This is a genomic window from Sphingomonas sp. F9_3S_D5_B_2 (genome assembly GCF_054263715.1).
This window is the reverse complement of sequence record NZ_JBSZFB010000004.1, coordinates 54,498-108,559: the sequence shown is the minus strand read 5'-3', so window position 1 is coordinate 108,559 and position 54,062 is coordinate 54,498. Positions and strand designations below refer to the sequence as shown.

Sequence of the window (54,062 nt, the reverse complement as noted above, 5' to 3'; positions counted from 1 at the left end):
GCCGACCGGATTCTACTCGTCGGCGGTGCGCAACCCGTTCCTTCGCAACCTCGAAGCACGTAGCGACCGCCAGATCGCCTTCACCAAGGAAGCGATCGGCGACCACCATTTCGAGCTCGACGTTGGCGTCGGCACGAAGAAGAACTACTGGGTGACGAGGGGCGACCTGATCCACGCCCGCGAGTGGTTCGCACAGGGCTTCACCAGCGCAATGAAGACGCCGGACGACACCTTGGTGTTCGTGACACCGGACGAAGAGAAGCTCATCCGCAAGGACCAGGCCGACTGCATGGGCTGCCTCAGCCAGTGCGCTTTTTCCTCCTGGGCGGACAATGAGAAGAACTCGACGGGACGCCTCGCCGACCCGCGCAGCTTCTGCATCCAGAAAACGCTTCAGGACATCGCGCACGGCGGACCCGTCGAGAACAACCTCATGTTCGCGGGCCATGCCGCATTCCGGTTCAAGACCGACCCGTTCTACTCCAACGGCTTCGTCCCGACGGTGAAGCAACTCGTGGACCGCATCCTGACGGGGGCCTGATGACGGCGCGGGGGGCCCTTACTGCATTCCTGATCTTGGCTGCGGCGAGCCCGGCGCTCGCGCAGGAGAAGCAGCCGCCCTACTGGGCGTCGATCGCTTCTGGCCAGGCGATCACCCGCACGGGGCCGGGGCGGAATTATCCCGGAGTCTGGCTGTACCAGCGCCGCGACCTGCCCGTTCGTGTCGTCAAGAAGTACCAGACCTGGCGCATGATCCAGGATCCCGATGGAGCGCAGGGGTGGATGCTCGTCACTCTGCTCAGCGACCGCCGCACCGCGCTGATCAAGCCCGGCGCACGCCGCTCGTTGCGGGCGACGCCGAACGACGACGCCAAGGTGCGCTTCACCGCGGAGCCGGGTGTCGTCGGCCGTGTCGACAAGTGCAGCAGGGGCTGGTGCCGTCTCACCGTCGGCAAGCGCCAGGGCTATATTCAGATCAACGACTTGTGGGGCGTAAGCGAAGGGGAAGTCGTCGACTAACAGGGAAGGGGACGATGAAGGTTGTAGTTGCTTCAGTGCTTGCGTTGGCCGCGACGAACGCGACGGCCGCTGCTCCCCTGCAATATTACCCTGCGCCCGCCGTGCAGGGCCGTCCGGCGCCATTCTCCAGCGCCGTTCGTGCCGGCGACGTTCTGTACCTGTCCGGGCAAATCGGAATTGCGCCGGATGGCAAGCTCCCCGCGGGCATCGACGCCCAGACACGTCAGGCGATGGACAATATCGCAGCGGTGCTGAAGCGCTCCGGCCGCGGCTGAAACGACGTGTTCCATTGCACCGCGATGCTGAGCGACATGGCCAACTGGCCGGCGTTCAACAAAGTCTACGTCACCTATTTCGCTCCGGGCCACTTGCCCGCCAGAAGTGCGCTCGGCGTCAACGGCCTTGCCTTGGGCGCGATGGTCGAGGTGGAATGCCAGGCCTACGCCGGCAGCGGCTAGGCTGGTCCTAGCGGGCCATTCCGGTCGTCCAGTCCTCCAGCGCAGCGGAGAGTTCCGGCGCCAGTCCGGCGGACTTCTTCAGCCGGTGCTTGACCATCTGCACCTCGCCGAGGCTGATCGGGTCGTCGAACGCCACTCCGAACTCGTCGCCAAGGATCCAGGCGACGCTGCCGAAAGCCCGCGCATTCTCGACGGTGACGATCAGTTCTTCGCCCATCTCCGGCAGGTCGGGGGACCGCAGCCGCACTCCGGTGCAGGACAGGTCGACGACAACGGCGCTGAAGGACCTGGTCACGGTCGTAAACACGGCGAGCGCCGGTGCCGGTTCACGCCTGGCGCGGCGGCGGCCGCCGCCTCTGCATTTTCCAAAGTCACTCATTACTCGGGCTCCTACAAGCCCCCCACGCCGCCAATGAGTAACCGTCCTGGCGTTAAGCGCGACTTTCGGCGAGTGGTTAACGAACCGGCGTTCAACCCAGGTTAGCGACGGCCGTTTGCGAGCGGCGGCTGCTTGCGGTGGAGTGCCCGCTAGGGTAGAGGGACGACCGTCCGGCGGGCGCTAAGGTGCTCGCGGAAGCCCGCATTTGCGCGAGCGCGTGGAGTTCCGGCCCACTGACCGGCACTCGACGCGCCCATTTGCTTGCGGCGCTTCATGCGATCGGCATCCGGCGGACGCCTTCGGAGCACGAGGCTCCGGCGGCAGTGCATGCAACCAGGTCCGCATGTGAAGCCCAGCCATGGTGGCAGGCACGCGGCAGGCCGATTGAAGACGAGAGAAACACGAAATTTATGGCGACCACGACATTCCCGACCCGCGACGACTTTGCGGATCTCCTGAACAAGAGCCTCGGCGGCGAGAACGAAACCTTCGAGGGCAAGGTGGTGAAGGGCATCGTCACGGGCATCGAGAATGACCTGGCCGTCATCGATGTTGGACTGAAGAGCGAGGGCCGCGTCCCGCTTCGCGAATTCGCAGCGCCGGGCCAGAAGGCCGAGCTGGCGATCGGCGACGAAGTCGAGGTCTATGTCGACCGCGTCGAGAACAGCGCCGGCGAAGCAATGCTGTCCCGCGATCGCGCGCGCCGCGAAGCCGCCTGGGATAAGCTCGAAAAGGAGTTCGAAGCCGGCAACCGCGTCGAAGGCGTGATCTTCGGCCGCGTGAAGGGCGGGTTCACTGTCGACCTCGGCGGCGCCGTGGCGTTCCTGCCGGGCAGCCAGGTCGATATCCGGCCGGTTCGCGACGTCGGCCCGCTGATGGACCTGCCGCAGCCGTTCCAGGTGCTGAAGATGGATCGCCGTCGCGGCAACATCGTCGTGTCACGGCGCGCCATCCTCGAAGAGACCCGCGCGGAACAGCGCAGCGGCCTCATCCAGAGCCTCGCGGAAGGCCAGGTCATCGAGGGCGTGGTCAAGAACATCACCGACTACGGCGCGTTCGTCGACCTCGGCGGTATCGATGGCCTGCTGCACGTGACCGACATCAGCTACAAGCGCGTCAATCATCCGTCCGAGGTTCTCAACATCGGCGACACGGTGAAGGTGCAGATCATCCGCATCAATCGCGAGACGCAGCGCATCAGCCTCGGCATGAAGCAGCTCGAGAGCGATCCGTGGGAAGGCGCGTCGGCCAAGTATCCGCTCGAAGGCGTGTTCCGCGGCCGCGTCACCAACATCACCGAGTACGGCGCGTTCGTCGAGCTGGAGCCGGGCATCGAAGGCCTCGTCCACGTCTCGGAGATGAGCTGGACCAAGAAGAACGTCCACCCGGGCAAGATCGTCAGCACTTCGCAGGAAGTTGACGTCAAGGTGCTCGAGGTCGACGAGGAGAAGCGCCGGATTTCGCTCGGCCTGAAGCAGGCGCAGTCGAACCCGTGGGAAGCCTTCGCCGAAGCGCACCCGGTCGGTTCGGTGGTCGAGGGCGAAGTCAAGAACGCCACCGAGTTCGGCCTGTTCGTCGGCCTCGAGGGGGACGTCGATGGCATGGTCCACATGTCGGACATCGCCTGGGGCGTGTCGGGCGAGGAAGCGCTGCAGCTTCACCGCAAGGGTGAGACCGTCAAGGCGCAGGTTCTCGATGTCGACGTCGAGAAGGAGCGCATCAGCCTCGGCATGAAGCAGCTCGAAGGCGGCGGCAGCGGCGCCGGTGCCGCGACCGGCGGCAGCAGCGCCGGAGCAAGCGCCGGGGGCGTCAAGAAGGGCGACACCGTCACGGTCACCGTCCGCGCCGTGCAGGACTCGGGCCTCGATGTTCAGGTCGGCGACGATGGAGCCACCGGCTTCCTCAAGCGCACCGATCTCGGCCGCGATCGCGACGAGCAGCGTCCGGAGCGCTTCCAGGTCGGCCAGAAGCTGGACGCGATGGTCATCGGCTTCGACCGTTCGAAGAAGCCGAACTTCTCCGTCAAGGCGCGCCAGATCGCCGACGAGAAGGAAGCGGTTGCGCAGTACGGCTCGTCGGATTCCGGCGCGTCGCTCGGCGACATCCTCGGCCAGGCACTCAAGGAAGCCCAGAACAAGAAGAAGTAAGCCAGATATGGGACGGCTCTCCTGCCGAGGGCCGTCCAAATCTGCTTGCGCCTGGCGCGGTTTCCTGACAGCCTCAAAAACCCGTCCGCTTGTGCCTAGGGGAGCGCGGCCGGTCCAATTCGAGCGGGATAATTCACCGATGATTCGATCCGAACTGGTGCAGAAGCTCTGCGGCGACTTTCCGGACCTCACCCAGCGTGAGGTCGAGGGCGTCGTTGCAGCCATCTTCGATTCCATCACGGACCAGCTCTCGCAGGGCGGCCGCGTCGAGCTTCGCGGCTTCGGCGCATTCTCGACCCGCAAGCGCGACGCGCGCGTCGGCCGCAATCCGCGCACCGGCCAGTCGGTCGAGGTCGACGCGAAGCGCGTGCCCTATTTCAAGCCGGGCAAGGAGATGCGCGATCGCCTGAACTTACAGGAAGTCACTTCGGAATAGCCCGGCTGGCTCCTACCGTCGCCAGCGCGAGCGTAGCGGACGTGGCGGAACGGTAGACGCTGGGGACTTAAAATCCTCTTCCCGATAGGGAGTGTGGGTTCGAATCCCACCGTCCGCACCATCGTCGCCCTGGCCTGCGGAGAGGCCCTACACGTCCGATTCGGATGGACGATTTGTTAAGCCTTCAGCGGTTAATCCACATTGGTGTCCAAGGCGTTCGAAAAGACTGCGGCAGGCCCGAGCCCTTCGCGGCTGGTCAACGCCAAGCGCGACGCGCTCGTTCTCACGATCCTGATCGCTGCCGTGATGATGCTGATCTGGAACGGCGGCACGTTCTTCTACGGCCTGCGCATCGCCGGTCCGCAGCTCGATCACCAGCTCCGCCTTGCCAGCACGGCGCTGACCCTCAACGTTGCGCTGATCCTGTTCGGCTGGCGCCGCTATGTCGACTTGCAGCATGAAGCCGAGCGGCGGGCAGACGGTGAACGACGCGCCGCACTACTCGCAACGACCGATCCGACGACGGGATTGCTGAACCGCAAAGGCTTCGCCGATCGCGCGGCCGGGCTATGCGCCGGCCCGCTCGCAACTGCCGCCCAGCTCGTCATCGTCTCCGTCCAGATCCATCGCTTCAAGTCGGTCAACGACCAGCACGGGCACGAGACGGGCGACCGCGTCCTCAAGATGCTTGCGTCCAGCATGACCGAGAGCCTCGGCGAGGCGGCGGTCATCGGCCGTCTCGCCGCGGACGAATTCGCGATCGCGCTCATCATCGCCGACGGCGATACCACCGAAGCGGAGGCGCTCGCCGAAACGGCGCTCCTGTCCGCCAGCCGGCCATTCGCCGTCGATCATCGGGTCATCCAGCTTGGTGCATTCGCCGGCATCGCCGCTGCTCCGGCCGCGCAGACGCGTATCCCCGACCTTCTGCGGCGCGCCGATATTGCAATGGACCGCGCCAAGAGCGGCCGGATCGGCCGCCCGGTCTGGTTCGACGATGGCATGGAGCGGGCGCTGCTTGCCCAGGGCGAGATCGAACAGGGCGTTCGCTTTGGCCTCGAGCACGGCCAGTTCATTCCGTTCTTCGAGCCGCAAGTGGACCTGTCCACCGGCGAGATCATCGGGTTCGAGGTGCTTGCCCGCTGGAACCACCCGCTGTCGAGCTCCGTTGGCCCCGACATCTTCATCCCCGTCGCCGAAGAGATCGGCGTCATCGGCAGGCTCTCCGAACAGGTGATCGGCGCCGCGCTCCGCGAAGCGGTGGCGTGGGATCCCAAGATCACAATCTCGGTCAACATCTCGCCGTCGCAATTTGCCGACGGCTGGCTTGCGCAACGCATCGTCCGCCTGCTGACGGAAACCGGTTTTCCGGCCGAACGGCTCGTCGTCGAAGTGACTGAAAGCTCGCTGTTTGCCGACATGGACCTGGCGCGAAGCATCGTCACGAGCCTGAAGAACCAGGGCGTGCGGCTGGCGCTCGACGACTTCGGCACGGGCTTCTCGTCTCTCGCGCACCTGCGCTCGCTGCCGTTCGACGTCATCAAGATCGACCGCAGCTTCCTGACCGACGTCGAGAACAATCGCGAGAGCGTCGCGATCATCCGCGCCGTAACGACGCTCGCCAACGCCTTGTCAGTGCCGGTTTGCGTCGAAGGCATTGAGGCGGAGGCTGCCTTCCAGACAGTGATGGGCCTTGGCTGTGAGATCGGGCAAGGTTGGTATTTCGGCAAGGCGATGCCCGCGGAGGACGCGACCGAGCTCCTGTCCTCGCGCAGTCGCCAGGCGCAGGATCAACCGCTGAAAACTGCCAGCATCTAGGCGTTTCTCAAGACTGCCGAAGCGCTCGCGTCTCGTTTCGAGACGGTGGGAGCGCTGTGCGAAGTGCGTAGTTGTGGACGTGGTGAAAGCCGCGTTAAGGATTGCGTATGCAGCTCGCTCGATCAGGACTTGCATCCGGGACTGTGACCCGTCGCCGCCGGACGCCGTTCATGAACGAGCGGACCTGGCGCGTGGAAACCCGCTACTTCCTCAGTCCGCCGGGCGACGCACCTGCCGCGCCGCTGCCGCAAGCGCCGGCATCCAGCTTCGGCTCCGACCTGAAGCTGTTCGCGATGACGTTTCTCGCGGGGTTCCTCTTCGTTTCGATCCTGCTCGCCTGAGGCGATCAGTCGCAGGCGAGGTGCAGCTTGTAGCCGAGCCAGGCGGACACCAGGCACATCGCCGCGACCAGGAGCAGCTGGTGCGCCGGATCGACGCCGACCATCCCGAGACCCAGTGAAACGAGCAGGCCGATGACCATCGCGCCGCTGTTGACGATGTTGTTCGCGCCGACCGTCCGGGCAGTCTCGGATTTCGGGACGGTCGTCGTCAGGAAGGCGTAGAGCGGAACCACGAACATGCCGCCGCTGATCGAGACGCCGATCAGTGCCAGGATCATCAGTCCCGCGCTCGGGTGGAAGACGAAGTTGCCAAGGGTGGTGATCTCCGGGCCGTGCCGGCTCCAGGCCAGCGCGACGAAGTAGAAGAGCAGCACGAACAACCCCATCGCGATGACCGACGCGGGTGCGTAGCGCGCGGAAACCTCGCTCTTGAGCAGCCGGTTGATGGCGACGGACCCGATGGCGATGCCGATCGAGAAGATGGCCGTGAACATGCTGACGACCTGCTCGTCGGCGCCAAGGTAGTTCTTCACCAGGGGCGGGAAGATCGCGATCAGGACCGAGCCGATCGCCCAGAAGAAGCTGATCGAGCAGATGGCCAGGAAGAGGCGCGGGATGTGCATCGTCCCGTTCACCAGGTTCACCGAGGCGCGGAAGATGTTGCGGTCGAACGGGATGCGTTCGGCACTCGGCGGGGCGGGGGGCACCTGCCGGCCGACGAGTAGCCCCAACACTGCAATGCCGAGCGTCGCGGCGGCGGCGATCTGCGGTGTCGCCGCAAGCACGCCCGCAAGGATCGTGCCGCCGAGGATCGCGATATAAGTCCCGGCTTCGACCAGCCCCGTGCCGCCGAGCACCTCGTCGCGGCTGAGGTGCTGCGGCAGGATTGCGTATTTGATCGGCCCGAAGAACGTCGAGTGAATGCCCATCGCGAAGACCGCGGCGAGCATCAACGGTATGCTTGCGAAGACGATGCCGGCACCGCCAAGCGCCATGATGGCGATCTCGGCCAGCTTGATGATGCGGATCAGCCGTGCCTTGTCGTGGTCATCCGCGAGCTGTCCCGACAATGCTGAGAAGAGGAAGAACGGCAGGATGAACAGCCCTTGCGCGACAGCGCTGAACTGGAACTCCTTGGCCGGGTTGGAATAGAGCTGGTAGGTGACGAACAGGACGACGGCCTGCTTGAACAGGCTGTCGTTGAACGCGCCGAGGAACTGGGTCGCGAACAATGGCACGAACCGCCGCGAGCGCAGCAGGTGACTGATATTCTGGATCAACGGGGACGAGCAGTGGCGGCCATGGGCTTGGGCGCAGGGCATAGCCAGCTTTGCGCACGCCGCCAAACGCTATAACTGGGCGAACGCAAGATGCTGTCCTTACCCAACCTGCTGACGCTTTCGCGGATCTTCGCGGTGCCGATCCTCGTGTTCCTGCTGTGGAAGCCCGCGCAGTGGGACTATGCCGTCACCTTCGTCCTCTACTGCATCGTCGGCATCACGGATTACCTCGACGGCTACCTGGCGCGGGCGCAGGGTTTGACGTCGCGGCTGGGGCAGTTCCTCGACCCGATCGCCGACAAGATCATGGTCGCCGCGGTCCTCGTGATGCTGATGGCGAGCCGCAAGGCGGACGGTCACCCGCCCATCATCCAGGACTGGAGCGTCATCCCGGCGCTGATCATCCTGCTGCGCGAGATCATCGTGTCCGGCCTTCGCGAGTTCCTTGGTCCGCTGAACGTCTCAGTGCCCGTGAGCCGTCTCGCCAAGTGGAAGACGACGCTGCAACTGGTCGCACTCGGGGCGCTCATCCTCGGCAGCGCCATCCCCAATCAGGAGTGGGTCCACCAGGTGGGCATCGCAAGCCTGTGGGCTGCGGCGGCGCTGACCTTGGTGACGGGCTATGATTATCTGAGGATTGGCCTCAAGCACATGGACTGAGGCGGGTTCGACTAATCGATTTTGCCACCCGGGCTGACCGAGATTTGTCGTTTCCCTGACGGATGAGCCAGCGCCTAGGCGTCAGGCTGTAAAAAGGGAGAGAGCTGACAATGGACGCAAAGACCGGCGAATCGATGGGCTGTCCGGTAGACCGGCCAACCACAGTGCGCTCACTGCTGGGCCGGCAGAACCGCGACTGGTGGCCGGAAGCGCTGCCGATCGACATCCTGCATCAGGGCGGCGTCTCTCCCGACCCGATGGGCGAGGACTTCGATTACGCCGAGGCGTTCAACGCGCTGGATTATAACGCACTCAAGGCCGATCTCACTGCGCTGATGACCGACAGCCAGCCCTGGTGGCCGGCCGACTACGGACATTACGGGCCGTTCTTCATCCGCATGGCCTGGCACGCGGCGGGCACCTACCGCACGGCGGACGGCCGCGGCGGCGCGAACAGCGGGCAGCAGCGCTTTGCCCCGCTCAACAGCTGGCCGGACAACGGCAACCTCGACAAGGCGCGCCGGCTGCTTTGGCCGATCAAGCGCAAATACGGGAAGAACATCAGCTGGGCCGACCTGTTTATCCTGGCCGGCAACGTCGCAATCGCAAGCATGGGCGGCCCGGTGTTCGGCTTCGGCGGCGGACGCCCCGACGTGTTCGAACCGGAACGGGACATCTACTGGGGCGCCGAGGAGAAGTGGGTCGAGGCCGAGGAAACTCGCATTCAGCCCGAGCGGGAGATGGAGCTGGAGCATCCGCTTGCGGCAATCCAGATGGGCCTCATCTACGTCAATCCGGAAGGACCGGGCGGCAACCCCGATCCGCTGCAGTCCGCACGCGACATCAAGGTCACGTTCGAGCGCATGGCGATGAGCCACGAGGAAACGGTCGCGTTGACCGCCGGCGGCCACACCTTCGGCAAGGCCCACGGCGCCGGCGACCCGAGCCTCGTCGATGCCGCGCCGGAGGGCGCCGACATCGCTCTGCAGGGGCTTGGGTGGGCAAGCGCGCACGAGAGCGGCTTCGGCGAGCACACGATCACCAGCGGCATCGAAGGATCGTGGGTGAACACGCCGACGCAATGGTCGGAGAATTACTTTCGGCTGCTGCTCGACTACGAATATGAGCTGGTGCGGAGCCCGGCGGGCGCCAAGCAGTGGCAGCCAATCAACCAGAAGCCCGAAGACATGGCCCCGGCGGCGCACGACCCGTCGAAGCGGGTGCCAACGATGATGACGACTGCCGACATGGCCCTGAAGATGGATCCGGAGCTGCGGGCGATATCGGAGAAATTCCGGCACGATCATGAGGCGTTCAAGGATGCGTGGGCGCGCGCCTGGTTCAAGCTCACGCACCGCGACATGGGACCGAAGGTCCGCTACCTCGGTCCGGAAGTCCCGGCCGAGGACCTGATCTGGCAGGATCCGGTTCCCGCCGGCCGCATGCCTTCGGACGGCGACATCGCCGCGTTCAAGAACAAGGTCCTGGAGGCAGGGCTCACCATTGGGCAGCTGGTGAAGACCGCCTGGGCTTCGGCGTCGACCTACCGGCGTTCCGACCATCGCGGCGGCGCCAACGGCGCGCGCATCCGGCTTGCGCCGCAGAAGGATTGGGCCGTTAACGAGCCTGAAGAGCTCGGCCGCGTGCTCGCCATGATCGACGAGCTTCGCGGACCATTGTCGATGGCCGATGCAATCGTCCTCGCCGGCACGGCAGCGGTGGAGAAGGGCGCCCGCGATGCGGGCTTCGCGGTCGACGTCCCGTTCACCGGCGGCCGCGGCGACGCGACGCAGGAATGGACCGACGCCGAGAGCTTCGAGGTCATGGACCCCGCGGCTGACGGCTTCCGCAACTACCTGAAGACCAAGCATTCAGTTCGGACCGAGGAGCTGCTCCTGGACCGTGCCTCGCTGCTCGGGCTGTCCGCGCCGGAGATGACTGTCCTTCTCGGCGGGCTGCGCGTGCTGGGCGCCAACCACAAGGACGCGGCCGAAGGGGTGTTCACGAAGCGCAAGGGCCAGCTGACCAACGACTTCTTCGTCAACTTGCTCGACAATGACACCTTCTGGAAGGTTGTCGACGAGAGCGCGGACGAGGAGTTCATCGGCTACGATCGCGGCGGCCAGCAGGAGAAATGGCGGGCGACGCGAACGGACCTCATCTTCGGGTCGAACAGTCAGCTTCGCGCGACGGCTGAGGTCTATGCGGAGAAGGGCAACGAAGAGAAGTTCGTGCGCGACTTCGTCAAGGCGTGGACCAAGGTGATGAACGCCGACCGCTTCGACGTGCCGCAGACATCCGACCTCAAGGAGCCGGTCGGGATCGCCGAGCCGGCCTAGGCGACCGCCTTCGAGGCTGGCCGAAGCTGGGTCATGATCCGCTGCAATGCGGTCGCGAGCAGACGGAACTCGTTCTCGCGCGCGCTCGATCGGCGCCAGATCAGGGCGATGCTGCGGTACGAATGATCCGAGCTTAGCGGCAAGGCATCGACGCCGGTGTTCGCAAGGATGCCGGCCTCGATCGCCATGCCGGGGACGAAGGTGACGCCCAGGCCATTGTCGACCATCTGCACCAGCGTGTGGAGCGAAGTGCCCATCATTTCCGCATGGGCGCGAAGCTCCGGCCGGTTACAGGCGGACAGCGCATGGTCCTTGAGGCAGTGGCCGTCCTCAAGCAGCAGGAGCCGGTTCTCGTCGATATCGGCGGCGGCAACCGACGCCCCCTTCGGCGCCTCCCCGCGCGGGTAGGCGACGTAGAGCGGATCGTCGAACAGCGGCGCGCTGTCGACCTCACCGCAACTGAACGGCAGCGCCAGGAGCACGCAGTCGAGCTGGCCGCGGCTCAGCGCCTCGCAGGCCGCCGTGCTGGTTTCCTCGCGGAGGTAGAGCTTGAGCTCCGGCCATTGCTCGCGAAGGCGTGGCAGCATCGTTGGTAGCAGGAACGGCGCGATGGTCGGGATGACCCCCATGCGCAGCTCGCCGTGGAGCGGGCGGCCCTGCGCGCGTGCCATTTCGGCAAGCTCTTCGGTCTCGCGGAGAACGGCGACGGCCTTGCCGGCGATCTTCTCGCCAAGCGGCGTGAAGCGGACAACGCGGCGGGTCCGTTCCACCAGCGTCAGGCCGAGTAGGGTCTCGAGCTCACGGAGCCCCGCCGACAGGGTCGACTGGGTGACGAAGCACGCGTCGGCGGCCTTTCCGAAGTGCTCGAAACGCCGCAGCGCGACGAGATATTGCAGCTGCTTAACGGTCGGAAGGTGGACCATCATTGATCGATAATTCCAATCACTGGTAGCCGTATAATGAACTTGAACGATGGAAACCAGATACCTAGATGGCCCTCGTCAGTTACGCTGCACTGCAGCAAACCCAGGAGGATTCGACTACATGCTTACCGTTGGTGACAAGATTCCGGCGCTCAAGCTTCCGGTTCAGCAGGGCACGTCCGCGCTGCCGGCCGGCGAGACGATCGATCTCGGCGAGACCGGCGGCAAGTGGAAGGTTCTGTTCTACTGGCCGAAAGACTTCACCTTCGTCTGCCCGACCGAGATCGTCGGCTATGGCGAGCTCAAGAATGATTTCGAGGATCGCGATGCCGAGCTGATCGGCGCGTCGACCGATACCGCCCACGTTCACTTCGCGTGGCGCCGCTCGGACGAGGAGCTCGCCGGTGCGGACTTCCCGTGGATCGCCGATAACAAGAAGGAACTCGCGGAGTCGCTCGGCATCCTCGATCGCGAAGAGGGCGTCGCCTTTCGTGCGACCTTCATCATCGATCCGGACAACGTGATCCAGCACGTCACGGTCAACGGCCTCAACGTCGGCCGCAACCCGGCGGAGACGCTGCGCGTGCTCGACGCGCTGCAGACGGACGAGCTTTGCCCGTGCAACTGGACGCCCGGCGAGGAAGTCCTGAAGCCGCAGGCCGCCTAACCAGTTCCTCGCCAGAGCGCGAGGGCCAGCCGCCGGTTTCTCCCCCTGGAACCGGCTGGCGTCAGGGGGCGGGCTTCCCCAGGTCCGCCCCCTTTTTCATTTGAGAATTTCGGAGAAGAAGATGTCTCTCAAGCAGTTCGCCGACACGCTTCCGGAATATGCCAAGGACATCCGGCTCAACCTGGGCTCGATCCTCAGCGACCAAATCATGGGCGCCGAGCGCAAGCTAGGGCTGCTGCTCGCTTGCGCCCATGGCTCCGGCTATCGGCCGCTGGTCGCCGCGGCCGAAGCCGAGATCGAGGGCAAGTTGTCGGACGAGGTCGCGAACGCTGCACGCGGTGCCGCCGCAGTGATGGGGATGAACAACGTCTATTATCGCTTCGTCCACCTGGTCTCGAACCCGGAGTACGGTACCAAGCCGGCGCGGCTGCGGATGAACTTCATTGGCCAGCACGGGATCTCGAAGGATGACTTCGAGCTGTTCAGCCTGGCAGTCTCGGCCATGAACGGCTGCGGCATGTGCATCGACAGCCACGAGCGCATCCTGCTGGAGCATGGCGTCAAGCCGGACACCATCCAGGCCGCGGTTCGCATTGCCGCCGTCATGAAGGCGGCGGCGACGGTCCACGCAACGCTCTAGGTCAGCTCCACAGCAGCCGGATAGCAACGATCAGCAGGGTCGTCGCGAGCACCAGGCGAAGCGCATTGTCGGACACCTTGTGGGCAAACATGCTGCCGACGATGATGCCGGGGATCGATCCGATTAGAAGCGCCATCATCAGCGTCAGGTCGACCGATCCGATCAGCCAATGGCCGATGCCGGCGATCAGCGTCAGCGGCACGGCGTGGGCGATGTCACTGCCAGCGATGCGCGCGACCGGCAGGCGCGGATAGAGCATCAGCAGGGCAGTGGTGCCGAGCGCGCCGGCGCCGACCGACGTGACCGAGACGAGGATGCCGAGCACGGCGCCGAGTACGACCGTCCAGCCGGAGATCCTGCGCGTTCCGGCATGGTCGACGCGTGGACCCGCCCAGCGCAGGAACACCGGCCGGAAGTAGATCGAAATGCTGGTCAGGACCAGGACCGTGCCGAGCATCAGGTCGAGGACTCCGGCCGCATGTTCGGCCAGGGTGCCCACCCGGCTCATCACGAATATGGTCGCAATCGCCGTCGGCACGCTGCCGCTTGCAAGCGCGGCGACGATCCGCCAGTCGACGCTCTTTCGGGATCCGTGGACCGCGGTGCCGACCGATTTGGTCACTGACGCGTAGAGCAGGTCGGTGCCGACCGCGGTCGCCGGGTGGAAGTTGAACAGCAACACGAGGATCGGGGTCATCAGCGAGCCGCCGCCGACGCCGGTCATCCCGACCAGCATCCCCACGAAGAAACCGGCGAGCGAGTAGAGCGGATTGTAGGCCGAAAGGATTGCCGTCCCCCTTGTTACGCGATCAGCGGATGCTGAAGAATGGAACGCTTCAACCCTCGCACGCTCCGGATGTGCCGAACGGGCGTCGGCAGAGCAAGTTGCGTGGCAATTGTCGATTTGCCCCCCGCTGGTATTTGCGCTGGGCCGCACTTAGATTGGGGCGGCAACCACAAGAGGTGCTCCGTTTGCAGTCCGGGCTCTTCGCCTACCTCGACTCCGTCAAATCCCGCGATCCGGCGGCACGCTCCCGTTGGGACGTGCTGTTCTATCCGGGCGTGTGGGCGCTTGGGCTGCATCGGCTCGCCCATTGGCTGTGGGAAGGGCGGCTATTCTTCCTCGCGCGGCTGGTGAACCATTTCGCGCGCTTCCTGACGGCGATCGACATCCACCCCGGCGCGACGATCGGCAAGCGGTTCTTCCTGGACCACGGCTTCAGCGTCATCGGTGAAAGCGCGACGATCGGCGACGACGTCACCATCTACCAGCATGTGACTCTCGGCGGCACCAACCCGACGACCGGTGTCGGCGGCAAGCGCCACCCGACCATCCGGAACGGGGTCGTGATCGGATCGGGAGCGCAGGTCCTCGGCCCGATCGAAGTCGGCGAAGGCGCCAAGATCGGCGCCAATTCTGTGGTCACCAAGGACGTGCCGCCGGCGGTGACGGTGGTCGGCATTCCCGCACGGGCCGTGCCGCTCGACGCCATTCATTACAGCCCCGGCTTCATTCCCTATGGAACGCCGTTCGGCGAGGACGTCGATCCGGTGCGCGCACGCATCGCGGAGCTTGAACTGGAGCTCAAAGAACTCCGCAAGGAAATGGCGACGCTGAGGACGTCCTGTCAGCCGCGTCCGAAGGCGAAGAGCGCTTGAGCATCGTCGCTCCGTTCCCGTCGCCCGCGAACCGCCGTCCGATTGCCAGCTTCGACCGCAAGGAGCTGATGCGGATCATGGACCTGTACGGACGCATGGTGACTGCCGGCCACTGGCGCGACTACGCGCTGCGCATCGATCCTGAGGTCGCAATCTTCGCCGCCTACCGCCGCCACACCGAGCGGCCCGAAGTGCGCATAGAAAAACGCCCCGCGCTTCGGTTGAAGCAGGGGGCGTTCTCTTTGATCGGTGAGCAGGGTCAGCTGCTCAAGCGGGGCCACGACCTTGCCGGCGTGCTTGCCCCGCTTGAGCGGCGTCTCATGCGGCTGGTTGACTGACGCTCATCGCCGGCCGGTCGAGGATCGGCAGATAGTTCTGCAGCCCCGACGGAAGCGGACGTACGATCATCGCCCGGGCCTGGTGCCAGAAGGCCGATAGCAGGAGCAGCGCGGAGCCGATGACCAAAGCGGTCAGTGCAATGTTGAGCTGCACCGCACCGAACTGCCGGAACAACTCGCTGAGCGCGTAGAGCACGTAGGCCAGGGCCGAGACGAGCAGGGCCCGGCGGTCGATCGCAAGCGCAGTGACGCCCAGCACGACATACAGCAGGACGACGATCACGCCTTCGCCGAGCGTTGCATTGCCGTCGTTGAGCCCGAGGAGGGTGAAGACCGGATGCACGATCATCGGCGCCGCCAGCAGGTGAAGCCAGAAGGCGACGTCCGACCGGCGCGTCAGGCGGCCGCGGTCGGAACTGTCCCACCACATGGCGAACAGGAACATGCCGACGCCGAGCACGAGGACGAGGCCGAGGATGAAGTTCTTCATCGCTTCGCCTTCGACGTTGACGAAGCCAAGGACCACCGCAACGAACAGCCCGGCGACGGTCGCCGCGCCTGCGGCAACGGTGATCGGCACGTGGAAACGGCGCCAGTGCAGCCATGCGGCTCCGGCGGCGACGGCCGTACTGGCCGCGACGACGGTGGATGCGAGTGCCTGCGCATTATCCTCGAACGGCGCTGGACCGATCAGTTGCACAAGCAGGAAGCCGGTCGTCGCCAGCACACCGCCCACGAACGCGAGCAGAAGCAGGATCGAGGGCAGGGCCATCCGTCGGCGCGCAGTGAAGAACAGGGCCAGCCCCCAGGCAGTCGCTGCGACGAACAACGGCATGAGGAAGCTGGGCCCGGTGTCGCCGTTATCGCTGACGATCAGCCCGGTCGCCTGACCGATCGATTGTCCGATCCAGCCGACGGCGAACAGCAGGATCGTCGCGGCGATGGACACGAAGATATCGTTGAACCCGGTGAGCAGACGGAACTGCTCCTCGTCCGGTATGGCAGACCGCCGGCTTTCGACGTGCGCGCGCAACGCGGCGGCGGCATCCCCGGTGATCGCACCGGCCGCGACGGCGTCGTCGAGCTCTTGCTGAGAGTACATATTGGCTCCTCCTGTTGCGACAGGATATGCCTAGTGTATTAGAGTGTCAACACAGCATGCCACAGCGTTGGTCTCTACCGGCGCGCCTGCCGGTGTTGCATCTGCCGGACGCGGACCGGCGGGGGCGCAGCCAGAGAAGCGTTGCGGATGCAGTGGTCGAAGCCGAGCCAGTCGACTCGCTGATAACCGCGGCCGGCGTTGCGGTTGCACAGCTGGACCTTCCACGCCGGCGGGTGCTCCTTGCGCACGAAGCCAAGCGCCTTCTTCATGGCCTTCCGCTGCACGTGAATGCACTGCGAGTCCCACCGGCAGGTGAGCCCGATGGTGAGGAAGCCGGGTTCGGTCAGCGGCGGCTGGGCACTGGCTGGCGCCGGCGCGCACAGGAGGAGGGCTGCCGAAGCAACCGCAGTCCACTTCACGCCGTCGGCTAATCCAAACACCATTGCCGTCCACAACGCTTGAGGGACGATTCAGCCTCTTCGCACCAGCCAGGCGCCGAGGAAGACCAGCACGACACCCCCAACGCGCGTAAGTGTCACCGGGTGCCGTGCCATTCCGAGCAGGCCGTAGTGGTCGAGGACGATGGCGCCCGCGAGCTGCCCGGCAACGGCGGCCGTGAGCAGGACTCCGACGCCGAGCCGCGGCGCAGCGAAAGCAGCCACGCCGACGAAGAAGGCGCCGTAGAGCCCGCCCGCCCACGCATACCAGGGAACGTGGCGAAGCCCCGGAGCGAACAGGCGCCCGGAGGTCCCGGCGACGGCCGCGCCGAGCGCGACGGAGCCAACCAGAAATGAAATGAACGCGGCGACGATCGCGGACCCCGACGCTTTTCCGAGGATGGCGTTGGTCGGCGCCTGCACGGCCATCAGGCTGCCGGCGATGAAAGCAAGCAGCAGGGGGATTGTGGCGGGGCCCATTGCGCCGCCTTTAGGCGATCATTCGGCCAAGTCGAACAGCGCGCGATATTGCCGCGGCTGCGAGCGCAGATACTGCGGCGGTGCCTTCACGCTCGCTCCCAGGTGGGCAGCGGCATGCCACGGCCAGCGCGGGTCATATAGGACGCCCCGAGCAAGTGCGATCATGTCCGCGTCGCCGGTGCCGACGATCGCTTCCGCCTGCTCGAAGTCCGTGATGAGGCCGACCGCAACGACCGGGATGCCAACCGCCTGCTTGACCGCGCGGGCGAGCGGCACCTGGTAGCTTGGGCCGACCGGGATCTTCTGGCGCGCATCGACGCCGCCGCTGGACACGTGGATCGCAGCGCAGCCGCGGGCTTCGAGCGCCTGAGCAAAGGCAATCGTCTGCTCGACGTCAAAACCGCCCTCGACCCAGTCCGTGGCCGAGACGCGCATCGTGACCGGACGATCGCTCGGGAATGCGGCGCGGACGGCGTCGAACACTTCGAGCGGGAAACGCATCCGGTTTTCGAGGCTGCCGCCATATTCGTCAGTTCGCCGATTCGAGAGCGGCGACAGAAACTGGTCCAGCAAATAGCCATGCGCGCCGTGAAGCTGGACGAAGGCGAGGTCGAGGCGTGCAGCGCGGCGCGCGGCGTCGGCGAAAGAATCGCGAAGGCGCGTCAGCCCGGCGGCGTCCAGCTCCAGCGGCGGGTTCTCGTCTTCGAGGAACGGAACAGGTGAGGGAGCAACCGTCTGCCAGCCGTTCTCTTCGCCGGGCGCGATCTGCTTGCCGCCGAACCACGGCTTGTCGGTCGATGCCTTGCGCCCGGCATGGCCGAGCTGGATGCCGATCGGCATGTCGGACCAGCGGCGGACGCTTTTCAAGACGCGCGCCATCGCGGCCTCGTTCTCGTCCGACCACAGGCCAGTATCGCCCCAGCTGATGCGGCCTTCCGGTGTCACCGACGTCGCCTCGATTGTCAGCAAAGCCGCGCCGGAAAGGGCGAGATGGCCAAGGTGGATCGTGTGCCAATCGGTCATGCATCCGTCTTCGGCCGAATATTGGCACATCGGCGCGATGACGATGCGATTGGTCAAGCGAAGGCCGCCAACGTCGAGCGGGCTGAACAGAGCGGACATGGGGTTCCTTATCAGGCGGGAAGACGTTCGGTTTGGCGTACGGCGTCCATCAGGAGCTCGTAGGATCGGACCCGGGCCCCCGCGTCGAAGATCTGCGACGTGATCATCAATTCGTCGGCGCCGGTCCGTTTGACGAAGGCTTCGATCTCACGGGCGACGGTGGCCGGGCTGCCGATCGCCGAACTGGAGAGCACGCTTTCGAGTATTGCTCGCGCCTGCATCGGCAGCGCTTCCCGATAGCCGGGCTGCGGCGGGGGCAGCTGCGTGGGGTGGCCGGTCCGCAGCGCGACAAACGCTTGCTGGACCGAGGTCGCGAGCAACTGCGCTTCCTCGTCCGTGTCGGCCGCGAAGACGTTGAAGCCGAGCATCACGTACGGCTTGTCGAGCTGCGCGGACGGTTCGAAGCGCTCGCGGTAGACGTGGATCGCCTCCATCATCATCTGCGGCGCGAAGTGCGAGGCGAACGCGTACGGCAAGCCGAGCATGGCGGCGAGCTGCGCTCCGAACAGGCTCGAGCCGAGGATCCAGATCGGGATGTTCAGCCCTTCGCCCGGTATGGCGCGGACGCGGCTGTTTTCGCCTTGGAAATATTTGGTCAGCTCGACCACGTCGTTCGGAAACTGGTCGGCGTCCGAATTGAGACTGCGCCGCAGTGCGTAGGCCGCGGCCTGGTCCGTGCCCGGTGCGCGCCCGAGGCCGAGGTCGATGCGCCCGGGATAGAGCGACTCAAGCGTTCCGAACTGCTCGGCAATCGTCAGCGGCGCGTGGTTGGGAAGCATGATGCCGCCTGCGCCGATGCGGATGCGGCTGGTCTGCGAGCCGACGTAGGCAAGCGCGACAGCCGTCGCCGCGCTGGCGATGCCCGGCATCGAGTGGTGCTCCGCCATCCAGAAGCGGTTGTAGCCGAGGCGCTCGGCAGCCTGGGCAAGCTCGGCGCTGGCACGCAGCGACTGACCCGCGTCGCCGCCCTGAATGATCGGCGACAGGTCGAGCACGGATAACGGTATCATCGCGTGCAAATCGGGGGTGCAGGGGCGCTTTTCAACGCCCAGCGGCTCAGCCTCGGGCCGCGGCTCCGCGGATCGGACCGGCCGCGGCGACGTTCGGTGCTTCTTCCTCGCCTTCCGGCTGCGGCGCGGTGCCCGGCTGCGAACTGCTGTCGACGCCCAGCCAGTCGCGGAAGGGCAGGTGATAGAGCTGGTCCATCACTTCGAACTCGAGCCCGCCGGGCTGCCAGGTGTCGCTGTTCCAAAGCGCGACGACGCCGCTCTTGGTCTGCGGGTCGAACAGGATGAAGGAGCGATAGCCGCGGATGCCCCCGCGGTGTCCGATAATGTGGTGGCCGGCATAATCGTAGCTGCGCCAGCCGAGCCCGTACCAGGCGGTGCCGACCCGTTCGAGGAACTTGCGAAGGCGGCCGCGCTCACCGGGCGTGACGACGTACTGACCGTGCACCGTGTCCAGCAGCTTGGCGTCGAGCACGTCGGGCATTTCGCCCATCTGGGCTTCCATCCACAGCGACATGTCCTTGATGTTGCTGTTGATTCCGGCGGCGGCGGGGACCTTGTAATAAGTGTCGACCATTGGCCACGGACGGCGGCCGGAGCTGTGCGGCCGAGCCCAGCTGCGGTTCGATTCAAGGCCGACCATCGAGACACTGCCGCTGGTCATTCCGATCGGATTGAACAGGTAGCGCTTGACCGCCTGCTCGTATGGCAGCCCCGTGATCCTCGAGACCATCTCGCTCGATGCGTCATAGGCGACGTTCTGATACGCCCAGCAGGTGCCGGGGGCGCACACCGCGTCGAGCTGGCCGAGACTCCTTCGAAGCACGCTCGGATCCTCGCCTTCCTCGAGCTTGTTCGCATAAGCGTCTCGGTAGATGCCCAGGCGGTGCGACAGCAGGTCGATGACGTTGGCGCGATATTCGTTGCCGCCCGGAAGCTTCAGATCAGGCGCGTAATTGGCGACGGGTGCCTGGAGGTCGATCTTGCCCTGTTCGGCAAGCTTCGCGACCATCGTCGCGGCAACACCCTTCGAGACCGATGCCCAGCGGAACACCGTGTCGGGGGTGACGGGATCGCCGGAGCCCTTGAGGGTCTCGCCATATCCCTTGAGGAAGGTGATGCGGCCGTTCTCGACGACCCCGACCGCGAGCCCGACCATCGCGGGCTTGGTCATCAGCCGCTGCAGCCGCTGGTCGAGGAGCCCGTAATCGACATTGCGCCGGGACTCGGTCGAAAGCGCGGCCAGCCGAAGGTGCGCCTGGGTGATCTGCGGCGACTGGGCCGATGGAGTAGGATTGCTTTGCGGCCGGGTCGCTAGAAGGGCACCGCCGCCGACCAGCGCAAGCGCGCCGAAACCGATCTTCGTTGATAAGCGCAAAAATTCTTCTCCCCGACCCCAGGCTCGCTCTGAACGCTGGCGCCAATCGCCTCAACGCCGCTGCGTCACGGGTGCGGTGAAGCGACTCTGAGGCGCGACGAACGTCGGCTATGCTGGCCATGCGACAGCGCCTCGCCTAAAGGCGCGGCAGGAGCTTTTGGCCGAATGCAATTCCTCAAGACCCTCTTCTGGGTTCTCGTCGCGGTCCTGGTCGCGCTGTTCGCCTGGACCAACTGGAACCCCGTAACCCTGAACCTTTGGACTGACATCCAGGCCGAGACCAAGCTGCCAATGCTGGTCTTCGTCGGTTTCGTCATCGGATGGCTGCCGACCTGGCTGATGATGCGGGCGCGGATCTGGACGCTTCGGCGTCGCGTCGAAGCGCTGGATCGCCAGCGCACGATGGCCGTTGCGCCCGCCGCAGTGCCTGTCGATGAAGCGGAGCCGGCGCTGTGAAGCCCATCTTCGTCGCCATCGACACGCCTGACATCGTCAGGGCCGAGACGCTTGCCCGCGCGGTTCGCGAGCATGCCGGGGGACTGAAGCTCGGCCTTGAGTTCTTCTCCGCCAACGGACCTGACGGCGTCGCGCGGCTTTCGGAAGCGGGGCTGCCGGTGTTCCTCGACGTCAAGCTTCACGACATTCCGAACACGGTGGCGAAGGCCGTGGACGCACTCGCGCCGTTGCGGCCCGCAGTGCTGACAGTGCATGCCGCCGGCGGCAGGGCGATGCTTGCGGCCGCGAAGGCTGCGGCTGACCCGGACACCAAGGTGGTTGCAGTGACGCTGCTCACCAGTCTCGACCAGGCGGACCTTGCAGCGACGGGCGTGCAGTCGTCCCCGGCGGAGCAGGTGGCACGGCTAGCGGCGCTCGCACGCGGGTCCGGCGTCGACGGGATCGTGTGCTCGGGAGCCGAAGTCGCCGCCGCGCGGGATGCATGGGGCGACGGAGTCTTCGTCGTTCCGGGAGTGCGTCCGGCCGGCGGCGAGGTCGGGGATCAGAAACGGGTCGTGACGCCCCGACAGGCGCTCGACGCAGGCGCCTCGATCCTGGTGATAGGGCGGCCTATCACGGGCGCTGCGGACCCGGAGCGGGCGATCGGCGAAATCGCCGAGAGCCTTGCTCTCGAAAGCCAAGAGATGGGGACCTCACGATGAGCTGGCTCAGCCGAGTGAAGAGCGGCATTCCCTTCCTGCCCAAGCGGCAGACGGTGGAGAACCTGTGGCACAAGTGCAGCCGTTGCGGGACGATGGTGTTCCTCAAGGAATGGGAAGAGAATTACAGCGTCTGCCCGCGCTGCGACTTCCACGACCGGATCGGTCCCAAGCAGCGGTTCGAGCAGCTGTTTGACGCCGCGGCCTATGAGCTTCTGCCCGCGCCCGACGTGCGCGAGGATCCGCTGCGTTTCCGCGACAGCAAGCGCTACGTCGACCGGCTCAAGACCGCCCGAACGACGACCGGCGAGCGCGACGCGCTCCTTAACGCGCGGGGCAAGATCGAAGGGCAGGCGGCGATCGTCGGTGTCCAGGACTTCGCGTTCATGGCAGGATCGATGGGCATCGCCGTGGGTGCGGCCTTCGTCGCCGGCGTTCGCGCGGCAATCGCCGACAACTGCCCGTACATCCTGTTCACGGCGGCCGGTGGCGCGCGCATGCAGGAGGGCATTCTCAGCCTGATGCAGATGCCGCGCAGCACGGTCGCACTCGATGAGCTGAAGGAAGCGGGGCTGCCCTACATCGTCGTGTTGACCGATCCGACGACCGGCGGCGTCACGGCTTCCTACGCGATGCTCGGCGACGTGCAGCTTGCCGAGCCAGGAGCATTGATCGGGTTCGCCGGCCAGCGCGTCATCGAACAGACCATCCGCGAGAAGCTGCCCGAGGGCTTCCAGCGGGCCGAATATCTGCTCGAGCACGGGATGATCGACATGGTCGTTCCGCGCGGCGAGCTGAAGCAGAAGCTCGCCTTACTGATCGGCTATCTTGCTCCGGAGACCGCGCAAGCGGCCTGACGTCCGCGGCGGCACTCAATGGATTTCGCCCGCTCCTCGAACCGTGACGTTCAGGCGCAGCTCGACCGCCTCGCGAAGCTGTCTCCAGCCGGCGATCGATTGGGCCTCGACCGCATCCGTGAACTTCTCGAACGGCTTGGACGTCCGCAGGATCGGCTGCCACCGGTGTTCCACGTCGCCGGGACCAACGGCAAGGGTTCGACCTGTGCCTTCCTTCGCGCGGCGCTTGAGGCGTCGGGGCACAGCGTCCACGTTTTCACCAGCCCGCACCTGGTCCGCTTCAACGAGCGCATCCGTGTCGCGGGACGCCTGATCGACGACGAGACGCTCGCCGCGCTGCTCGCCGAAGTCGTGGATGTCGGCGCGGGAAATGAACCGAGCTTCTTCGAGGTGGCCGCCGCAGCTGCGATCCTTGCGTTCGCGCGCACGGCTGCGGACGCGTGCATCCTGGAGGTCGGGCTTGGCGGCCGGCTCGACGCCACCAACGTCATCGACCATCCGCTGGTCACCGGCATCGCCAACCTCGCCCTCGACCACCAGCAATTTCTCGGCGACCGGCTGCCGGATATCGGCGCGGAGAAGGCCGCCATCGCCAAGCCCGGCGCTCCGCTGATCACGCAACTCTACCCGCCGGCGGTCGGCTCGCGCGTTTCGGAAGTTGCGGCGCAGGCAGGGACCGTCTGGCTCCCGCGAGGCGGCAAGTGGGACGCGATCGTCAGCTCCGGCAAGCTCCGCTACCGCGACGAACGCGGTGCGCTCGTTCTGCCCATTCCGCGATTGCTGGGACGTCACCAGTCGATGAACGCGGCGCTCGCCGTCGCCATGCTTCGGCACCAGGACCGCTTGCGCGTGCCGACGGCTGCGCTGGTTGCGGCGATGGGCTGGGCCGACTGGCCGGCGCGGCTTCAGCATCTGGCGCCCGGTCCGTTGGTCGGCGACCGCGAGGTCTGGCTCGACGGCGGGCACAACCCGTCTGCCGCGCGGCAGGTCGCGTCATTCGCCCGGCGCGCCTGGGCGGATGGGAAGCCGCTGCACATGGTATTCGCGAGCCTGGCGACCAAGGACCCGCCGGGGATGCTGCAGCCGTTCCGCGGAGTCGCGGCGCACATCCATGCTGTGCCGATCCCCGATCACGCCTGCTTCGACTCTCACGAGCTGGTCGAGATTGCCGGCGAGCTCGGCTTCACCGCCGAGATGCATGACGACGTTGCCGACGCACTCGCCGCCACCCCCGCGGATGCGCGGGTGCTGATCTTCGGGTCGCTGTACCTCGCGGGATCGGTCCTTGCCGAAAACGATCAGGTGCCGGACTGAACGGGCCGGCCGGTTTCCTCGTCCGGATGCTCCGCCCGAACGTCGCCGCTGCCTGAAACGCCCGCGCTGCCGATCGACTGGTCGATCAGGCCGGCCCGCATCATGAACCAGAACAATACGATGCCGGGGACGGCAGCCGCCGTCGTCAGCAGGTAGAAGTTCACATAGCCCATGTTGTCGATCAGCGCTCCCGCCGTGGTGCCGGTCAGGAAGCGTCCGACGATGCTCGCCGCTGCCGAGATCAGCGCATATTGCGAGGCCGTGAACCGAAGGTCGCAGAGCGCCGAGAAGTACGCGACCACGCAAACGCCGCCCACGCCGCTAGCCGTGTTCTCGAAGCCGATCGCGGCTGCCATGCCGAGATTGCTGTGACCGCTCATCGCCAGCAGCGCGAAGCCGAAGTTCGATACGCCCATCAGGATCAGGCTGATCAGGACCGACCGCTTCATGCCAAGCTGAGCGTAGAGAATGCCGCCGATGAAGATGCCGACGAGATAGGCCCAGAAGCCGACGCCGACGTCGTAAAGCGCGATCTCGTCATTCGTGAACTTCAGATCGTCAAAAAGGAGGCGGAAGGTAAGGTTCGCCAGCGTGTCCCCGATCTTGTGCAGCAGGATGAACAGCAGGACGAGGAAGGCGCCCTTGCGCTGGAAGAACTCCAGGAACGGGCGCCAGACTGCTGCGACCGCATCGCTGACCCCTTTGGTGCGGGCGCGTTCGCGGCGGCGTTGCGGCTCGCCCATGACGAGGGCGGTGAGCATTGCGGGGAGGGCGAGTGCCGCACAGGCGAGATAAGCGGCCGTCCAGCCGGATCGGGCGGCGACGACCAGTGCGATGGCGCCCGCGCCTGCCGAGCCGATCCGCCAGCCATATTGCGACATCCCTGAGCCGACGCCGAGCTGGCGCGGTTCAAGAATTTCGATGCGGTAGGCATCGATGACGATATCGAAGCTGGCCCCCGCAATCCCGACGAGGATTGCGGCGGTGACAATGGAGCCGACACCGTTGGCCGGGCTAGCGAAGGCGAGGTTCGCAACCGCGGCAATGACCAGCGCTCCGGTCACGAGCATCCACGAGACGCGCTGCCCCAGACGGCCGATGACCGGCAGCCGGACGCCATCGACGATCCACGCCCAAAGGAATTTGAAATTGTACGCGAGGAATACCAGCGTGAATGCGGTGATCGTCGACTTGTCGATTCCGCCCTGCTTCAGCCGCGTGGTCAGCGTCGCGCCGATCATCGCATAGGGGAAGCCGGACGACATGCCGAGGAACAGCGAGGCTAGCGGCGCCGCCTCCGTGTAGGGCCGCACTCCTGCCGGCAGAGCGCTACGCCATCCGCGTGAATCCTCAGCTGCACTTGCCATTCGCTACTCCAGATCGGTCGGGATCTGATGTTAGCAGTCGCTCGGCGGCTGGCTAGTCCGGCTATTCCCGCGTGAACAGCTGAAGACCCTTGGGTGGTTTGACCTCTTCGCCCTGGAGGTGCCGGTCGACGCAGTCGATGGCGCTTTTCAGCTGCCGGTCGGTGTAGGGCTTCATCAGGCAGCCGATCGCGACCGTCTGCGCTTCCGGATAGGGCTGGCCGGTCGCAAACAGGGTGGGGATGCCGCGCTGCTGGGCGGCGCGAGCGAGGTCGATGCCGGTCTGCTGGCTGGCGAGGCGGACGTCGCTGAGAATCAGGTCGATCTCGCCTTTGTCGAGCACTTCGAGCGCCTTGTCGTAGGCGTCGCAGGTGCCGACGATCTCGTAACCGGCGTCGCAGAGCATCGTTTCATTGTCGAAAGCCGTCAGCGGCTCGTCCTCGACGATAAGGATCCGCTTGACGACACGCTTCGGCTTGCTGAACAGCATCGGGACCCCACCATGACTCTGCCACCGCAACGAACGAAGCGTGCTACAGTGCCGCGCCGCCGCCATGATCGGCGAAGCGTGCCTCCGCCGCAACGGGAACGCGAAGGTGGGCCGCAGCGGATTGCCAAGCTGATGGCTCGGGCCGGAGTTGCCTCCCGCCGCGAAATCGAGCGGATGATCGCCGAGGGTCGAGTGGCCCTGAATGGTGAAAAGCTGACGACGCCGGCTACCTTGCTGGAAGATCTAAGCGGAGTGACGGTCGACGGAAAGGCCGTCCGGCCCGCGGCGGAGACGCGGCTGTTCCGCTTCTACAAGCCGCAGGCGACGTTGACCGCCGCCAGCGATCCGAAGGGCCGGCCGACGATCTATGACCGCTTGCCGCCCGGCTTGCCGCGGTTGATGCCGGTGGGGCGTCTCGATTTCATGACGGAGGGGCTGCTGCTGCTCACCAACGACGGCGCGCTGAAGCGGCAGCTCGAGCTTCCAAAGACAGGGGTGGTGCGGACTTATCGGGCGCGGGCGTTCGGGCTCGTCAGCCAGGCACAGCTGGAGGACCTCGCCGACGGCGTGACGATCGAGGGCATGCACTACGGCTCGATCAACGCGAACCTGGAACGGCGCACCGGCCGCAATTGCTGGATCGAGCTGAGCCTTACAGAGGGCAAGAACCGCGAGGTGCGGCGAGTGCTGGCGCATCTGGGCCTGCAGGTGTCGCGCCTGATCCGGACTTCCTACGGGCCCTTTACCGTGGAAGGCCTCGATGCGGGCCAGGTCGACGAGGCGTCACCCGGAGAGCTGGAGGCATTCCGAAGGACGCTGCGGTGAGAATCATCGCCGGGCAGTGGCGCGGACGTCCGCTCGACGCGCCGCCGGGGCAGGGAACACGCCCCACGGCCGACCGCGTTCGCGAAACCCTGTTCTCAATGCTGACCGGCCGTCTCGGCACCTTCGAAGAGCTTCGGGTCGCCGATCTGTTCGCCGGGAGCGGGGCACTGGGACTGGAAGCCTTGTCGCGAGGAGCGGCGTTCGCTTCATTCGTGGAGAACGACCGGGGAGCCGCCGCTGCCATCCGGCGAAACGCCGAGCGGCTCGGGGCCGCGGAGCGCATTCGCATCCTCGGCGGCTCGGCGCTGGCGTTGCCCGCATCGGAGCCGTTCGACGTGATCTTCGCCGATCCCCCTTATGCCGCTCGATCGGGGAGCGCGGTGGTCGAGGCCGTGGCGCGCGCAGGGTGGCTGGCGCCGGGCGGTTGGATGAGCGTTGAAACCGGCCGCACCGACGAGGTCGCCGCGGCCGGGTTCGAAGTCGATGCGAGCCGGGTGATCGGCCGTGCGAAGGTTACGCTTCTGCGTCGGCTTTAGGCTTCGAGGCTTTCCGGACTTCCTCGAATTCGGTGCTCAGGCGGCGGCCGATTGCTGCTGCGGCGGCCTTGCCCGCTTCCTTGACCGCCTTGCCGGCGCGCTTGCCGCGCACGGCGTCGTCGCCGGCGCCGCGGCTGCTGAAGCCATGTTCGGCGAGCGCGGCGAGCGCGGCCGTTGCGGCCACGGCGAGCAGGTCGGCCACGAGGGGACTCTGGAGCAGCTTGATGAACGCCTCGCCGGCGGCGCCGGCCGTGCTTGAGCTGGACGAGCCGTCGGTGGAGCCGCTGCTACTCTCCGAGCCGCCGGAGGAAGTCTTCGTCACCGCCTTCGAGCTTTCGCGGTCCTTGGTGCCTGTCGCCGATTTCGCCATTGCCGATCTCCTTGAATGGGTTTGCAGGCTTAACTCACCGGCGCCGAAGCGTATCCGCGCGGCAGGTCAGGTCGTTGCCGGCTCAGGCTCGACGCGGACCAGCAGCGTGCCCTCGGTCACCTGCGCGCCAGCCGTCGCGGCAAGCTCCGTCACCGTCCCGTCGAACGGCGCCGTCAGCGCATGCTCCATCTTCATCGCCTCCAGCGTAAGCAAGCGTTGTCCCTTGGCAACCTTTTCGCCTTGCGAAACCTCGACCCCCGTCACCTTCCCGGGCATAGGCGCTTCGATGTCGCCGTCGTGAGTGCCGTGGGATGCGCCGGTGCCCCGCGCCTCATCTGCCTCGATGAGGTAAGCCGCGCCGTCGGCGAAGTAGAAGTCACCGAGCCACGGCCACTGCGCGGATTGGTCGTGAAAATCTGACGCGGCGTCGAGCTTTGCCTCAACAGTGCGGGCGGCTCCGTTCACGCGAAGTCGCACCTCGAGTTTCCGCGGAGCGTTCAACCGGAACCCACGCGAAATCCGGCTCACTCCCGTTTGGTCGAACGGCACGTCATTCCACGCAAGATTATCCGCAGCGGCTTCCAGCAGCGCGCTGCTCGGCTCCGGCGGCGCGATCAACTCGTCTTCCCTGGCGGCAATGAGCGAGGTCGTCATCGTTCCCGCGACGACAGAGCTGTCGCGCAAGAGCCGTGCGAGAAACCATGCGTTGCTCTTAACTGGCGCGCAGATGACCTGGCTGCAGGCCTTCGCCAGCATTTCGAGAGCCGATCCGCGATCCGGTCCATGCACGACCATCTTCGCGATCATGGGATCATAGAATGGAGAAACCTGATCCCCCTCCTCAACGCCGGTCTCGATACGCGAGCCGCTCGCGAAACGCAGGTAATCGAGCTTGCCGACACTTGGCAGGAACCCCTTCGCCGGGTCCTCCGCGTAGAGCCTTGCTTCCATCGCCCAGCCGTTGATCGACAGCTCATCCTGCCGCTTGGGTAGCGGCTCGCCGGACGCAACCCGCAGCTGCCATTCCACCAGGTCCTGGCCGGTGATCCCCTCGGTGACCGGGTGCTCGACCTGGAGGCGGGTGTTCATTTCCATGAACCAGATGCGGTCGGGACGCAGGCCCTCTGTTGCGTCGGCGATGAACTCGATGGTGCCGGCGCCTTCGTAGCTGACCGCCTGCGCGGCGCGGACGGCGGCCCCGCAGACGGCCTCGCGCGTCGGCTCGTCCATGCCCGGAGCGGGCGCTTCCTCGATCACCTTCTGGTGACGACGCTGGAGCGAGCAGTCGCGCTCGAAGAGATGGACGACGTTGCCGTGGCCGTCGCCGAACACCTGCACCTCGATGTGGCGCGGGGAGAGGACGTATTTCTCGATCAGCACGCGGTCGTCGCCGAAGCTGCTCGCCGCCTCGCGCTTGGCGCTGTCGAGCCCGTCGTCGAACTGCTCCGGAGCATCGACCCGGCGCATGCCCTTGCCGCCGCCGCCCGCGACCGCCTTGATCAGCACCGGATAGCCGATCGCGTCCGCTTCCGACTTGAGGTGCGCCGAGTCCTGGTTTTCGCCGAGATAGCCGGGGGTCACGGGAACGCCGGCTTCCTGCATCAGCTTCTTGGCCGCGTCCTTGAGGCCCATGGCGCGGATGCTCGCCGGCTTCGGTCCGACCCAGATCAGCCCGGCATCGATCACCGCCTGAGCGAAGTCGGCGTTCTCGGAGAGGAAGCCGTAGCCGGGGTGGATTGCCTCCGCGCCGGTATGCTTGGCGGCCGCGATGATCTTGTCGCCGACGAGATAGCTCTCACGCGCCGGGCTCGGCCCGATGCGCACCGCCTCATCCGCCATGCGCACGTGCAGGGCCTTGGCGTCCGCATCGGCATACACGGCAACCGTTCGGACGCCGAGCTTGCGCGCCGTGCGGATCACTCGGCAGGCGATCTCGCCGCGGTTGGCGATGAGGAGAGATTTTATCACTGGGCGGGGCATTCCGTCGTTCGTACTGACCAGCTCGCGTCGGCGATCTTCCAGCCGCTGCTGTCGCGGACCAAATTGAAGTGATCGGTGCCGCAGTGATCGAGCTTGCCGTTAACGAGGAAAACGAAGCTCCCCCAGACCATCGCCACGCTGCCGTCGCTCTCGATTGCCGGGTCGATCAGGCGCTCCTCCATCGAATCATGACTGGTGCTGACGCGCTCAACCAGCTCGCTCCAGGTGCGACGCTGCACCGTGCGCGAGCCGTTCGGCCCTTCAGTGACGATGCTCGCGCCGCCATTTGGAATCAGAAGCGCCGTGATTGCAGCGCCGTCGTGCGCGGCGATGCCGGCGAACAGAGCATTGATGGGCTGCAGCACCGCCTGTTCCTGAGCCTCGGGCGCGGGGATCGGCCCCGCCCGCGGCAATCGGCCAGAGGTCGTCTGGGCAGCAAGCGCGAGGAAGAGCGAGATGACTGAGGTGATCATAGGAACAGACCGATCGAGTTGCCGAAATTGTGCATGATGACGGGAAGCAACAGGCTGCCCGTGCGATAGCGGACCCATATTGCAACGAACGACGGCCCAGCCGTCAGCGCGAAATACAGCGGGTCGAACGAGAACGCGCCGCCGCCATAGCCGAACGCATGGACGAGGCCGAAGGCGACGCTGCTCAGGACCGCGCCCCAGCCCCAGTCGACGCCCAGGAAGCGGATGCGGCCGCGGAACGCCTGATCGAAGGCGAACAGGAGGATGCCGCGAAAGAAGGGCTCTTCCTCTAGGCCCGGAAGCGTGAGCTGGAACGCATAATCTTCGGGTTTCGCGGCGTCGGCGGGAAACAGCGAAGCGAGCAAGACAAAGATCGCACAATAGAAGAGTGCGACCGGAATCGCGCTTCGAAGGCTGCCTTCGCGATGCGCAAGTGTCAGGCCGACACGCCGCCACCCGAACATGGGCACGCTTGCAATCGCCAACGTGCCCGCGAGCGCCAGCACCTTGCCCGTCCAATTATAGCTCAGGTCGGGAAGGCGCGGGACCAAGCCGTAGAAGCGCGAGAGAAGCAGGTTGTTGATGACGAGCAAGGCAATGCCCGCCAGCAGCCAACGCAGGTCGAAACGACGTCGCGTTGCCAAGCCGAGCAGCAGCCCAAGACCGAGCACGACGAGCTCAGTTGCAACATCAGTGGTCTGAGAGTCCGTCAACCCGAACTCACATCCTGAACACGCCGAACTGCGGCCGGTCGGGGATCGGCGCGTTCAGCGTTGCGGCGAAGGCCAGGCCGAGGACGTCGCGGGTCTGGGCGGGGTCGATGATGCCGTCGTCCCACAGCCGCGCGGTGGCGTGCCAGGGATTGCCTTCACTGTCGTACGTTTCGCGGATCGGTTGCTTGAAGGCTTCGGCCTGCTCGGGCGTCCAGCTGTCGGCGTCGCGGTGGACGGTGGCCAGCACGCTTGCCGCCTGCTCGCCGCCCATGACGCTGATGCGGCTGTTCGGCCAGGTGAACAGGAAGCGCGGTGAGTAGGCGCGGCCGGCCATGCCGTAATTGCCTGCGCCGAAGCTGCCGCCGATCAGCACAGTGATCTTGGGCACCTGCGCAGTGGCGACGGCGGTGACGAGCTTGGCGCCGTGCTTGGCTATCCCCTCCGCCTCGTACTTGCCGCCGACCATGAAGCCCGAGATGTTCTGCAGGAACAGCAAGGGCGTGCGGCGCTGGCAGGCGAGCTCGATGAAGTGCGCGCCCTTGACCGCGCTCTCGCTGAACAGGACGCCGTTGTTGGCGAGGATCGCGACGGGCATGCCCCAGATGTGCGCGAAGCCGCAGACTAGGGTGCTTCCGTAGAGCGGCTTGAACTCGTGGAACTCGCTGCCGTCGACGATCCGGGCGATGATCTCGTGCACGTCGTACGGGGCACGGACGTCTTCCGGGATGATGCCGTAGAGTTCTTCGCAGTCGAACAGGGGCGGGCGCGGTTCGCGCGTGTCGATCGCAGTAGGCGTCGCAGGCAGCGTGCTGACGATGTCTCGGACGATGGTCAGCGCGTGCTCGTCGTTCTCGGCGAGATGGTCGACGACACCGCTCTTGCGCGCGTGGAGGTCGCCGCCGCCCAGATCCTCGGCGCTGATTCCCTCGCCCGTCGCCGCCTTCACCAGCGGGGGCCCGCCGAGGAAGATCGTGCCCTGGTTACGGACGATGACGCTCTCGTCGCTCATTGCCGGAACGTAGGCGCCGCCCGCGGTGCAGCTGCCCATGACGCAGGCGATCTGCGCGATGCCCTTCGAGGACATCTGCGCCTGGTTGTAGAAAATCCGGCCGAAGTGGTCGCGGTCGGGAAAGACTTCCGCCTGGTGCGGCAGGTTGGCGCCGCCGCTGTCGACCAGATAGACGCAGGGCAGGCGGTTCTGCTCGGCAATCTCCTGCGCGCGCAGGTGCTTCTTGACGGTCATCGGATAGTAAGTGCCGCCTTTGACCGTCGCGTCGTTGCAGACGATCATCACCTGCCTGCCTGACACGCGGCCGATGCCGGCGATGATCCCTGCGCCGGGCACTTCGCCCTCGTACATGTCGCAGGCGGCGAGCTGGCCGATTTCGAGGAATGGCGAGCCGGGATCGAGCAGCCGCTCGACGCGGTCGCGGGGCAGCAGCTTGCCGCGGCTGACGTGACGCGCGCGGCTCTTCTCATTGCCACCGAGCGCTGCGCGCGCGACATCGGCGCGCAGCTTCTGCGCGAGTTCGCGATTGTGCGTGGAACGGTCGCGAAACGCGTCGCTGTCCGTCGCCACCTTGCTGTCGATGCGTGGCGCGCTCATGCCCCTGTGTCGTCCGTTAGTCGAAAAGCCGTCCCGTTCGCCTAGCGATTGCAACATTGATTGCAAAGCGCCGCCCATGGTCGCAGGGCGCTAGCCGAACAACTATGGAGAAGCCGCAGATGAATCGTTCAGGCCTATTGATCGTCGCATCGGCAATCGCGCTGTCCGCATGCAACACGCAGCAGGACGGCAACGCGAGCGCTCCGGCGCAGGCGCAGGGCAACGGCCTCGGCATCAATCCGGCGTGGATGGACAAGTCGGTGAAACCCGGCGACGATTTCTTCAGCTACGCCGACGGCACCTGGGTCAAGAATACGGAGATCCCGGCTGACCGCTCGCGGATCGGCGGCTTCTACATCGCGGACCAGGTGCGCGAGAAGAACACGCGCGAGCTGTTCGACAACATCATCAAATCGAACCCGACCAGCGGCAACGACGCGCTGATTGCCAATTACTACAAGGCGTACGTCAACACCGACGCGATCGACCGCGCCGGGATGGCTCCGGCGAAGGGGGACCTCGACGCAATTAACGGCATCGCCGACAAGCGCGCGCTCAGCGCCGCAATCGGCAGCACCTTGCGCGCCGACACCGATCCGCTGAACTCCACCAACTTCCGCACCGAGAACCTGTTCGGCATCTTCGTGACGCAGGGCCTTGCAACTCCGGGCGAGCAGCTCCCCTACATCATGCAGGGCGGCATCGGCCTTCCGGACGCGCAATATTACCTCGGCGGCGATCCGAAGATGGCGAACACGCTCGGCAAGTACCGGACGTACGTGCAGACTGTCCTGCAGAACGCCGGCTACGCCGACCCGCAGGGCGCCACCAACCGCATCATGGACCTCGAGACGAAGATCGCGAAGGCGCACGAGCCGCGCGAGCAGAGCGAGGACTTCGCGACTGGCGCCCAGGTCTGGACGCGCCAGCAGCTCGAGCAAAAGGCGCCGGGGCTCGACTGGGGCGCGCTTCTGAACGCCGCGCAGCTCGGCAGCGTGCAGAAGTTCGATGCCTACCATTTCGCGGCGATCCCGAAGCTTGCCGCGCTGGTGGGATCGGAGCCGCTGCAGAACTGGAAGGACTGGCTTGCCTTCCACACGCTGAACCAGCGCGCCAACGTGCTTCCCAAGCCGATCCGCGATGCGAGCTTCGCCTTCTACGGGACCGAGCTGTCGGGTACCCCGCAGCAGCGGCCGCGCGACGCACTCGCGTTGAACGCGACCAGCAACGCGCTTCAGGACGCGGTCGGCAAGGCCTATGTCGACAAGTATTTCCCGGCGACGTCGAAGGCCCAAATCCAGACCATCGTCGACAATCTCAAGGCCGCCTTCGCTCGCCGTGTTCAGGCGATCGGGTGGATGAGCCCGCCGACCAAGCAGGAAGCCTTGAAGAAGGTCGAGAACATCGTCGTCGGCGTCGGCTACCCCGACACCTGGCGCGACTATTCGGGCCTGCAGATCACGGCCGATAACGCCTATGCCAACCAGAAGAACGCCAGCCTCGCGGAATATCGCTACCAGATCAGCAAGATCGGCAAGCCTATGGACCGCAAGGAGTGGTGGATGCCGCCGCAGCTTGTGAACGCCGTCAATCTGCCGGTGCAGAACGCGCTCAACTTCCCGGCCGCGATCCTGGTGAAGCCCTTCTTCGATCCTAGTGCGGACCCGGCGTTCAACTACGGCGCGATCGGTGCCACGATCGGCCACGAGATCAGCCACAGCTTCGACACGGGCGGCGCACTGTTCGATGCGTCGGGCGCGATGCGCAACTGGTGGACTCCGGCGGACTTCAAGCACTTCCAGAGCCAGGCCGACCTGCTCGCCAGGCAGTTCGACCAGTATGAAGCGCTGCCCGGGCTGCACGTGAACGGCAAGCTGACCGTCAACGAGAATATCGCTGACGTCGCAGGACTCGGCGCCGCTTACGACGCCTACAAAGCGTCGCTGAACGGCAAGCCCGCGCCGGTCATCAACGGCTATACCGGCGATCAGCGCTTCTTCCTGGCGTTCGGCCAGTCATGGTCGGTGAAGACCCGGCCCGAAACGCTGCGCCAGATCGTGCTCACCAACGGCCACGCGCCGGAGCAGTTCAGGGCGCAGACGGTGCGCAACATCGACGCCTGGTATCCGGCGTTCAACGTGCAGCCGGGGCAGAAGCTGTACCTGGCGCCGAACCAGCGTGTGAAGATCTGGGGCTAAGCGACTTTCCTTTGGTTTCAGGAACGGATGCAAGGGTGGGTGGCAGCGAACGGGCTTGATGCGTGTGAGGATCAACTTTACCTCATCTCAAGAGTAACTCCCTTACAGCGTCATCATGGCGGTCAAACGTGGTCCAATGCCGGTCAGCCAAGCACTGATCTTGCTGGCCGTGCTGATCCTTCTTGTTGCCTCTGGGCTGACGCAGTGGAGCTGCGCATCGGGACCCCTCCCGCGGCCGTCGAGTCAGGCATTCAATAATCTCGTCTGCCCAAGCGTGCCGCAAGGCCCGCCTGAGAGGGTGCCTCGCTACCTCGTCCTGATTTCGAGGCTGATGTTCCTTTGGTTCCTTGGTGCCGGAACCCTGGTTTTGGGTTTGGCGCTTTACCTCCGTGATGCGCTCGGGCGTTATGCGGAGAACCGCCAAGGTCGGTGGGTTGTGAAACACGACAGCGGCGACCGAAGTTTGGTCCCGCACGGCACAAGCGACCCTCGCGTCGAGAGCCTGATCAGGAGCATGCGGCCTTCTAGCGTCCTGCTCGAATTATCCACTCGGCGGGCGACCTATGAGCAGCACTTTTCGGATGGGAGGATCGTCTTCGAAATCTATCTCGATCGTACGCGGGCCATGCCGACCGAGACAGAGATGGACGAGCTGCTCGCCAAGAGAGCGGAAATCCAGCGGCTCTGTGAAGCCGACGAGCGGTTCATCAGTGCGGCTAAGCGCCTCGCGCGCGCCGGCGTTCGGCTTGAGTTTGGCGGCCAAGGCGACGCATGTGGGTCATTCAACGTCCTTCGGCTCCGGGGCAGCGTGAAGGCGCTGAACGCATTGGAACGTCTGGCCGCCGCCGACGCCAGGATCCCCAAGGCGGAACGGGCCGCGGCCGCCGAACGGTTCCAAATCTTCTTGCGGAGGAACTATGGCGCGGATTGGAAGGCTAACCGGGAACGTTACCTGGACGTAGGCGGCTCACCCTACGCCGACCCCGCCACTTGGCCGAGAAGCACATAATGCCTGCTGTCGTCCGATCCGCTCGGCCCCTCAGCTACCAACCAACTCCCGCCCGATGAGCATCCGCCTGATCTCGTTCGTGCCCGCGCCGATGTCGAGCAGCTTGGCGTCGCGGTAGTAGCGTTCGACCGGCCAGTCCTTGGTGTAGCCGGCGCCGCCGAGCGCCTGGACAGCTTCGTTGGCGACCTTCACGGCATTTTCGGATGCCAGCAGGATCGCTCCGGCTGCATCGAAGCGGGTGGTCTTGCCGGCATCGCAGGAGCGGGCGACCTGGTACACGTAGGCGCGTGACGAATTGAGCGCGACGTACATGTCGGCGATCTTGGCCTGCATCAACTGGAAGCTGCCGATGGCTTTGCCGAACTGCTTGCGCTCGCGGACGTAGGGCAGGACGACGTCGAGGCACGCCTGCATGATGCCGATCTGGATTCCGGCGAGTACGGTACGCTCGTAGTCGAGGCCGCTCATCAGCACTTCGACGCCCTTGTTTTCCTCGCCGAGCACGTTCTCGGGCGGGACGAAGCAATCGTCGAATACCAGTTCGTTCGTCGGGCTGCCGCGCATTCCGAGCTTGTCGATCTTCTGCCCGATCGAGAACCCTTCCATGCCCTTTTCGACGAGAAACGCGGTGATCCCGCGGCTGCCCTCGCCGGTCTTGGCGTAAACCACGAGCGTGTCGGCGTAGGCACCGTTGGTGATCCAGAACTTGGTGCCGTTGAGGCGGTAGCCGTTGCCGCTCTTTTCGGCCTTGAGCTTCATGCCGACGACGTCGCTGCCGGCGCCGGCTTCGCTCATCGCCAGCGCGCCGACATGCTCGCCGCTGATCAGCTTGGGCAGGAAACGCTGCTTCTGCTCCGGGTTCGCCCAGCGGCGGATCTGGTTGACGCAGAGGTTGGAGTGAGCGCCGTAGCTAAGACCGACGGAAGCGGAGCCACGGGCGACTTCCTCCTGCGCGACGACATGCTCGAGGTAACCAAGGCCAAGCCCCCCGTCTGCCTCGTCGACCGTGATGCCGTGGAGGCCGAGCTCGCCCATCTGCGGCCAGAGAGCGCGCGGGAACTCGTCTTTCTCGTCGATCTCCGCGGCGATCGGCGCGATCTTCTCGCGCGCGAAGCGCTCGGTCGTTTCGCGGATCGCTTCGGCCATCTCGCCGAGTTCGAAATCGAGCGCCGGCTCGGACATTTTCAGGTCTCCTGTTCGGGGCGGCGCTAGCAGACGCCTCGCGGTTTGAACAAGGCGAGCCGAATCCTTATGTGCGCTGCAACATCACCTCGCACGACGAACCCTGGAGCTGCACCGATGGCCACCACCGCATCCGACCCGACCGTCATCCTTTCGATCGCCCGCACGCCGATGGGCGCCATGCAGGGCGCGCTTGCCGACGCGTCGGCGACGGACCTCGGCGCGACGGCAGTGAAGGCGGCTGTCGAGCGGGCGGGAGTCTCCGGCGAGGACATCGACCGCATCTACATGGGTTGCGTGCTGCCGGCCGGTCTCGGCCAGGCACCCGCTCGCCAGGCGGCTCTCAAGGCCGGACTGCCGAAATCGGTCCAGGCGACGACGGTGAACAAGGTTTGCGGATCGGGAATGCAGACGGTGATCATGGGCGACGAGGCGCTGCGGACCGGCAATGCCGACGTGATCGTCGCGGGCGGCATGGAGTCGATGACCAACGCGCCGTACCTGCTGAAGAAGCACCGCTCGGGCGCGCGCATCGGCCATGACGTGGCGTATGATCACATGTTCCTAGACGGCCTGGAAGACGCGTACGAGGAAGGCCGCGCGATGGGCAGCTTCGCCCAGTGCACCGCCGACGAATATCAGCTCACGCGCCAGCAGATGGACGATTACGCGATCGAGAGCCTGCGCCGCGCCAAGGACGCGATCGACAAGGGCGGCTTCGGGGATGAGATCGTGCCCGTCACCATCAAGTCGCGCAGCGGCGAGACGATCGTCGACACCGACGAGGCGCCCGGCCGGGGCCGGCCCGACAAGATCCCGCAGCTCAAGCCCGCCTTCAGCAAGGAAGGGACGATCACTGCAGCCACCAGTTCTTCGATCTCGGACGGTGCCGCCGCGGTGGTTCTGACGCGTGAATCCACGGCTCGGGAAAAAGGGCTTGAGCCCGTCGGCCGGATCATCGCGACGGCAGCGCACGCGCAGGAGCCGGCGCAGTTCACGGTCGCGCCGATCGGGGCGATCCACAAGGTGCTGGAGAAGGCTGGCTGGAAGGCCGGCGAGGTCGACTTGTGGGAGGTCAACGAGGCGTTTGCCTGTGTCGCCATGTTCGCGATGAAGGACCTCGGCATCCCGCACGAGAAGATCAACATCCACGGCGGCGCGACGGCGCTCGGTCACCCGATCGGCGCCAGCGGAACGCGGATCATCGTGACCCTCGTCAATGCGCTGAAGCAGAAGGGCGCAAAGCGCGGCATCGCGAGCCTGTGCATCGGCGGCGGCGAAGCAACTGCGGTGGCGGTGGAACTCGTCTAGTCGACTCGCAGGGCCGGCCAGTTGGTGCTAGTCGTGCTCCCCTACGACAGGGGAGATAAGCTATGCGACTGACGATCGGTCTTGCTGCTGCTACCGCGCTGTGCGCCGCCACAATCACCGTTGCCGCTCCGGCCGCTTCGAAGTTCCAGCTGACGAAGACCAACTGGAGCTTCACCGGCAAGGACGGGACGAAGGTCGTCGAGTCTATCGACGCTGACGGGAACTACAGTTCCTACACCGCCGCGGGGAAGCATCTCGACCATGGCACGGCGGTGATCAAGGGCGGCAAGGCCTGCTTCACCAGCCTGATGACGAAGGACGGCGAGACCTGCTGGACGACCCGGCCGGTCAAGGTCGGCGAGGCGATGAAGACGGTCAGCAGCAAGGGCGACAAACTGACTGTCACGCGCGAGGCCTACAAGCCCTTCGACACGGAGTAGGTCCGCCCCTTCAGCTCGACCGGGCTTCGGCCTTGGTGCGCTTCATCTCGCGGCGCTGGTGAAGGTGCGCCTTGTAGCGGAAGGCCATGCCGAGGATCGACGTCGCCATGCCGGCGATGAGCACCGGTACGTGCCAGTGCGGGTCGGTCGGCTTGGGCCACGCGACGGTGCCCAGCAGGATGACGCTGGCGATTGAAACGAGGTAGCCGGCTGCCTTCAAGTCGAAGCCCGCAACAGCGGCTTTTGTGACAGTTTCGTGACGCATCTGGCCAAGGAACATCCAAGGCACGGCGTTGGTTTCCTTCGCCAAAGAAGGAGTGCTGTTTCATGGCCGAGACCAAATCCCAGGACGGAATCACCCTGCTCAAGGAAGACCATCGAACGGTCGAGAAACTGTTCAAGGAATTCGAGAGCGCAAAGGGCGACGGCCGCAAGGAAAAGCTGGCCCGCCAGATCTGCCTCGAACTGACGGTCCACACGGCACTCGAAGAGGAAATCTTTTATCCGGCCTGCAAGGGCAAGGTTGAAGAAGACCTGCTGAAGGAAAGCTTCGTCGAGCATGACGCGGCCAAGCTGTTGATCGCCGAGATCGAGTCCGGCAACGGCAAGACCGACGAATATTTCGACTCCAAGGTAAAGGTGCTCCAGGAAGAGATCGAGCATCACGTCGAGGAAGAGGAGCAGGCCGGCAAGGGCCTCTTCGCGCAGGCGCGGAAGGCCGACATCGACACTAAGGCGCTTGGCGAGCAGATGGCCGCGCGCAAGGAAGAGCTGATGCAGACCTATGCCGCGACCGGACTGCCGCAGCCGGAGCTGACGACCATGGACGAGGTCCAGATCTAGGCTCACGAAGATTTGAGTTACCGCTTTGGGCGCGGATCAGGCGATGGCCGGATTCGCGCCCGAACTGCGTTTCTGGTAGATGCAGGGCAGGGCGAACCGACCGACACAAGCCACTCGCCTGGGCAGCCCCACAGCTGCCGCTTGTCCTACGCGGGGGCTCCAAGATGAGCTACGAGGACCAGGTCTATCACCGACTGCGCGCCGAGCAGTGCCGGAGCATGTCGGAACATGCCTCGGACCCGGAAGTGCGCCGCCGCCACGAGGAGCTTGCGCGGCTTCATGCCGGGCGCGTCATGACAGCGGAGGAACTCAGCCCGAGCTGAGCCTGGGTGGCTTAGTGAAGCGCGACCATCCGTGCGCCCGCATTCTCCTGCGAGTCGCGGCCATAGATGTCGTCCACCAGCGTCAGCTGGCCGCCGTCCGCGTGGGCGGTGAGATAAGTCACGAACACCGGCACCGGCTTGGGCAGGAAGACGCGCTGCTCCGGTTCGTCCGATGCGACCGATGGCTCGCGGCCCATCAGCCAGCGGCCGAGGCGGTTTGCGTCCTCGAGCCGGATGCAACCATTGCTCAGGTCGCGCTGGCTCTTCGCGAACAGCTCCTTCTCCGGAGAGTCGTGGAGGTAGATGCCCGACTTGTTCGGGAAGGCGAACTTCACTTCGCCCATCGAGTTGGCTGGTCCAGGCAGCTGGCGCACGCGGATCGTCGCCTTGCCTTGTGCGACCGCCTTCCAGTCGACATCCGTCGCGTCGACCGGCTGCGCATCGTCGCCGAAACCGCTGAGCAGCTCGTAGTGATGCACCTTCAGGTAATTGACGCCCTGCGCGAGAACGCGCGGCGCGATCAGCTTCTGCACCAGGTCGCCGGGCACGTTCCAATAGGGATTGAGCGTGGCGGCGTAGATGGCGCTGGCGAGCATCGGAGTCTGGCTGCCGGGCTTGCCGACGATCACCTTCATCGAGTCGGCAACTTGGCCGTTGTCGATCATCCACAGCCGAGCCGTCGCCGCGTCGACGAGAACGAACCGGCCGCGCGACGGGAGCACCCTGGCGCGATCGAGGCTTGCAAGGACGCGTGCGTCGGGGGCCGTCCCTGTCGACTGCAGCTGCTGCAGCGCGATGTCGCGCAGCGAGGCATAGAAGGGGTTCACGTCGGAGACGCTCCGCACATGGTCGGCAAGTGACGGCGCGGCGGCGGCCAGCTGCAGGATCGTCGCGGGCGTCTGGGTGCGCGGGCGGACCCAATTGTCCTCGTAAGTCATGCCGGCTGCGGGGCGCTGAAGTGCCTGGACATAGTGCACCCATGCGGTTGAAAGCAGACGATCTGCCTGGCCTGCCGCCGACGGGTCGCCCGCCTGAGCCCGGGAGAGGAGGGCCTGCGCTTCGGCGGCAAACGCCGGTCCGCTGGCGAAGCCGTCGACCGGTGCGCGCTGGAGAACGGACATCAGCGCCGTTGCCGCCGGGCTGGCCGCGCCCTGGGTCAGCCACAGGGCTGCGTTTTTGCGGGAAGCGTAGTATGCGTCGACCGCCGGGTCCGACGTCATGGCGCCACTCGCCAGTGCCGGAACCTCGGGAGTCGCGGTTGCCGCGAAAGCGGGCACAGAAATAACGCTCAGCGCCGCACAGGCGACGCCCGCAAGTAGCCGGTTTATCACGGTCGAAACCTTTGTTGATCAGTGTCTTGCCGGATAAACGTCCAGATGCACTGCGGGTTCAAAAAAGTTATTGCATGTTCTTGACAGAACGCGCGGAACCAATTCGCACCCTGAAAATCGAACGCTTGTGAGTCGGAGCTTTTGGCATGCCGGGCCGCACTGTGGCGGCCCGGCGGCTCAACGGAGCGGGGGCTTACGCTCCGACGTAGACAGGTGTCCCGATCTGGGTCTGTGAGTAGAGCTTCTTGGCGAAAGCGGTCGGCAGGTGAACGCAGCCGTGGCTCACCGGCATGCCCGGGATCGAGCCGGCATGCAGCGCAATGCCGGCCGGATCGAAGAACTGCGCGAAGGGCATCGCCGCGTTGTCGTACTTCTTCGAGCGGTAGAACGGCGTCTTGTTCAGAACCGAAAAGATACCGGTCGGGGTGGGCTTGCTGTCGCGGCCGCTCGACACCGTCGATGCGGCGATCAGCGTATCACCCTTATAGAAGTAGGCCATCTGGTCGGACAGGCTGACGATCACCCGTTCCGGCCCGGAGGCCTCGACGTCACGCCAGAGGTACTGGCCGGGCTTCAGGACCTTCGGCCCGAAGGCGTCCATCATGTCCATGCGCGCCTGGGCTGCGGCGTCGCTGGCTTCCATTTTGGCTTCGTAGGTTTCGAGCGCGAAAGCGGGAGTGGAGGCGACGGTTGTCGCAAGTACGCACGATCCCGTCAGCGCAAGCGCAATGGCTAGCTGCTTCATTTTACACCTGAATTTACTGTTGACTTTTGCTGCGAAAATGCACGCCGTCCGATTCGGGTTCCCGCTATTTTCGGTTTGCGGCTCGAAAAACCCAACTTAGGTCAACATTCCGGGTCGGTGACGATCGACCGAAAGTCTCATGCCCTCAGTAATTTACGTGTTCGGTGCTCTCCTGCGACTCGGCCGGCGACTCGAAGCAAAAAACGCTTCGAGATCTCTGTTCCTGCTGTGAACGCCTCCGTCGGCGGTGCGTTCGAGCGGAAAAGGGAGAAAGCGAAATGTCCGACCGCGAGGAGATCGTTGAACACGAACGGCAGGTTTCGCCGCTGTCCAACCAGGAGATCAGCGAGGCGGACGAGCGATCCAGCACCAGCGCCAAGGTCGTTCACGAAGCAATCCGTCTCGAAGGCACCGAAGAGCTGGAGCGGCCGAACTCGTCGATCATCTGGTCGGGGGTCGCGGCCGGACTGACCATGGGTTGTTCGATGCTCGGCCAGGGCATCTTGCGCTCGAGCCTTCCCGACGCGCCGTGGCGCGAGCTTGTCGCCGCATTCGGCTACAGCCTCGGGTTCCTGTTCGTCACCATGGGGCGGCAGCAGCTGTTTACCGAGACGACGCTGACGGTGATGTTGCCGGTGCTGCACAAGACGCACCGCGTTCGAGACGTGGCGCGCTACTGGACCCTCGTCTTCGTCGCGAACATCGTCGCTACGCTGCTGTTCGCCGCTGCGGCAACGATCCCGCACCTGTTCCGCCCTGATGCGGTGCATGCATTCACAGAACTGGGCGTGAAAGCTGCGGAGCCCGGCTTCCTTGGAGTGCTGGTGAAGGGCGTCTTCGCCGGCTGGCTGATCGCGTTGATGGTCTGGCTGATGCCGGCGGCATCCTCCGCCAAGTTTGTGGTCATCGTCGCTGTGACCTGGTTGATCTCGGTCGGGGAGTTCAGCCACGTAATCGCCGGTTCCATCGAGACTGGCTTTGCGGCGATGCAGGGCGCGATCGGCTGGGACAGCTATGCGCTCGGTTTCTTGCTTCCGGCGCTAATCGGCAATTCCATCGGCGGCGTCGTCTTTGTCGCGCTGCTCAACCATGCCCAGGTCAAGGAAGAGGTCTGAAGTGGCGCGCTTCAGCTGACTGGGGCGACTTATGGGCCGCCGATCGGGCTCATCTTCACGACCCCGCTGGCGAGCAGGATGATCGCGATCACGAGCAGGGCGATCAGGATTCCGAAGAAAGCCTTGAACCCTCCGGACGTGCTCCGTTGAGGTGAGTCTTCGCGTGTTTCAATGTCGTCGTTCGCCATGCCATTCTCCTGGCAGCCTTGAGCGACCGATGCGCGCACCGGTTCCGACTGCAGTTTACGTGCTTGATGCGGGATCGGGCCGGTACCGGAGCGATAAGAACCATAAGCCGCGCGGCAGCCCGAAGGAACGTTAGCGCGTCGCGCCGCGTCTGAGTCCTGTACTCCCGACAAGTCAGGACTCGCCAAAATGTTCATGCACAACAAGCGCTTACAGTATACCGTCCGGGTTTCTGAAGCGAACCCCAAGCTCGCTTCGCTGCTGCTCGAGCAGTTCGGCGGAGCTGACGGCGAACTCGCCGCCGCGATGCGATACTTCACGCAGGCGCTCGCCGAGGAAGATCCGGGCCGTAAGGACATGCTGCTCGACATCGCCACCGAGGAACTGAGCCACCTCGAAGTGATCGGTTCGATCGTCGCCATGCTCAACAAGGGCGCCAAGGCGCAGCTGACCGAGCAGCAGGCAAGCGAGGCGGACCTGTACCAGATGGTCGGCGCGAGCGGCACCAGCGCCAAGGAATCGCTGCTGTTCGGCGGCGGCGTTCCGTTGATGGATTCCGCCGGCGTCCCCTGGACTGCGGCTTACGTCGACAGCCGGTCGGAGCCGACTGTCGATCTTCGCTCGAACATTGCCGCGGAAGCGCGCGCGAAGATCGTCTACGAGCGGCTGATCGGGATCACCGACGACCCCGGCATCAAGGAAGCGCTCGGCTTCCTGATGACGCGCGAGATTGCGCACCAGAAGTCGTTCGAGAAGGCGCTCTACTCGATCGAGGACAACTTCCCGCCGGGCAAACTTCCGGGCGTCGAGAAATACGCCAACATGTACGTCAACACGTCGCAGGGCGAAGGCGACATGCGTGGCCCTTGGAACAGCGGCGAGCAGTGGGTGGTCGTCGACGACCTCAACGAAGTGCTGCCGGCCGATGCGGGCGGTGATGGCACCGCCTCGGTCGAGCTTGGGCCGGTCGATGCAGCAGCGATGCAGAAGATGATGTTTCGCCTGAAGTCGGACACCACCTCCGACCCCGTGACGGGCGTCGATCTCGGAGCCGGCCCGGGTGCAGGGAAGACGACGGAGCACGACCATGGTGGAGCGCCGGACATCCACGCGGCGCCCGCGGTTGCCGATGCCGTCGAGCCGGCGGAATGAGCCGCCGATCAGTGGCGCGGTCGGTGGACCTCCCGGCGCCTGGGCTCGTGGCAGGCGGCGTGCTGGTGGTTGGCGGGCTGCTCGCCGGCCTCGCTTTCCCCAAGCTGCTGACCTCCGGACGTCGCGCGGCCAAGGCAGTCATTGGCGAGACCTTCACCAGCGGTGTGCCCGGCCAGGGCGCGTCGCGCGCTGACCCTGCCAACGGGCGACCTGCATAGAAGTCTGGATGTGCGGCCCGACCCCATGTGGGTCGCCGTCCTTCACTCAACGCGAGAACGGTGCGGCTCACGTGCCCGCGAGCTTGAGACGCGCTGTTCGGATGAGCGTGAGTGCGTCGCCTGCAGCGGCTGACGACGCCGTGTTGTCGAAGATGCACCAGGTTTCGCGCTTCCGTGCTTCGTCGGTCAACTGCGCCGCGTAGCTGGTGATGCGGTCGCTGTAGCTCGACCGGTATTTCACTGGCGATCCGTGGAGGCGCCAGTAGCTGAGGCCTCGCCAACCGCCCGGCCGCTCGGCGCCGTCGCAGCAGGCGGGATCGGCAGCGACTCGGGCCACGTGCAGCGTGGTGAGGTGCTGATCGGCGTCCGGCGTGAACCAGCTCCCGTTGCGGGGCTCGCACGCGACTGGCGTTTCGCTCCGGGCGGCGAGCTCGGCGAAGAAGGTCTCCGCCATCGCAGCATCGTAGGCGAGCTTGGGCGGGAGCTGCACGAGCAGCACCGCGAGCTTCGGGCCGAGCGGCGCAACCTCTTCAATGAATTGGCCCAGCAAGTCCGCGCAGTCCCGTAGCTTCAGCTGGTGCGTGATGGTTTTCGGTATCTTCGCCGAGAATCGGAAGTCGGCCGGCACGTTTTCGGCCCAGCGCTCCCAAGTCGAGCGCCGATGGGAGCGGTGGAACGAGCTGTTGATCTCCGCGACGGGAAAGCGGCTCGCGTAGCGTTCGAGTCCGGAGCCTTGGGCGGCGAACTCTGCAGCCGCGTCTCGCGGGATGCTCCAGCCCGCAGTGCCGATGTTGAGCCTCATGCCGCCTGAACGCTGGGCGGCCTAAGTCGACGCACTCACGAAGCTGTCGAGGACCTTCTTGCGGCCGGCGTGCTCGAAGTCGATTTCGAGCTTGTTGCCCTCCATGGCGGCGATGGTGCCGTAGCCGAACTTGCCGTGGAACACGCGCTGGCCGAGCGTCAGGTCGGTGCGGCCCTGGTTGCCGAGGCTGACGGCGGAAGCACGCGCTTCGATGACGCGCTGCGGCTCCGGATTGTAGGCGCCGCCGCGGCTTGCGCGCTGCCAGCCGGGCCCGCGGGTGCTGGCGCGGTTGGACTGGGCTGCAGCGAGGTGGGCGAAGGGGTCGCCGCGCTCCGACCATTGGGCGCGCCACAGGCTCTCGCCACCCGTCATCGTGGTCTCTTCGTCGATGTGCGCCTTGGGCAGCTCGGCTATGAAGCGCGACGGTATGGAGCTCGTCCACTGACCGTAGATGCGGCGGTTGGCGGCGTGGATGATAGTGCAGCGGCGCCGCGCGCGGGTGATCGCGACATAGGCGAGCCGGCGCTCTTCCTCGAGGCTTGCGAGGCCACCTTCGTCCATCGCCCGCTGCGACGGGAACACGCCTTCTTCCCAGCCGGGCAGATAGACGGTGTCGAACTCGAGGCCCTTGGCGCCGTGGATCGTCATGATGGTGACCCGGTCGCCGTCGCGCGCGTCGTCATTGTCCATGACAAGGCTGACGTGCTCGAGGAAGGCGCCGAGGTTCTCATACTCTTCCATCGCGCGGGTGAGTTCGGCGAGGTTTTCGAGGCGGCCGGCGCTTTCGGCCGAGCGGTCGGCCTGGAGCATCGCGGTGTAGCCGGACTCTTCGAGGACGATGCGGGCGAGCTCGGGGTGAGGCAGGGTGCCGCCGCCGGTCGGCTGTGCGGGCAGGCTTTCGTCCCCCGGCAGAGCGAGTGAGGCGCCATGCGCCATGCCGCGCCAGCGGGCGACGTCGGCGACGAAGCGCCCGAGGCTGCGGCGGGCCTGCGGAGTCAACTCGTCGCTGTCGAGCATCTGCGCGGAGGCGAAGAGCAGCGGGAGCTGGGTAGCGCGGGCGTGGCGGTGGATTGTAGCGATCGCCTTGTCGCCAAGACCGCGCTTGGGCTGGTTGACGATGCGTTCGAAGGCGAGGTCGTCGGCCGGCTGGGCGATCAGGCGCAAGTAGGCAATGGCGTCGCGGATCTCGGCGCGCTCGTAGAAGCGGAAGCCGCCGATGATCTGGTAGTTGAGCCCGATCGCGATGAAGCGCTCTTCGAACTCGCGGGTCTGGAACTGTGCGCGGACCAGGATGCCGACGTCGGAGAGCGGCCTGCCGCGGGCGACGGCGCTTTCGATCTCCTCGCCGATCCGGCGTGCCTCCTCGGGGCCGTCCCAGACGCCGATGACGCGAACCTTGTCGCCGTCGCCGCGGTCGGTCCACAGCGTCTTGCCGAGCCGGCCGGCGTTCTGGGCGATGAGCCCGTCGGCGGCGGCGAGGATGTGGCTGGTGGAACGATAGTTCTGTTCGAGGCGGACAATGGTGGCGCCGGGGAAGTCTTTCTCGAAACGCAGGATGTTGGCCACTTCGGCGCCGCGCCATGAGTAGATCGACTGGTCGTCGTCGCCGACGCAGCACAGGTTGCGGCGCGGTTCGGCGAGCAGCCGAAGCCACTCGTACTGGCCCTGGTTGGTGTCCTGATATTCGTCGACGAGGATGTAGCGGAAGCGGTCGCGATAGGCTTCGAGCACGTCGGGCTGGGTCCGGAAGATGACCAGCATGTGGAGCAGCAGGTCGCCGAAGTCGGAGGCGTTGAGCGTCTTCAGCCGCTGCTGATACTGGCCGTAGAGTTCGGCACCGCGGCCGGCGGCAAAGCCCTCGGACTCACCGGCGTCGACCTGCGCGGGAGTCCAGCCGCGGTTCTTCCAGCGGTCGATGAGGCCGGCCAGCTGGCGCGCCGGCCAGCGCTTCTCGTCGAGGTTGGCCGCGGCGATCAGCTGCTTGAGGACGCGGAGCTGGTCGTCGGTGTCGAGGATGGTGAAATTGGACTGCAGGCCGACAAGCTCGGCGTGAGAGCGGAGCATTTTCGCCGCCACGGAGTGGAAGGTGCCGAGCCAGGGCATGCCCTCGAGCGCGCCGCCGGACAGCCGCCCGACCCGCTCGCGCATTTCCCGAGCCGCCTTGTTCGTGAAGGTAACGCTGAGAATCTGGCTGGGCCGAGCGCGGCGGGTGGCGATCAGGTGGGCGAGGCGGGCGGTCAGCGCGGCGGTCTTCCCGGTGCCGGCCCCGGCAAGGACGAGGACCGGCCCTTCGGTGGTCAGCACGGCCTCGCGCTGGGGCGGGTTCAGGCCCTGCAGATAGGCGGGCTCGTCGGTCAGCAGCGGGGATTCGGGCACGCGTCTGAGGTAAGGCGAGGAGAACGGAACGGCAACCGAACGCAGGCGATTCGCGGGCCCCACGCAGGGTTCCAACGGTTGTTACCAGTATCCCCGTTATCCACAGTCCTCGCACAGAATTTTTTGCTTCCCCGACTCGGGGGACAAGCGCATTGTCATCAGGTGATCGGGACGGCGGTCCCAGCCTCTTCGGAAGGCCGGAAACGGCAAGATGGGGCGGCAGGTGACCAAAGGTCCGATCTCCGCCGGCAGGTAATGTGAAAGCTCCTTGGAGTGGACACGGGGCCAGTCGGTAAGAGGCGCCGGAAGAGTGGATCTTCCTCAAGCGCGACGCGGCTGCAAACGGTCTTCGGATCGGGAGGAGCAAAGCGGGACGCGAGAGGGATCGACCCAAGAAGGGCCGCGGAACGTCGGACGGTTTTGGCCGGGAATTGAACTCGCAAGAGTTCAGGACCCAAGCGCCAGGCTGGACAGGTCGAAAATCGAGGCAATCCTCCGGGTTGCCGAGAACGGTAGACCGGTCGAGCTCTTCCTTCGGGAGGGAGTTGTCGGATGAGAAGCGACGCCTGAGCTGGTGAGCCAGGATCGAGAAGTGGGGCCAAAACTCTTTCGGGAGCGGGGCCAAGGCTAGCGAACACCGGCATATCCTTCGCTCGGCGCAGTGGGGGCTGGCAGCAATGCCGGCCCCCATTTCTGTTGGGGCCTGAGCTCCCGTGATTTGCGGCAACACAATCGCCTCTCCTGCCAAGCGCCGATCGGTTCCCGAAAAGAGGCCCGCGACACTCCACAAATGTTTCGTCCCGGCCGCGGGACCAAAAGCTACATTGCGCGTTGGGCGGGCAGGTGGCGGCAGCGATCAAGCTGTCGGAGCGGGCGCGAAGGACGATGCGATGTTCGACCTGCTTGCTGCGCTTACGCTCGCGCCGGTGGTGCCTGCGGCAACCAACGCCCAACTTCCGGCCGCCCCGTGGTGGGAGCGGATCACCATGACGATGAACGCGGACGGCCAGCCGCAGGGATGCTCCTACACGTCGAGCACCGCGGCGGCGTCCAGCGATTGCACCGCGGAGAACACCGAAACCGGCGCGACGTCATCCGGCGAGCATAGCGCGAGCAAAGGCGGCAAGCTGACGCGGATCACCTACGAGCGACGCTTCACCCCGGGCGCCACGCCGGCAGCCGCGGATGCCGAGGTGCAGGCCGGGGATACGCTGCTCGGCCGTGAAGTGCTCGCGCTTGCAATCGACGGGCACGGCAGCGTCCGCAACTGCAAGGTGGTGGCGCGGTCCGGAGACGTGATGGTCGACTACGGCTGTGCCGAAGCGCAGGCCGAGCGGTTCCAGGCGAGCGCATCGCGCGGCGACGCGGTGCAGCGCCAGGGTTACATGACGGTCCTCATCTACGGACATGACGAGCACGTCGCCTGACGCCGAGCATGACTTACATCAACATAAGCCGAGCGGATTTCTGGTAGGGACTGCCTATCGGTAGCTTCCGCTCGGCTGTTGCCGACTGAGAGACAAACTTGCGCTCCCGCCCAGCGAGGAGTTGCCTGATGCCGCGATACTTTTTTCACTATGTCGACGGAACGGACGTCCTGCTGGACCCGGAGGGCGTCGAGATCGCTGACGCCGAGATCCCGGAAGACGTGCTCTGGCAGGCGCGCTCAATCATCGCGGGGGATGCGATGGCCGGCGAGATCAACCTGAACTGCTCGATCGAGGTCAAGGACGAGGGCGGCAGACTGGTTCACCGGCTGCCGTTTGAAGAGGCGGTGACCATCATCCAATAGTCCGCGGCTTTCTCGCCCAAACATCGGAAAATTCACGCACAAATCGCTCGCACCGGACCGACTCATCGGTTAGATGTGTCGGGAAGGCGACAAACAAATGCCCCGCTATCATTTCAACGTCGACGACGATCAATCACACCGCAACGAGGAGGGCGTTGAGCTGCCTTCCCTTGCCGAGGCCAAGTGCCAAGCGGTGCGCTATGCGGGCAACCTGATCTGCGATCGTAGCGGCGATTTCTGGGACCGAGGTGAGTTCGCGATGACTGTTACCGACGAGAACGGGCTGATGCTGTTTTCGCTTCAGTTCATCGGCACCGATGCTCCAGCCATCCGGAGCTCCGCCGCCTAGCTGGCCCGCAACGGCACTCACAAGTTCAACTGACCCAAGTTACTGAAATAACGAGCTGAATTTGCGCCTCCGACTGCGGTAAGTTAGTGTTTAGACACGGTAAACGGGCGATTGAGACTCCTGAACACGGGGAGTGCGATCATGCTTGAGAATCATAGCTGGGACGGAAAACAGTTCAGTAGTGGCAGCGGCCTTACCGCTGACGTCGAGTATCACCTGCGCCGGGCGCGGTGCGAGCGCGACATTGCATATCGCACGCCGGAAGGCCCGGCTGCGGACGCGCACATGAAGTTGTCTGCATTGCACTTGCAACGGGCATTGGAGCTGCAGGAAGTTCGCCGTGGCCTGCTTGCCGTGGTGCAGCCATTCCGCCAGCGTCAGACTGTCCGGCCGAGGACCTTCACGGCGCCGGGGCAGGTCGTCCACCTCCCGTCGGTGCGATAACCGAAAGGCTCAGGCTTCTCCCGGGCGAGGACCGTCCCGGTTTGGATGAGGCATGCCGTCCATGTGGGGGCGTTGCTCCCGCTCGGCTTCGAGACGCTTGATGTCCATTGCGCCTTCGTCGGCCATCTGGCGGAGGATGGCGATGGCGCGGGGATCGTTGATGTAAGCTGCAATTCGGCGGCACTGCTCGACGCGGGCACGCATACGCTCGATCGGATCGTCACTCATGGTGGGGCGTTTAACGCGACGATCCGCTTACCTTCAATGATGTCGATTAATGGGCTGCCGCTCAATTTGCACGTTCTGTCCATGTTCGGGACGAGCGGCTCGCGCCGGCTGGAAAGGCGGCGTTCAGCAGTCGCGGCCCAGCTTTCCGGCATGAGGATATTCATTGCCGCTGCAAGCCTGGGGGTTGTCGCATTTCCAGCGCACGCAACCGGCAGCATGATCTGCCGCACCGCTGGAGTCCGGCCAATCGAGCTGGGGCTGGTCATCAGCCACACGGCGGTTCCTGCCGTGATCTCGGCGCGACTGCGCGAAGGGACACGCGACGTGCCCGTGCAAGTTGCGCAATCCTGGCTGGAAGCAAGCGAGCTGAGGCTCGATCTCGTCGATCCGAATGCCGTCCGTCACGAGCTGCGGCTTCGCACGAAACGCGCCGGCCGCACCTATGACGGCACGCTCTGGCGCGCGGGCAAGCAGCGCTGGGTGCGCTGCCGTGGCGACGGGTGAACGCGCGCAATGAACCAGATAGGCGAAATTGTTGTTGACAGCGTGACACTGTTTGGTTAGACGGTAGGAACAATGACGAATTGCGAGTCGGGCCGGCACCTTCGGGGTGTTCCGGCCCGATTTCGTTGGCGAGGAGGGTGATGTGGCGCGAGGGAAGGAGCTGACGCTGGTCGGCGCGCGCACGCGGCGATTGCAGAAGCGGGCGCCGCGGGACTGGTCGAAGGCGAAGGCGCGGGCGTTCCTGAGCGTGCTGGTGGATACCTGCAACGTCAGCGAGGCCTGCCGCCAGAGCGGCGTGCCGATGACGGTCGCCTATCGGCAGCGCAAGATGGATGCCGGCTTCCGCGCGGCATGGGCTGAAGCGATCGCGGTTGCTTACCAGCGGCTGGAGCTGGTGCTGCTGGAGCGGGCGTTCAACGGGACCGAGAAGCTGCTGACCCGGCGCGACGGCAGCGAAGAGCGCATGCGCGAATATTCCAACCAGCTTGGTTTGCAACTGCTGAAAATGCACCGCGACACGGCGGTCGAAGCGAGCACCGAGCTGCCGCCGAGCGACGTCGAGGAAATCCGCGAGCGCCTGATCCAGAAGATCCGGCGGCTGAAGGAGCGCAGGGAAGCGCAGGCGGCCGCGCAGGCATGAGCCGGGAAGGCTGGCTTGGGCAGGTAGACCTGCTGGTAGGCGCGGACGCGAGCGACCAGGAGCGCACCATCCGTCAATTGAGCGCGATGGACGCCCTGATGCTCGACGCCGACTTCGAGACCTGGGCGCACGACAACCAGCTCGAGCCGACGAGCAAGGGCTGGAGCACCTGGTTGATGATGGCCGGGCGCGGGTTCGGCAAGACACGGGCCGGATCGGAATGGATCTTCCGGCTCGGTGAGGGAAAGCCGGGGGTGCGGATCGCACTGGTCGGAGCGACGATGGGAGATGCGCGGACGATCATGGTGGAAGGCGTCAGCGGACTGATCGGGGTGGCTGCGCGGTACGGGCGGCGGCTGATCTGGGAGCCGAGCCTTGGCCGGCTGAGCTGGCCGAACGGCAGCGTGGCGCAGCTGTTCTCCGGCGACCACGCCGACGGGCTGCGCGGGCCCGAACATGATTTCGCCTGGTGCGACGAGCTCGCCAAGTGGGGGCAGGCGCAAGAGGCGTGGGACAATCTGCAGTTCGCGATGCGGCGCGGGCCGCGGCCCCGGGTGCTGGTAACGACGACTCCGCGGCCGATGCCGCTGCTCAAGACTATCGAGGAGCGCGCGACGACCGTGACGACGCGCGGGCGGACGAGCGACAACATCAACGTGGACGAGAAGGTGATCGCGTTGCTGACGGCGACTTACGGCGGGACGCGCCTGGGGCGGCAGGAGCTGGACGGCGAGCTGCTGACGGATGTCGAGGGCGCGCTGTGGACTCAGGAGATGTTCGCGCGGTCGCGGGTGGCCGCGTCGGCAGCGCAGGCGATCACGTTCGACCGGATCGCCGTCGGTGTCGATCCGCCGGCCGGCGAGAAAGCCGCGTCGGATGCGTGCGGGATCGTGGTTGCGGGGTCGAGCGAGGGGAAGCTCTACGTGCTCGAGGATGCGACGGTGCAGGGCTTGTCGCCCGAGGGCTGGTCGAGCCGGGTGGCGGCGGCCGCGGCGCGCTGGGGCGCCGGGCTGGTGGTTGCTGAAGCGAACAACGGCGGCGCGATGGTGGCAAGCGTGCTCAAGGCCGCGGAGCTCGAAGTGAAGGTGCGGTTGGTCCATGCGACCAAGGGCAAGAGCGCGCGCGCCGAGCCGATCGCGTTGAAGTTCGAAACCGGGAGGGCGTTCCTGGCGGGTAGCTTTCCGCAGCTGGAAGCGGAGCTTGGCGGGATCATCGCGGGCGGCGGTTACGCGGGGCCAGGCCGGTCGCCGGACCGCGCGGATGCGATGGTGTGGGCGATGACGGTGCTCGGCGAGACGAGGAGCGGCGTACCGCGGGTAGCGCGGCTGTGAGCGGAAAAATGTCGGCTTGTCGACACGGCACCCAATGCGGTGGTAGAGGGTGGCTTCGGTTCCTGAGCGAGGGGGTTCGCCATGGCGACTGTTGCAAACACTGTGCGTACCAAGCGCGAGCGGGTGGACCTGCTGTCGGGGACGCCGCGCGCGGGGTTCGTCGACCGCTGGATCTACGTGTTCATGGCGGCGACGTTCGTCGTCGTCGTGCTGGTCGGATTCGTTCCCGACTCGCTGATGAAGATCGGGATGGTGAAGGCCGGAACGCGGCCGCCGCTGCCGCTGGCGATGCACGTCCATGCGGTGCTGATGGGGTCGTTTCTGCTGCTGCTCGTCGCGCAGACGGTGCTTGTCGCGACTGGACGGTGTTCGCTCCATCGCAAGCTTGGAATGGCGGCGATGGTGCTGGCGCCGGCGCTGGTTCTCGCCGGGGCGGTGCTTGCCGCGACCAACTATCACCAGGCGTGGGAGACCGCACAATCGGGTCCGCCGGCAATGCGGGCGGCGATGGCCGCCCGGATCCCGCACCTCGACAACATCCTGTTGCTGCAGATGCGGATCGGGTTCCTGTTTCCGCTCTTTCTGGCCATCGGGCTCCGAGCGCGGGGACGGGACGCGGGATTTCACAAGCGGATGATGATGATTGCGACGGCGATGCCGCTGCCGGCCGCGATCGACCGAATGACGTGGTTGCCGACGACGCTTCCGTTCAGCCCGGTTTCAACCGACCTGTACGTCGTTCTGGTGCTATCGCCGATGATCGCCTGGGACGCGGTCCGCAACCGCGGCGTGCATCGCGCCTACTGGGTATGGCTGCCTATCTACGTGGCGGCATCGGTCGTCGTGCGCCTGCTGTGGGACACGCCCGGGTGGCATGCGACTGCGCGGCACATCATGGGCGTGTGAGGGTCGCGGCAGACTTGGTTTTCCAGGGGGCTCCTTCGGGGGTCCCTTTTATTTTGGGCGGCCGTCACCGGAGTGAATCCCGTGACGTCGGACCTGTTGCGCCACGCGTGCAGGCCGTCCGCTTTCGTGCACTCTCGACATAAGCCTGCCGTCGCTGCGCGACCGCCGACTTATGCTCGGGCACTCAAGATAGGAGCGAGCGATGGGGTGGTGGTTCGGGCGCAAGAGCGCGCCGGCGGACGCGAGTCCGTATGTGCCCGCGTGGCTGAGGAATGACTCGGCCGAGGAGGGGTTCGCTCGCTCCTATGAAGCGCAATATGACGA

Annotated in this window: 62 protein-coding genes, 1 tRNA gene and 1 pseudogene (2 of these 64 cut by a window edge); 38 read left to right on the top strand and 26 right to left on the bottom strand. The window is 65.5% G+C overall.

Features of this window, described 5'->3' with window-relative positions:
* From ACUXST_RS11735 to ACUXST_RS11725, 3 genes and pseudogenes are all read left to right on the top strand, one after another.
* Positions 1–541, top strand: partial view of an NAD(P)H-dependent flavin oxidoreductase gene (locus ACUXST_RS11735; protein ID WP_458390170.1) — the final stretch only. 866 nt of this gene lie to the left of the window's left edge; 541 of the gene's 1,407 nt are visible here — the last part of the coding sequence; its start codon lies off the left edge, out of view; it ends in the stop codon at positions 539–541.
* Complete coding sequence (locus tag ACUXST_RS11730) at positions 541–1,020, top strand: SH3 domain-containing protein (RefSeq protein WP_458390169.1); 480 nt, start codon at positions 541–543, stop codon at positions 1,018–1,020. The genes ACUXST_RS11735 and ACUXST_RS11730 overlap by 1 nt, the downstream gene beginning before the upstream one ends.
* Before the next feature lie 14 nt (positions 1,021–1,034).
* Positions 1,035–1,478, top strand: a pseudogene (locus tag ACUXST_RS11725) (RidA family protein).
* A 7-nt stretch (positions 1,479–1,485) separates the two neighbouring features.
* On the opposite strand, the gene ACUXST_RS11720 reads toward ACUXST_RS11725, so the two are convergent.
* Entirely contained in the window at positions 1,486–1,857 is a 372-nt protein-coding gene (locus ACUXST_RS11720; protein WP_458390168.1) for a PilZ domain-containing protein, read from the bottom strand.
* Between the two features lie 410 nt (positions 1,858–2,267).
* On the opposite strand from ACUXST_RS11720, the gene rpsA reads away from it, so the two are divergent.
* The 5 genes from rpsA to ACUXST_RS11695 all read left to right on the top strand — a co-directional run bounded on the left by rpsA (position 2,268) and on the right by ACUXST_RS11695 (position 6,599).
* Positions 2,268–4,004 (top strand): 30S ribosomal protein S1, encoded by a 1,737-nt coding sequence (gene rpsA / locus ACUXST_RS11715; protein ID WP_458390167.1) that lies wholly within the window; start codon positions 2,268–2,270, stop codon positions 4,002–4,004.
* 139 nt (positions 4,005–4,143) lie between these two features.
* Positions 4,144–4,440, top strand: coding sequence for an integration host factor subunit beta (locus tag ACUXST_RS11710; RefSeq protein ID WP_458390166.1), 297 nt, complete (start codon positions 4,144–4,146; stop codon positions 4,438–4,440).
* Positions 4,441–4,475: 35 nt separating this feature from the next.
* Positions 4,476–4,561 (top strand) — tRNA-Leu (locus tag ACUXST_RS11705).
* A gap of 83 nt (positions 4,562–4,644) precedes the next feature.
* Positions 4,645–6,258, top strand: coding sequence for a putative bifunctional diguanylate cyclase/phosphodiesterase (locus ACUXST_RS11700; protein WP_458390165.1), 1,614 nt, complete (start codon positions 4,645–4,647; stop codon positions 6,256–6,258).
* 143 nt (positions 6,259–6,401) lie between these two features.
* Complete coding sequence (locus ACUXST_RS11695; RefSeq protein ID WP_458390164.1) at positions 6,402–6,599, top strand: hypothetical protein; 198 nt, start codon at positions 6,402–6,404, stop codon at positions 6,597–6,599.
* A gap of 5 nt (positions 6,600–6,604) precedes the next feature.
* Here ACUXST_RS11695 and ACUXST_RS11690 read toward each other — a convergent pair whose 3' ends face one another.
* A complete protein-coding gene (locus ACUXST_RS11690; RefSeq protein ID WP_458390334.1) occupies positions 6,605–7,876 on the bottom strand; it encodes an MFS transporter in 1,272 nt (423 codons plus the stop codon).
* A 93-nt stretch (positions 7,877–7,969) separates the two neighbouring features.
* On the opposite strand from ACUXST_RS11690, the gene pgsA reads away from it, so the two are divergent.
* The gene (gene pgsA, locus ACUXST_RS11685; RefSeq protein ID WP_458390163.1) at positions 7,970–8,539 is read left to right on the top strand and encodes a CDP-diacylglycerol--glycerol-3-phosphate 3-phosphatidyltransferase; all 570 of its coding nucleotides are present in this window, start codon (positions 7,970–7,972) and stop codon (positions 8,537–8,539) included.
* A gap of 110 nt (positions 8,540–8,649) precedes the next feature.
* The gene (gene katG, locus ACUXST_RS11680; RefSeq protein WP_458390162.1) at positions 8,650–10,878 is read left to right on the top strand and encodes a catalase/peroxidase HPI; all 2,229 of its coding nucleotides are present in this window, start codon (positions 8,650–8,652) and stop codon (positions 10,876–10,878) included.
* Here katG and ACUXST_RS11675 read toward each other — a convergent pair.
* Positions 10,875–11,804, bottom strand: a complete 930-nt coding sequence (locus ACUXST_RS11675; RefSeq protein WP_458390161.1) for a hydrogen peroxide-inducible genes activator — start codon at positions 11,802–11,804, stop codon at positions 10,875–10,877. The two genes, katG and ACUXST_RS11675, sit on opposite strands and share 4 nt — an antisense overlap.
* A gap of 118 nt (positions 11,805–11,922) precedes the next feature.
* Between ACUXST_RS11675 and ACUXST_RS11670 the strand changes: the two genes are divergently transcribed.
* Together ACUXST_RS11670 and ACUXST_RS11665 are read left to right on the top strand one after the other, a co-directional pair.
* Positions 11,923–12,468, top strand: a complete 546-nt coding sequence (locus ACUXST_RS11670; protein WP_458390160.1) for a peroxiredoxin — start codon at positions 11,923–11,925, stop codon at positions 12,466–12,468.
* Between the two features lie 121 nt (positions 12,469–12,589).
* A complete protein-coding gene (locus ACUXST_RS11665) occupies positions 12,590–13,108 on the top strand; it encodes a carboxymuconolactone decarboxylase family protein (protein ID WP_458390159.1) in 519 nt (172 codons plus the stop codon).
* A 1-nt stretch (position 13,109) separates the two neighbouring features.
* On the opposite strand, the gene ACUXST_RS11660 is transcribed toward ACUXST_RS11665, so the two are convergent.
* The gene (locus tag ACUXST_RS11660) at positions 13,110–13,844 is read right to left on the bottom strand and encodes a sulfite exporter TauE/SafE family protein (RefSeq protein WP_458390333.1); all 735 of its coding nucleotides are present in this window, start codon (positions 13,842–13,844) and stop codon (positions 13,110–13,112) included.
* A gap of 236 nt (positions 13,845–14,080) precedes the next feature.
* Between ACUXST_RS11660 and cysE the strand changes: the two genes are divergently transcribed.
* Together cysE and ACUXST_RS11650 are read left to right on the top strand one after the other, a co-directional pair.
* Positions 14,081–14,767: a serine O-acetyltransferase gene (cysE, locus tag ACUXST_RS11655; protein WP_458390158.1), complete on the top strand. Its 687-nt coding sequence runs from the start codon at positions 14,081–14,083 to the stop codon at positions 14,765–14,767.
* Complete coding sequence (locus ACUXST_RS11650; RefSeq protein ID WP_458390157.1) at positions 14,764–15,105, top strand: DUF2794 domain-containing protein; 342 nt, start codon at positions 14,764–14,766, stop codon at positions 15,103–15,105. The genes cysE and ACUXST_RS11650 overlap by 4 nt, the downstream gene beginning before the upstream one ends.
* On the opposite strand, the gene ACUXST_RS11645 is transcribed toward ACUXST_RS11650, so the two are convergent.
* The 6 genes from ACUXST_RS11645 to ACUXST_RS11620 form a co-directional block, all read right to left on the bottom strand.
* Complete coding sequence (locus tag ACUXST_RS11645) at positions 15,086–16,207, bottom strand: hypothetical protein (RefSeq protein ID WP_458390156.1); 1,122 nt, start codon at positions 16,205–16,207, stop codon at positions 15,086–15,088. The two genes, ACUXST_RS11650 and ACUXST_RS11645, sit on opposite strands and share 20 nt — an antisense overlap.
* A 74-nt stretch (positions 16,208–16,281) precedes the next feature.
* Complete coding sequence (locus tag ACUXST_RS11640; protein ID WP_458390155.1) at positions 16,282–16,650, bottom strand: hypothetical protein; 369 nt, start codon at positions 16,648–16,650, stop codon at positions 16,282–16,284.
* A gap of 27 nt (positions 16,651–16,677) precedes the next feature.
* A complete protein-coding gene (locus ACUXST_RS11635; protein WP_458390154.1) occupies positions 16,678–17,124 on the bottom strand; it encodes a DMT family transporter in 447 nt (148 codons plus the stop codon).
* A gap of 18 nt (positions 17,125–17,142) precedes the next feature.
* Positions 17,143–18,246 (bottom strand): NADH:flavin oxidoreductase/NADH oxidase, encoded by a 1,104-nt coding sequence (locus ACUXST_RS11630; protein WP_458390153.1) that lies wholly within the window; start codon positions 18,244–18,246, stop codon positions 17,143–17,145.
* An 11-nt stretch (positions 18,247–18,257) separates the two neighbouring features.
* Positions 18,258–19,256, bottom strand: coding sequence for an LLM class flavin-dependent oxidoreductase (locus tag ACUXST_RS11625; protein WP_458390152.1), 999 nt, complete (start codon positions 19,254–19,256; stop codon positions 18,258–18,260).
* Positions 19,257–19,302: 46 nt separating this feature from the next.
* A complete protein-coding gene (locus ACUXST_RS11620) occupies positions 19,303–20,631 on the bottom strand; it encodes a serine hydrolase domain-containing protein (RefSeq protein ID WP_458390151.1) in 1,329 nt (442 codons plus the stop codon).
* Between the two features lie 165 nt (positions 20,632–20,796).
* Between ACUXST_RS11620 and ACUXST_RS11615 the strand changes: the two genes are divergently transcribed.
* Genes ACUXST_RS11615 through ACUXST_RS11600 form a run of 4 tightly spaced genes read left to right on the top strand, consistent with a single transcriptional unit; the run spans position 20,797 to position 23,956 of the window.
* A complete protein-coding gene (locus ACUXST_RS11615; protein ID WP_458390150.1) occupies positions 20,797–21,087 on the top strand; it encodes a lipopolysaccharide assembly protein LapA domain-containing protein in 291 nt (96 codons plus the stop codon).
* Positions 21,084–21,788 carry an orotidine-5'-phosphate decarboxylase gene (pyrF, locus tag ACUXST_RS11610; protein WP_458390149.1) on the top strand — a complete coding sequence of 235 codons (705 nt, stop codon included), beginning with the start codon at positions 21,084–21,086 and terminating at the stop codon, positions 21,786–21,788. The genes ACUXST_RS11615 and pyrF overlap by 4 nt, the downstream gene beginning before the upstream one ends.
* A complete protein-coding gene (gene accD, locus ACUXST_RS11605; protein ID WP_458390148.1) occupies positions 21,785–22,642 on the top strand; it encodes an acetyl-CoA carboxylase, carboxyltransferase subunit beta in 858 nt (285 codons plus the stop codon). Before pyrF ends, accD begins: the two co-directional genes overlap by 4 nt.
* Before the next feature lie 18 nt (positions 22,643–22,660).
* Entirely contained in the window at positions 22,661–23,956 is a 1,296-nt protein-coding gene (locus tag ACUXST_RS11600; protein WP_458390147.1) for a bifunctional folylpolyglutamate synthase/dihydrofolate synthase, read from the top strand.
* Here the strand turns inward: ACUXST_RS11600 and ACUXST_RS11595 are convergent.
* Together ACUXST_RS11595 and ACUXST_RS11590 are read right to left on the bottom strand one after the other, a co-directional pair.
* Positions 23,941–25,323, bottom strand: coding sequence for an AmpG family muropeptide MFS transporter (locus ACUXST_RS11595; RefSeq protein ID WP_458390146.1), 1,383 nt, complete (start codon positions 25,321–25,323; stop codon positions 23,941–23,943). The two genes, ACUXST_RS11600 and ACUXST_RS11595, sit on opposite strands and share 16 nt — an antisense overlap.
* Before the next feature lie 61 nt (positions 25,324–25,384).
* Positions 25,385–25,810 (bottom strand): response regulator, encoded by a 426-nt coding sequence (locus ACUXST_RS11590; protein ID WP_458390145.1) that lies wholly within the window; start codon positions 25,808–25,810, stop codon positions 25,385–25,387.
* Between the two features lie 12 nt (positions 25,811–25,822).
* On the opposite strand from ACUXST_RS11590, the gene ACUXST_RS11585 reads away from it, so the two are divergent.
* Positions 25,823–26,635, top strand: coding sequence for a pseudouridine synthase (locus ACUXST_RS11585; RefSeq protein ID WP_458390144.1), 813 nt, complete (start codon positions 25,823–25,825; stop codon positions 26,633–26,635).
* Positions 26,632–27,171, top strand: a complete 540-nt coding sequence (gene rsmD / locus ACUXST_RS11580; RefSeq protein WP_458390143.1) for a 16S rRNA (guanine(966)-N(2))-methyltransferase RsmD — start codon at positions 26,632–26,634, stop codon at positions 27,169–27,171. Before ACUXST_RS11585 ends, rsmD begins: the two co-directional genes overlap by 4 nt.
* On the opposite strand, the gene ACUXST_RS11575 is transcribed toward rsmD, so the two are convergent.
* The 5 genes from ACUXST_RS11575 to ACUXST_RS11555 all read right to left on the bottom strand — a co-directional run bounded on the left by ACUXST_RS11575 (position 27,149) and on the right by ACUXST_RS11555 (position 32,313).
* Positions 27,149–27,541 carry a hypothetical protein gene (locus ACUXST_RS11575; protein WP_458390142.1) on the bottom strand — a complete coding sequence of 131 codons (393 nt, stop codon included), beginning with the start codon at positions 27,539–27,541 and terminating at the stop codon, positions 27,149–27,151. The two genes, rsmD and ACUXST_RS11575, sit on opposite strands and share 23 nt — an antisense overlap.
* Before the next feature lie 66 nt (positions 27,542–27,607).
* Entirely contained in the window at positions 27,608–29,509 is a 1,902-nt protein-coding gene (locus ACUXST_RS11570; RefSeq protein ID WP_458390141.1) for an acetyl/propionyl/methylcrotonyl-CoA carboxylase subunit alpha, read from the bottom strand.
* Positions 29,506–29,994 (bottom strand): nuclear transport factor 2 family protein, encoded by a 489-nt coding sequence (locus tag ACUXST_RS11565; protein WP_458390140.1) that lies wholly within the window; start codon positions 29,992–29,994, stop codon positions 29,506–29,508. Before ACUXST_RS11565 ends, ACUXST_RS11570 begins: the two co-directional genes overlap by 4 nt.
* The gene (locus ACUXST_RS11560) at positions 29,991–30,707 is read right to left on the bottom strand and encodes a CPBP family intramembrane glutamic endopeptidase, BDIM_20840 family (RefSeq protein ID WP_458390139.1); all 717 of its coding nucleotides are present in this window, start codon (positions 30,705–30,707) and stop codon (positions 29,991–29,993) included. Before ACUXST_RS11560 ends, ACUXST_RS11565 begins: the two co-directional genes overlap by 4 nt.
* 7 nt (positions 30,708–30,714) lie before the next feature.
* Positions 30,715–32,313, bottom strand: a complete 1,599-nt coding sequence (locus ACUXST_RS11555; RefSeq protein WP_458390138.1) for a carboxyl transferase domain-containing protein — start codon at positions 32,311–32,313, stop codon at positions 30,715–30,717.
* A gap of 119 nt (positions 32,314–32,432) precedes the next feature.
* Here ACUXST_RS11555 and ACUXST_RS11550 point away from each other — a divergent pair, with 119 nt between their 5' ends.
* Positions 32,433–34,511 (top strand): M13 family metallopeptidase, encoded by a 2,079-nt coding sequence (locus tag ACUXST_RS11550; RefSeq protein WP_458390137.1) that lies wholly within the window; start codon positions 32,433–32,435, stop codon positions 34,509–34,511.
* A gap of 514 nt (positions 34,512–35,025) precedes the next feature.
* Entirely contained in the window at positions 35,026–35,520 is a 495-nt protein-coding gene (locus tag ACUXST_RS11545) for a hypothetical protein (protein WP_458390136.1), read from the top strand.
* Positions 35,521–35,550: 30 nt separating this feature from the next.
* Here ACUXST_RS11545 and ACUXST_RS11540 read toward each other — a convergent pair whose 3' ends face one another.
* Positions 35,551–36,702, bottom strand: a complete 1,152-nt coding sequence (locus ACUXST_RS11540; RefSeq protein ID WP_458390135.1) for an acyl-CoA dehydrogenase family protein — start codon at positions 36,700–36,702, stop codon at positions 35,551–35,553.
* A 117-nt stretch (positions 36,703–36,819) separates the two neighbouring features.
* Here ACUXST_RS11540 and ACUXST_RS11535 point away from each other — a divergent pair, with 117 nt between their 5' ends.
* Together ACUXST_RS11535 and ACUXST_RS11530 are read left to right on the top strand one after the other, a co-directional pair.
* Positions 36,820–38,013, top strand: a complete 1,194-nt coding sequence (locus tag ACUXST_RS11535) for an acetyl-CoA C-acyltransferase (RefSeq protein ID WP_458390134.1) — start codon at positions 36,820–36,822, stop codon at positions 38,011–38,013.
* Positions 38,014–38,075: 62 nt separating this feature from the next.
* Positions 38,076–38,453: a hypothetical protein gene (locus tag ACUXST_RS11530; protein ID WP_458390133.1), complete on the top strand. Its 378-nt coding sequence runs from the start codon at positions 38,076–38,078 to the stop codon at positions 38,451–38,453.
* Between the two features lie 10 nt (positions 38,454–38,463).
* Here the strand turns inward: ACUXST_RS11530 and ACUXST_RS11525 are convergent, their stop codons facing one another.
* Positions 38,464–38,742, bottom strand: coding sequence for a hypothetical protein (locus ACUXST_RS11525; RefSeq protein WP_458390132.1), 279 nt, complete (start codon positions 38,740–38,742; stop codon positions 38,464–38,466).
* Between the two features lie 38 nt (positions 38,743–38,780).
* Here ACUXST_RS11525 and ACUXST_RS11520 point away from each other — a divergent pair, with 38 nt between their 5' ends.
* Both ACUXST_RS11520 and ACUXST_RS11515 read left to right on the top strand, forming a co-directional pair.
* Entirely contained in the window at positions 38,781–39,296 is a 516-nt protein-coding gene (locus tag ACUXST_RS11520; RefSeq protein WP_458390131.1) for a hemerythrin domain-containing protein, read from the top strand.
* 164 nt (positions 39,297–39,460) lie between these two features.
* Complete coding sequence (locus tag ACUXST_RS11515) at positions 39,461–39,619, top strand: hypothetical protein (protein WP_458390130.1); 159 nt, start codon at positions 39,461–39,463, stop codon at positions 39,617–39,619.
* 11 nt (positions 39,620–39,630) lie between these two features.
* On the opposite strand, the gene ACUXST_RS11510 is transcribed toward ACUXST_RS11515, so the two are convergent.
* Both ACUXST_RS11510 and ACUXST_RS11505 read right to left on the bottom strand, forming a co-directional pair.
* Positions 39,631–40,896: a L,D-transpeptidase family protein gene (locus tag ACUXST_RS11510; RefSeq protein WP_458390129.1), complete on the bottom strand. Its 1,266-nt coding sequence runs from the start codon at positions 40,894–40,896 to the stop codon at positions 39,631–39,633.
* Positions 40,897–41,143: 247 nt separating this feature from the next.
* Positions 41,144–41,695, bottom strand: a complete 552-nt coding sequence (locus ACUXST_RS11505; protein WP_458390128.1) for a L,D-transpeptidase family protein — start codon at positions 41,693–41,695, stop codon at positions 41,144–41,146.
* Between the two features lie 278 nt (positions 41,696–41,973).
* Between ACUXST_RS11505 and ACUXST_RS11500 the strand changes: the two genes are divergently transcribed.
* Positions 41,974–42,810: a formate/nitrite transporter family protein gene (locus ACUXST_RS11500; RefSeq protein ID WP_458390127.1), complete on the top strand. Its 837-nt coding sequence runs from the start codon at positions 41,974–41,976 to the stop codon at positions 42,808–42,810.
* Between the two features lie 29 nt (positions 42,811–42,839).
* On the opposite strand, the gene ACUXST_RS11495 is transcribed toward ACUXST_RS11500, so the two are convergent.
* Entirely contained in the window at positions 42,840–42,998 is a 159-nt protein-coding gene (locus ACUXST_RS11495; protein WP_458390126.1) for a hypothetical protein, read from the bottom strand.
* Between the two features lie 187 nt (positions 42,999–43,185).
* Between ACUXST_RS11495 and ACUXST_RS11490 the strand changes: the two genes are divergently transcribed.
* The gene (locus tag ACUXST_RS11490; RefSeq protein WP_458390125.1) at positions 43,186–44,148 is read left to right on the top strand and encodes a manganese catalase family protein; all 963 of its coding nucleotides are present in this window, start codon (positions 43,186–43,188) and stop codon (positions 44,146–44,148) included.
* Positions 44,145–44,366 (top strand): hypothetical protein, encoded by a 222-nt coding sequence (locus ACUXST_RS11485; RefSeq protein ID WP_458390124.1) that lies wholly within the window; start codon positions 44,145–44,147, stop codon positions 44,364–44,366. Before ACUXST_RS11490 ends, ACUXST_RS11485 begins: the two co-directional genes overlap by 4 nt.
* Positions 44,367–44,433: 67 nt before the next feature.
* On the opposite strand, the gene ACUXST_RS11480 is transcribed toward ACUXST_RS11485, so the two are convergent.
* Positions 44,434–45,168, bottom strand: coding sequence for a DUF72 domain-containing protein (locus ACUXST_RS11480; RefSeq protein WP_458390123.1), 735 nt, complete (start codon positions 45,166–45,168; stop codon positions 44,434–44,436).
* Positions 45,169–45,189: 21 nt separating this feature from the next.
* Entirely contained in the window at positions 45,190–47,544 is a 2,355-nt protein-coding gene (locus tag ACUXST_RS11475; protein WP_458390122.1) for an ATP-dependent helicase, read from the bottom strand.
* An 890-nt stretch (positions 47,545–48,434) separates the two neighbouring features.
* Here ACUXST_RS11475 and ACUXST_RS11470 point away from each other — a divergent pair.
* From ACUXST_RS11470 to ACUXST_RS11455, 4 genes are all read left to right on the top strand, one after another.
* Positions 48,435–48,971 (top strand): hypothetical protein, encoded by a 537-nt coding sequence (locus tag ACUXST_RS11470; RefSeq protein ID WP_458390121.1) that lies wholly within the window; start codon positions 48,435–48,437, stop codon positions 48,969–48,971.
* A gap of 128 nt (positions 48,972–49,099) precedes the next feature.
* Positions 49,100–49,336, top strand: a complete 237-nt coding sequence (locus ACUXST_RS11465) for a DUF6894 family protein (RefSeq protein WP_458390120.1) — start codon at positions 49,100–49,102, stop codon at positions 49,334–49,336.
* Positions 49,337–49,433: 97 nt separating this feature from the next.
* Positions 49,434–49,685, top strand: a complete 252-nt coding sequence (locus ACUXST_RS11460) for a DUF6894 family protein (protein WP_458390119.1) — start codon at positions 49,434–49,436, stop codon at positions 49,683–49,685.
* Positions 49,686–49,826: 141 nt separating this feature from the next.
* Positions 49,827–50,129, top strand: a complete 303-nt coding sequence (locus ACUXST_RS11455; RefSeq protein WP_458390118.1) for a hypothetical protein — start codon at positions 49,827–49,829, stop codon at positions 50,127–50,129.
* A 9-nt stretch (positions 50,130–50,138) separates the two neighbouring features.
* Here the strand turns inward: ACUXST_RS11455 and ACUXST_RS11450 are convergent, their stop codons facing one another.
* Positions 50,139–50,357 (bottom strand): hypothetical protein, encoded by a 219-nt coding sequence (locus ACUXST_RS11450; protein WP_458390117.1) that lies wholly within the window; start codon positions 50,355–50,357, stop codon positions 50,139–50,141.
* Positions 50,354–50,521: a hypothetical protein gene (locus ACUXST_RS11445; RefSeq protein ID WP_458390116.1), complete on the bottom strand. Its 168-nt coding sequence runs from the start codon at positions 50,519–50,521 to the stop codon at positions 50,354–50,356. Before ACUXST_RS11445 ends, ACUXST_RS11450 begins: the two co-directional genes overlap by 4 nt.
* A gap of 52 nt (positions 50,522–50,573) precedes the next feature.
* Between ACUXST_RS11445 and ACUXST_RS11440 the strand changes: the two genes are divergently transcribed.
* The 5 genes from ACUXST_RS11440 to ACUXST_RS11420 form a co-directional block, all read left to right on the top strand.
* Positions 50,574–50,861, top strand: coding sequence for a hypothetical protein (locus tag ACUXST_RS11440; protein ID WP_458390115.1), 288 nt, complete (start codon positions 50,574–50,576; stop codon positions 50,859–50,861).
* Positions 50,862–50,967: 106 nt separating this feature from the next.
* On the top strand, positions 50,968–51,501 hold the full coding sequence (locus ACUXST_RS11435; protein WP_458390114.1) for a hypothetical protein: 534 nt from the start codon (positions 50,968–50,970) through the stop codon (positions 51,499–51,501).
* Complete coding sequence (locus ACUXST_RS11430; protein ID WP_458390113.1) at positions 51,498–52,832, top strand: terminase large subunit domain-containing protein; 1,335 nt, start codon at positions 51,498–51,500, stop codon at positions 52,830–52,832. Before ACUXST_RS11435 ends, ACUXST_RS11430 begins: the two co-directional genes overlap by 4 nt.
* 81 nt (positions 52,833–52,913) lie before the next feature.
* The gene (locus tag ACUXST_RS11425) at positions 52,914–53,738 is read left to right on the top strand and encodes a hypothetical protein (RefSeq protein WP_458390112.1); all 825 of its coding nucleotides are present in this window, start codon (positions 52,914–52,916) and stop codon (positions 53,736–53,738) included.
* 202 nt (positions 53,739–53,940) lie between these two features.
* Positions 53,941–54,062, top strand: the 5' portion of a protein-coding gene (locus tag ACUXST_RS11420; protein WP_458390111.1) for a DUF2793 domain-containing protein. The gene runs 664 nt beyond the window's last position; the window shows 122 of its 786 coding nt (coding positions 1–122); it begins with the start codon at positions 53,941–53,943; the stop codon falls past the right edge of the window.

Bases quoted from the DNA above. Each gene is read 5' to 3' on its own strand.
- ACUXST_RS11585 (WP_458390144.1), top strand. From the start codon at position 25,823: ATGACTCTGCCACCGCAACGAACGAAGCGTGCTACAGTGCCGCGCCGC.
- ACUXST_RS11720 (WP_458390168.1), bottom strand. From the start codon at position 1,857: ATGAGTGACTTTGGAAAATGCAGAGGCGGCGGCCGCCGCCGCGCCAGG.
- ACUXST_RS11615 (WP_458390150.1), top strand. From the start codon at position 20,797: ATGCAATTCCTCAAGACCCTCTTCTGGGTTCTCGTCGCGGTCCTGGTC.
- ACUXST_RS11440 (WP_458390115.1), top strand. From the start codon at position 50,574: ATGATCTGCCGCACCGCTGGAGTCCGGCCAATCGAGCTGGGGCTGGTC.
- ACUXST_RS11490 (WP_458390125.1), top strand. From the start codon at position 43,186: ATGTTCATGCACAACAAGCGCTTACAGTATACCGTCCGGGTTTCTGAA.
- ACUXST_RS11515 (WP_458390130.1), top strand. From the start codon at position 39,461: ATGAGCTACGAGGACCAGGTCTATCACCGACTGCGCGCCGAGCAGTGC.
- ACUXST_RS11710 (WP_458390166.1), top strand. From the start codon at position 4,144: ATGATTCGATCCGAACTGGTGCAGAAGCTCTGCGGCGACTTTCCGGAC.
- ACUXST_RS11645 (WP_458390156.1), bottom strand. From the start codon at position 16,207: ATGTACTCTCAGCAAGAGCTCGACGACGCCGTCGCGGCCGGTGCGATC.
- ACUXST_RS11675 (WP_458390161.1), bottom strand. From the start codon at position 11,804: ATGATGGTCCACCTTCCGACCGTTAAGCAGCTGCAATATCTCGTCGCG.
- ACUXST_RS11730 (WP_458390169.1), top strand. From the start codon at position 541: ATGACGGCGCGGGGGGCCCTTACTGCATTCCTGATCTTGGCTGCGGCG.
- ACUXST_RS11520 (WP_458390131.1), top strand. From the start codon at position 38,781: ATGGCCGAGACCAAATCCCAGGACGGAATCACCCTGCTCAAGGAAGAC.
- ACUXST_RS11530 (WP_458390133.1), top strand. From the start codon at position 38,076: ATGCGACTGACGATCGGTCTTGCTGCTGCTACCGCGCTGTGCGCCGCC.
- ACUXST_RS11565 (WP_458390140.1), bottom strand. From the start codon at position 29,994: ATGATCACCTCAGTCATCTCGCTCTTCCTCGCGCTTGCTGCCCAGACG.
- ACUXST_RS11640 (WP_458390155.1), bottom strand. From the start codon at position 16,650: ATGGTGTTTGGATTAGCCGACGGCGTGAAGTGGACTGCGGTTGCTTCG.
- rpsA (WP_458390167.1), top strand. From the start codon at position 2,268: ATGGCGACCACGACATTCCCGACCCGCGACGACTTTGCGGATCTCCTG.
- katG (WP_458390162.1), top strand. From the start codon at position 8,650: ATGGACGCAAAGACCGGCGAATCGATGGGCTGTCCGGTAGACCGGCCA.
- ACUXST_RS11635 (WP_458390154.1), bottom strand. From the start codon at position 17,124: ATGGGCCCCGCCACAATCCCCCTGCTGCTTGCTTTCATCGCCGGCAGC.
- ACUXST_RS11470 (WP_458390121.1), top strand. From the start codon at position 48,435: ATGTTCGACCTGCTTGCTGCGCTTACGCTCGCGCCGGTGGTGCCTGCG.
- ACUXST_RS11550 (WP_458390137.1), top strand. From the start codon at position 32,433: ATGAATCGTTCAGGCCTATTGATCGTCGCATCGGCAATCGCGCTGTCC.
- ACUXST_RS11500 (WP_458390127.1), top strand. From the start codon at position 41,974: ATGTCCGACCGCGAGGAGATCGTTGAACACGAACGGCAGGTTTCGCCG.
- accD (WP_458390148.1), top strand. From the start codon at position 21,785: ATGAGCTGGCTCAGCCGAGTGAAGAGCGGCATTCCCTTCCTGCCCAAG.
- ACUXST_RS11450 (WP_458390117.1), bottom strand. From the start codon at position 50,357: ATGAGTGACGATCCGATCGAGCGTATGCGTGCCCGCGTCGAGCAGTGC.
- ACUXST_RS11445 (WP_458390116.1), bottom strand. From the start codon at position 50,521: ATGAATATCCTCATGCCGGAAAGCTGGGCCGCGACTGCTGAACGCCGC.
- ACUXST_RS11630 (WP_458390153.1), bottom strand. From the start codon at position 18,246: ATGTCCGCTCTGTTCAGCCCGCTCGACGTTGGCGGCCTTCGCTTGACC.
- ACUXST_RS11425 (WP_458390112.1), top strand. From the start codon at position 52,914: ATGGCGACTGTTGCAAACACTGTGCGTACCAAGCGCGAGCGGGTGGAC.
- ACUXST_RS11505 (WP_458390128.1), bottom strand. From the start codon at position 41,695: ATGAAGCAGCTAGCCATTGCGCTTGCGCTGACGGGATCGTGCGTACTT.
- ACUXST_RS11540 (WP_458390135.1), bottom strand. From the start codon at position 36,702: ATGTCCGAGCCGGCGCTCGATTTCGAACTCGGCGAGATGGCCGAAGCG.
- ACUXST_RS11535 (WP_458390134.1), top strand. From the start codon at position 36,820: ATGGCCACCACCGCATCCGACCCGACCGTCATCCTTTCGATCGCCCGC.
- ACUXST_RS11495 (WP_458390126.1), bottom strand. From the start codon at position 42,998: ATGGCGAACGACGACATTGAAACACGCGAAGACTCACCTCAACGGAGC.
- ACUXST_RS11595 (WP_458390146.1), bottom strand. From the start codon at position 25,323: ATGGCAAGTGCAGCTGAGGATTCACGCGGATGGCGTAGCGCTCTGCCG.
- ACUXST_RS11625 (WP_458390152.1), bottom strand. From the start codon at position 19,256: ATGATACCGTTATCCGTGCTCGACCTGTCGCCGATCATTCAGGGCGGC.
- ACUXST_RS11600 (WP_458390147.1), top strand. From the start codon at position 22,661: ATGGATTTCGCCCGCTCCTCGAACCGTGACGTTCAGGCGCAGCTCGAC.
- ACUXST_RS11465 (WP_458390120.1), top strand. From the start codon at position 49,100: ATGCCGCGATACTTTTTTCACTATGTCGACGGAACGGACGTCCTGCTG.
- ACUXST_RS11670 (WP_458390160.1), top strand. From the start codon at position 11,923: ATGCTTACCGTTGGTGACAAGATTCCGGCGCTCAAGCTTCCGGTTCAG.
- ACUXST_RS11545 (WP_458390136.1), top strand. From the start codon at position 35,026: ATGCGGCCTTCTAGCGTCCTGCTCGAATTATCCACTCGGCGGGCGACC.
- ACUXST_RS11455 (WP_458390118.1), top strand. From the start codon at position 49,827: ATGCTTGAGAATCATAGCTGGGACGGAAAACAGTTCAGTAGTGGCAGC.
- ACUXST_RS11665 (WP_458390159.1), top strand. From the start codon at position 12,590: ATGTCTCTCAAGCAGTTCGCCGACACGCTTCCGGAATATGCCAAGGAC.
- ACUXST_RS11590 (WP_458390145.1), bottom strand. From the start codon at position 25,810: ATGCTGTTCAGCAAGCCGAAGCGTGTCGTCAAGCGGATCCTTATCGTC.
- ACUXST_RS11460 (WP_458390119.1), top strand. From the start codon at position 49,434: ATGCCCCGCTATCATTTCAACGTCGACGACGATCAATCACACCGCAAC.
- ACUXST_RS11430 (WP_458390113.1), top strand. From the start codon at position 51,498: ATGAGCCGGGAAGGCTGGCTTGGGCAGGTAGACCTGCTGGTAGGCGCG.
- ACUXST_RS11480 (WP_458390123.1), bottom strand. From the start codon at position 45,168: ATGAGGCTCAACATCGGCACTGCGGGCTGGAGCATCCCGCGAGACGCG.
- ACUXST_RS11555 (WP_458390138.1), bottom strand. From the start codon at position 32,313: ATGAGCGCGCCACGCATCGACAGCAAGGTGGCGACGGACAGCGACGCG.
- ACUXST_RS11575 (WP_458390142.1), bottom strand. From the start codon at position 27,541: ATGGCGAAATCGGCGACAGGCACCAAGGACCGCGAAAGCTCGAAGGCG.
- ACUXST_RS11485 (WP_458390124.1), top strand. From the start codon at position 44,145: ATGAGCCGCCGATCAGTGGCGCGGTCGGTGGACCTCCCGGCGCCTGGG.
- ACUXST_RS11660 (WP_458390333.1), bottom strand. From the start codon at position 13,844: ATGCTGGTCGGGATGACCGGCGTCGGCGGCGGCTCGCTGATGACCCCG.
- pgsA (WP_458390163.1), top strand. From the start codon at position 7,970: ATGCTGTCCTTACCCAACCTGCTGACGCTTTCGCGGATCTTCGCGGTG.